The 57,671-nt window shown below is 67.9% G+C and carries 44 protein-coding genes, 1 tRNA gene and 2 pseudogenes (1 of these 47 running past the window's edge); 30 read left to right on the top strand and 17 right to left on the bottom strand.

Annotation, left to right across the window (positions count from 1 at the left end; genetic code table 11):
• A protein-coding gene (locus tag AWC17_RS23455) for a DUF4334 domain-containing protein (protein ID WP_046182744.1) crosses the window boundary here: on the top strand, positions 1-420 show its 3' portion. Its footprint begins 42 nt before the window's first position; 420 of the gene's 462 nt are visible here — the last part of the coding sequence; the start codon falls outside the window, past its left edge; the stop codon is at positions 418-420.
• A gap of 16 nt (positions 421-436) precedes the next feature.
• On the opposite strand, the gene AWC17_RS23450 is transcribed toward AWC17_RS23455, so the two are convergent.
• Positions 437-1,021, bottom strand: a complete 585-nt coding sequence (locus tag AWC17_RS23450) for a TIGR03086 family metal-binding protein (protein WP_197083367.1) — start codon at positions 1,019-1,021, stop codon at positions 437-439.
• Positions 1,022-1,044: 23 nt separating this feature from the next.
• On the opposite strand from AWC17_RS23450, the gene AWC17_RS23445 reads away from it, so the two are divergent.
• The 3 genes and pseudogenes from AWC17_RS23445 to AWC17_RS23435 all read left to right on the top strand — a co-directional run.
• Positions 1,045-1,869, top strand: a complete 825-nt coding sequence (locus tag AWC17_RS23445) for a crotonase/enoyl-CoA hydratase family protein (RefSeq protein WP_046182746.1) — start codon at positions 1,045-1,047, stop codon at positions 1,867-1,869.
• A 25-nt stretch (positions 1,870-1,894) separates the two neighbouring features.
• Positions 1,895-3,130, top strand: a complete 1,236-nt coding sequence (lipE, locus tag AWC17_RS23440; RefSeq protein ID WP_046182747.1) for a lipase LipE — start codon at positions 1,895-1,897, stop codon at positions 3,128-3,130.
• A 31-nt stretch (positions 3,131-3,161) separates the two neighbouring features.
• Positions 3,162-3,332 (top strand): annotated as a pseudogene (locus AWC17_RS23435) (Rv2629 family ribosome hibernation factor); the annotation flags it as partial.
• 24 nt (positions 3,333-3,356) lie between these two features.
• Here the strand turns inward: AWC17_RS23435 and AWC17_RS23430 are convergent.
• Positions 3,357-3,443, bottom strand: a tRNA-Ser gene (locus AWC17_RS23430).
• A 37-nt stretch (positions 3,444-3,480) separates the two neighbouring features.
• Here AWC17_RS23430 and AWC17_RS23425 point away from each other — a divergent pair.
• Positions 3,481-4,461 (top strand): NAD(P)H-quinone oxidoreductase, encoded by a 981-nt coding sequence (locus AWC17_RS23425; protein ID WP_046182749.1) that lies wholly within the window; start codon positions 3,481-3,483, stop codon positions 4,459-4,461.
• Positions 4,462-4,536: 75 nt separating this feature from the next.
• On the opposite strand, the gene AWC17_RS23420 is transcribed toward AWC17_RS23425, so the two are convergent.
• Positions 4,537-5,733: a cysteine desulfurase-like protein gene (locus AWC17_RS23420; RefSeq protein ID WP_046182750.1), complete on the bottom strand. Its 1,197-nt coding sequence runs from the start codon at positions 5,731-5,733 to the stop codon at positions 4,537-4,539.
• A gap of 128 nt (positions 5,734-5,861) precedes the next feature.
• Here AWC17_RS23420 and AWC17_RS23415 point away from each other — a divergent pair, with 128 nt between their 5' ends.
• Genes AWC17_RS23415 through wzm form a run of 5 tightly spaced genes read left to right on the top strand, consistent with a single transcriptional unit; the run spans position 5,862 to position 10,960 of the window.
• A complete protein-coding gene (locus AWC17_RS23415) occupies positions 5,862-7,838 on the top strand; it encodes a DUF6541 family protein (protein ID WP_085165157.1) in 1,977 nt (658 codons plus the stop codon).
• 21 nt (positions 7,839-7,859) lie between these two features.
• Positions 7,860-8,375, top strand: a complete 516-nt coding sequence (locus AWC17_RS23410; RefSeq protein ID WP_046182752.1) for a bacterial proteasome activator family protein — start codon at positions 7,860-7,862, stop codon at positions 8,373-8,375.
• Positions 8,376-8,386: 11 nt separating this feature from the next.
• On the top strand, positions 8,387-9,214 hold the full coding sequence (gene wzt, locus AWC17_RS23405) for a galactan export ABC transporter ATP-binding subunit Wzt/RfbE (protein WP_085165156.1): 828 nt from the start codon (positions 8,387-8,389) through the stop codon (positions 9,212-9,214).
• Positions 9,207-10,133, top strand: a complete 927-nt coding sequence (gene glfT1 / locus AWC17_RS23400) for a galactofuranosyltransferase GlfT1 (protein ID WP_046182754.1) — start codon at positions 9,207-9,209, stop codon at positions 10,131-10,133. Before wzt ends, glfT1 begins: the two co-directional genes overlap by 8 nt.
• Positions 10,130-10,960 carry a galactan export ABC transporter permease subunit Wzm/RfbD gene (gene wzm / locus AWC17_RS23395; RefSeq protein ID WP_046182755.1) on the top strand — a complete coding sequence of 277 codons (831 nt, stop codon included), beginning with the start codon at positions 10,130-10,132 and terminating at the stop codon, positions 10,958-10,960. Before glfT1 ends, wzm begins: the two co-directional genes overlap by 4 nt.
• A gap of 9 nt (positions 10,961-10,969) precedes the next feature.
• On the opposite strand, the gene AWC17_RS23390 is transcribed toward wzm, so the two are convergent.
• Positions 10,970-11,335, bottom strand: a complete 366-nt coding sequence (locus AWC17_RS23390) for a DUF732 domain-containing protein (RefSeq protein WP_046182756.1) — start codon at positions 11,333-11,335, stop codon at positions 10,970-10,972.
• An 88-nt stretch (positions 11,336-11,423) separates the two neighbouring features.
• Between AWC17_RS23390 and AWC17_RS23385 the strand changes: the two genes are divergently transcribed.
• The 18 genes from AWC17_RS23385 (at position 11,424) to AWC17_RS23300 (ending at position 33,448) form a co-directional block, all read left to right on the top strand.
• Complete coding sequence (locus AWC17_RS23385) at positions 11,424-11,945, top strand: 6-carboxytetrahydropterin synthase (protein ID WP_085165155.1); 522 nt, start codon at positions 11,424-11,426, stop codon at positions 11,943-11,945.
• Positions 11,946-11,988: 43 nt separating this feature from the next.
• Positions 11,989-12,204, top strand: coding sequence for a hypothetical protein (locus AWC17_RS23380; protein ID WP_082122909.1), 216 nt, complete (start codon positions 11,989-11,991; stop codon positions 12,202-12,204).
• Between the two features lie 62 nt (positions 12,205-12,266).
• Positions 12,267-13,406 (top strand): SPFH domain-containing protein, encoded by a 1,140-nt coding sequence (locus tag AWC17_RS23375; protein ID WP_046182758.1) that lies wholly within the window; start codon positions 12,267-12,269, stop codon positions 13,404-13,406.
• A 98-nt stretch (positions 13,407-13,504) separates the two neighbouring features.
• Positions 13,505-13,984, top strand: a complete 480-nt coding sequence (locus tag AWC17_RS23370; protein ID WP_046182759.1) for a GreA/GreB family elongation factor — start codon at positions 13,505-13,507, stop codon at positions 13,982-13,984.
• A 52-nt stretch (positions 13,985-14,036) separates the two neighbouring features.
• Entirely contained in the window at positions 14,037-14,465 is a 429-nt protein-coding gene (locus tag AWC17_RS23365) for a GtrA family protein (protein ID WP_046182760.1), read from the top strand.
• Between the two features lie 32 nt (positions 14,466-14,497).
• Entirely contained in the window at positions 14,498-15,898 is a 1,401-nt protein-coding gene (gene dprE1 / locus AWC17_RS23360; protein ID WP_046182761.1) for a decaprenylphosphoryl-beta-D-ribose oxidase, read from the top strand.
• 11 nt (positions 15,899-15,909) lie between these two features.
• Positions 15,910-16,674 (top strand): decaprenylphospho-beta-D-erythro-pentofuranosid-2-ulose 2-reductase, encoded by a 765-nt coding sequence (dprE2, locus tag AWC17_RS23355; protein WP_046182762.1) that lies wholly within the window; start codon positions 15,910-15,912, stop codon positions 16,672-16,674.
• 2 nt (positions 16,675-16,676) lie between these two features.
• Complete coding sequence (locus tag AWC17_RS23350) at positions 16,677-18,554, top strand: galactan 5-O-arabinofuranosyltransferase (protein ID WP_046182763.1); 1,878 nt, start codon at positions 16,677-16,679, stop codon at positions 18,552-18,554.
• Positions 18,554-21,844 (top strand): arabinosyltransferase domain-containing protein, encoded by a 3,291-nt coding sequence (locus AWC17_RS23345; protein ID WP_046182764.1) that lies wholly within the window; start codon positions 18,554-18,556, stop codon positions 21,842-21,844. The genes AWC17_RS23350 and AWC17_RS23345 overlap by 1 nt, the downstream gene beginning before the upstream one ends.
• Before the next feature lie 63 nt (positions 21,845-21,907).
• Positions 21,908-22,231 carry an ArsR/SmtB family transcription factor gene (locus tag AWC17_RS23340; RefSeq protein ID WP_046182765.1) on the top strand — a complete coding sequence of 108 codons (324 nt, stop codon included), beginning with the start codon at positions 21,908-21,910 and terminating at the stop codon, positions 22,229-22,231.
• Positions 22,231-22,713 (top strand): SRPBCC family protein, encoded by a 483-nt coding sequence (locus AWC17_RS23335; RefSeq protein WP_046182766.1) that lies wholly within the window; start codon positions 22,231-22,233, stop codon positions 22,711-22,713. The genes AWC17_RS23340 and AWC17_RS23335 overlap by 1 nt, the downstream gene beginning before the upstream one ends.
• Positions 22,710-23,333 (top strand): maleylpyruvate isomerase family mycothiol-dependent enzyme, encoded by a 624-nt coding sequence (locus AWC17_RS23330; RefSeq protein WP_046182767.1) that lies wholly within the window; start codon positions 22,710-22,712, stop codon positions 23,331-23,333. The genes AWC17_RS23335 and AWC17_RS23330 overlap by 4 nt, the downstream gene beginning before the upstream one ends.
• A 126-nt stretch (positions 23,334-23,459) precedes the next feature.
• On the top strand, positions 23,460-26,795 hold the full coding sequence (locus tag AWC17_RS23325) for an arabinosyltransferase domain-containing protein (protein ID WP_085165154.1): 3,336 nt from the start codon (positions 23,460-23,462) through the stop codon (positions 26,793-26,795).
• Positions 26,792-29,992, top strand: coding sequence for an arabinosyltransferase domain-containing protein (locus AWC17_RS23320; protein WP_085165153.1), 3,201 nt, complete (start codon positions 26,792-26,794; stop codon positions 29,990-29,992). Before AWC17_RS23325 ends, AWC17_RS23320 begins: the two co-directional genes overlap by 4 nt.
• A 155-nt stretch (positions 29,993-30,147) precedes the next feature.
• On the top strand, positions 30,148-30,654 hold the full coding sequence (locus tag AWC17_RS23315; RefSeq protein WP_046183182.1) for a hypothetical protein: 507 nt from the start codon (positions 30,148-30,150) through the stop codon (positions 30,652-30,654).
• Positions 30,655-30,760: 106 nt separating this feature from the next.
• Positions 30,761-31,228, top strand: coding sequence for a hypothetical protein (locus AWC17_RS23310; protein ID WP_046183183.1), 468 nt, complete (start codon positions 30,761-30,763; stop codon positions 31,226-31,228).
• Positions 31,225-31,665, top strand: coding sequence for an oxoglutarate dehydrogenase inhibitor Odhl (gene odhI / locus AWC17_RS23305; RefSeq protein ID WP_046183184.1), 441 nt, complete (start codon positions 31,225-31,227; stop codon positions 31,663-31,665). The genes AWC17_RS23310 and odhI overlap by 4 nt, the downstream gene beginning before the upstream one ends.
• Positions 31,666-31,675: 10 nt before the next feature.
• Positions 31,676-33,448: an acyl-CoA dehydrogenase family protein gene (locus AWC17_RS23300; protein WP_046183185.1), complete on the top strand. Its 1,773-nt coding sequence runs from the start codon at positions 31,676-31,678 to the stop codon at positions 33,446-33,448.
• A gap of 136 nt (positions 33,449-33,584) precedes the next feature.
• On the opposite strand, the gene AWC17_RS23295 is transcribed toward AWC17_RS23300, so the two are convergent.
• The 11 genes and pseudogenes from AWC17_RS23295 to glf all read right to left on the bottom strand — a co-directional run.
• Positions 33,585-35,156 carry an acyl-CoA carboxylase subunit beta gene (locus AWC17_RS23295; RefSeq protein ID WP_046183186.1) on the bottom strand — a complete coding sequence of 524 codons (1,572 nt, stop codon included), beginning with the start codon at positions 35,154-35,156 and terminating at the stop codon, positions 33,585-33,587.
• Complete coding sequence (gene pks13, locus AWC17_RS23290; RefSeq protein WP_085165152.1) at positions 35,156-40,528, bottom strand: polyketide synthase Pks13; 5,373 nt, start codon at positions 40,526-40,528, stop codon at positions 35,156-35,158. The genes AWC17_RS23295 and pks13 overlap by 1 nt, the downstream gene beginning before the upstream one ends.
• A gap of 13 nt (positions 40,529-40,541) precedes the next feature.
• Positions 40,542-42,440 (bottom strand): long-chain-fatty-acid--AMP ligase FadD32, encoded by a 1,899-nt coding sequence (gene fadD32, locus AWC17_RS23285; protein WP_046183187.1) that lies wholly within the window; start codon positions 42,438-42,440, stop codon positions 40,542-40,544.
• Positions 42,441-42,728: 288 nt separating this feature from the next.
• Complete coding sequence (culp6, locus tag AWC17_RS23280) at positions 42,729-43,739, bottom strand: carboxylesterase Culp6 (protein ID WP_046183188.1); 1,011 nt, start codon at positions 43,737-43,739, stop codon at positions 42,729-42,731.
• Between the two features lie 120 nt (positions 43,740-43,859).
• Entirely contained in the window at positions 43,860-44,762 is a 903-nt protein-coding gene (locus tag AWC17_RS23275; protein WP_046183195.1) for an esterase family protein, read from the bottom strand.
• A gap of 156 nt (positions 44,763-44,918) precedes the next feature.
• Positions 44,919-45,959 carry a diacylglycerol acyltransferase/mycolyltransferase Ag85A gene (gene ag85A, locus AWC17_RS23270; RefSeq protein ID WP_046183189.1) on the bottom strand — a complete coding sequence of 347 codons (1,041 nt, stop codon included), beginning with the start codon at positions 45,957-45,959 and terminating at the stop codon, positions 44,919-44,921.
• Between the two features lie 330 nt (positions 45,960-46,289).
• Positions 46,290-48,269, bottom strand: a complete 1,980-nt coding sequence (aftB, locus tag AWC17_RS23265; RefSeq protein WP_269432117.1) for a terminal beta-(1->2)-arabinofuranosyltransferase — start codon at positions 48,267-48,269, stop codon at positions 46,290-46,292.
• Complete coding sequence (locus AWC17_RS23260) at positions 48,256-49,164, bottom strand: decaprenyl-phosphate phosphoribosyltransferase (RefSeq protein ID WP_046183191.1); 909 nt, start codon at positions 49,162-49,164, stop codon at positions 48,256-48,258. Before AWC17_RS23260 ends, aftB begins: the two co-directional genes overlap by 14 nt.
• Positions 49,157-49,705, bottom strand: a complete 549-nt coding sequence (locus AWC17_RS23255) for a phosphatase PAP2 family protein (RefSeq protein WP_167385627.1) — start codon at positions 49,703-49,705, stop codon at positions 49,157-49,159. Before AWC17_RS23255 ends, AWC17_RS23260 begins: the two co-directional genes overlap by 8 nt.
• The gene (locus tag AWC17_RS23250; protein ID WP_085165150.1) at positions 49,698-51,593 is read right to left on the bottom strand and encodes a glycosyltransferase; all 1,896 of its coding nucleotides are present in this window, start codon (positions 51,591-51,593) and stop codon (positions 49,698-49,700) included. The genes AWC17_RS23255 and AWC17_RS23250 overlap by 8 nt, the downstream gene beginning before the upstream one ends.
• Positions 51,594-51,673: 80 nt before the next feature.
• Positions 51,674-52,861, bottom strand: a pseudogene (glf, locus tag AWC17_RS23245) (UDP-galactopyranose mutase); the annotation flags it as partial.
• Positions 52,862-53,128: 267 nt separating this feature from the next.
• On the opposite strand from glf, the gene AWC17_RS23240 reads away from it, so the two are divergent.
• On the top strand, positions 53,129-54,163 hold the full coding sequence (locus AWC17_RS23240) for a PirG (protein WP_197089773.1): 1,035 nt from the start codon (positions 53,129-53,131) through the stop codon (positions 54,161-54,163).
• A gap of 133 nt (positions 54,164-54,296) precedes the next feature.
• Entirely contained in the window at positions 54,297-55,946 is a 1,650-nt protein-coding gene (locus tag AWC17_RS23235; RefSeq protein ID WP_197083527.1) for an LGFP repeat-containing protein, read from the top strand.
• On the opposite strand, the gene AWC17_RS23230 is transcribed toward AWC17_RS23235, so the two are convergent.
• The gene (locus AWC17_RS23230) at positions 55,943-56,758 is read right to left on the bottom strand and encodes a Cof-type HAD-IIB family hydrolase (RefSeq protein ID WP_047322852.1); all 816 of its coding nucleotides are present in this window, start codon (positions 56,756-56,758) and stop codon (positions 55,943-55,945) included. The two genes, AWC17_RS23235 and AWC17_RS23230, sit on opposite strands and share 4 nt — an antisense overlap.
• 46 nt (positions 56,759-56,804) lie before the next feature.
• A complete protein-coding gene (locus AWC17_RS23225) occupies positions 56,805-57,590 on the bottom strand; it encodes a lysophospholipid acyltransferase family protein (protein WP_046183333.1) in 786 nt (261 codons plus the stop codon).
• Positions 57,591-57,671 lie beyond the last annotated feature (81 nt).

The raw sequence follows: 57,671 nt of genomic DNA, 5'->3' as shown, positions 1-57,671 counted from the left end.
GGCGGCGACATCCCCGACACCGAGCTCGACGACTTCTGGGCCAGTCTTGAGCCCGCGACAATCGAGGAGATGCTGGGCGAGTGGAAGGGCGGCGAGTTCCGCACCGGCCACCGGATGAACGGCCAGCTGGAAAAGGCCGGCTGGTTCGGCAAGACCTTCAATTCGGCCCGCGACGTGCAGCCGCTGGTCTGCCTCGACGCCGACGGCAACAAGTTCTCGAACAAGGAAATGGGCAAGGGCGAGGCCAGCCTGTGGCTCGAAGAGTTCCGCGGGGAGGTCATCGCGACGATGGTCTACGACGGCCAGCCCGTGCACGACCACTTCAAGAAGATCGACGACGACGCCGTGATGGGCATCATGAACGGCAAGGGCGTTCGGGATAACGGCCGGTACTACTACTTCTACCTCGAGCGGGTGTAGCGGCTCAGGGTTCGAGCTACCGGGCCGGGTTGCGGCCGGTAAACGCGACCAATTGGTCGAGCGCGCCGGCATCTTCGGGCAGGTCCACCGGGTCGTCGAACCCGGCGCCGCCGCGCAGTTCCGGCCTGATGATGTGGCGGGCCAGCCCCAGCACGTATTCGGACAGCGGTTCGGGCGCGTTTATCTCATGTCCCACCGCGGCGGCGTAATCCCAAGCGTGGACCAGGAATTCGATCGACAGGACGGCGCACGCGCTCTTGGCGGGCATCTCGCCCTTGCCGAACGGCACGGACCCGTCCAGGCCGTGGCGATGCCAGGCATCCAGCGCGGGCCTGGCCGCGGCGACCACCTGCCGTTCCACCGAATCACCTTGGTCGGGCTCCGGAATCTCCGCGCCCACCATGCCGCCCAGCGCCGTGATCGAGCCGAGCAGATGATCGGTCAGTTGCGCCACGTCGAACTCCGCGCACGGCGTTTGCCGGGACAGGTCGTCGGCCGCGATCGTGTGCAGCACCCGCTGCAACACCCCGAGCGTGTCTTCGGCGCTGTGCAGTTCATCGGTGGGCGGGGAGTGTGGGCCGGGCCGCAAATCAGGAGCCATATTTGCCACGCTACGGTCTCGATATGGCGCAAGCATACGAATCCGTCACGGTCGAAACGAAAGATCACGTCGCACAGGTGACGCTGATCGGGCCGGGCAAGGGCAACGCGATGGGCCCGGCGTTCTGGTCGGAGATGCCGGAGGTGTTCGCGGCGCTGGACGCCGACCCCGAGGTCCGGGCCATCGTGATCACCGGTTCGGGCAAGAACTTCAGCTACGGCCTGGACGTGCCCGCGATGGGCGGCTCCTTCACCCCACTGCTGTCCGGTGACGCGCTGGCCGGCCCGCGCGCCGTGTTCCACCGCGAGGTCAAACGCATGCAGGGCGCCATCACCGCGGTCGCCGACTGCCGCACCCCGACCATCGCGTCGGTGCACGGCTGGTGCATCGGCGGCGGCGTCGACCTGATCTCCGCGGTCGACATCCGTTACGCCAGCGCCGACGCCAAATTCTCGGTGCGCGAGGTCAAACTGGCCATCGTCGCCGACGTCGGCAGCCTGGCCCGCCTGCCGATGATCCTCAACGACGGACACCTGCGGGAACTGGCGCTGACCGGGAAGGACATCGACGCCGCCCGGGCCGAGAAGATCGGTCTGGTCAACGACGTGTACGGCGACGCCGAGGCCGCGCTTGCCGCGGCGCACGCCACCGCGGCCGAGATCGCCGCCAACCCGCCGCTGACCGTCCACGGCGTCAAGGACGTTCTCGACCAGCAGCGCATCGCCGCCGTATCGGAGAGCCTGCGCTACGTCGCCGCCTGGAACGCCGCCTTCCTGCCCTCGAAGGACCTGACCGAGGGCATCGCGGCGACATTCGAGAAGCGCCCGCCGCAGTTCACCGGGGAGTGATCCGGCGCCACGTACCCTCGCTGAGGTGACACCAGACGGCAAGATCCGCCTCCCGGCCGACCTGGACGCCGTGACGGCGATCGGCGACGAAGACCATTCCGAGATCGACAGCGCCGCCGTCGACCGGATCTGGGCGGCCGCGCGGCACTGGTACCGGGCGGGCTTCCACCCCGCCATCCAGCTGTGCATCCGTCAGCACGGGCGCGTGGTGCTCAACCGCGCGATCGGCCACGGCTGGGGCAACGCCCCCAGTGACCCGCCCGACGCCGAGAAGATCCCCGTCACACCCGACACGCCGTTCTGCGTGTATTCGGCGGCCAAGGGGATGGCGGCGACCGTGATGCACATGCTCGTCGAGCGCGGCGTCTTCGCACTCGACGACCGCGTCTGCGACTACATCCCCACCTTCACCAGTCACGGCAAGCATCGGATCACCATCCGGCACGTGATGACCCACAGCGCCGGGCTGCCCTTCCCGACCGGGGCCAAGCCGGACATCAAACGCGCGGACGACCACGAATACGCGCAGCAGAAGCTCGGCGAATTGCGCCCGCTCTACCGCCCTGGGCTGTTCCACATGTACCACGCGCTGACCTGGGGTCCGCTGGTACGCGAGATCGTTTACGCGGCCACGGGCAAGGAGATTCGGGAGATACTGGCCGCCGAGATCCTCGACCCGCTCGGCTTCCGGTGGACCAACTTCGGTGTCGCCAAAGAGGACCTGCACTTGGTCGCGCCCAGCCACGCGACTGGGCGCCCACTGCCGCCGGTGGTCGCGCAGATCTTCCGCAAGGCGATCGGTGGAACCGTGCACGAGATGATCCCGATCACCAACACCCCGTTGTTTCTCACCACCATCATCCCGTCGTCCAACACGATTTCGACCGCACAGGAGATGTCACGGTTCGCCGAAATCTGGCGTCGCGGTGGCAATCTCGACGGCGTGCGGGTGATAAGCCCGGAGACGATGTACGGCGCGATCAAGGAATGCCGGCGATTGAGACCGGATTTCGCGGTCGGGCTGCAACCGGCCCGGTGGGGCACCGGCTTCATCCTCGGAACGGATCGGTGGGGGCCGTTCGGACGTAACGCGCCCAACGCTTTCGGCAATCTCGGCCTGGTCAACATCGCGATCTGGGCCGACCCGGCGCGGGGTCTGGCGGCCGGCGTGGTCAGCAGCGGCAAACCCGGGCGGGATCCGGAGGCCAAGCGCTACACCGCCCTGATGGACACGATCGCCGCCGAGATCCCCACCGATTGATACCGGCCTCGGGCGGGAAACATGCGGCTCCAAGCGACGGTTGAAGGTCATCGACCATGCTCGGTTCACCGCCGAGGTGGGCCTGCAATCCGGGCGGGCCGTCGAGGGACTCGACGCGGTCTGCTCGGCGCTGCGCCAAGGCGCGGTCGCCCCCAACGAGAACGTGCTGTCGGAGCAGGGCGCGGCTGCCGCCAAGACGCTGCACCAGCCCGTCGGCTGACACTTGCGGTGGCGGAGGGATTTGAACCCCCGGACGGTGTTAGCCGTCTCTCGCTTTCAAGGCGAGTGCATTAGGCCGCTCTGCCACGCCACCGCTGATAAGGGTAACGGGGGCTAGTAACGTCGCCGTCATGCGCGCGATTGTCGCCGAATCCTCCGATCAACTGTCCTGGCAAGAGGTGCCCGACGTCGGCGCCGGAGCCGGCGAGGTACTCATCAAGGTCGCCGCGGCAGGCGTGAACCGTGCCGATGTGCTGCAGGCCGCCGGTAAATATCCGCCGCCGCCGGGCGCCAGCGAAATCATCGGCATGGAGGTGTCCGGTGTCGTCGCCGAGGTCGGCTCCGGCGTAACGGATTGGTCAGTGGGACAAGAGGTTTGCGCGCTGCTGGCCGGTGGCGGTTACGCCGAGTACGTCGCCGTTCCCGCCGGCCAGGTGATGCCGATTCCCGACGGTGCCGACCTCGTCGACGCTGCCGGGTTGCCGGAAGTGGCCTGCACGGTGTGGTCCAACCTGGTGCTGACCGCCCACCTGGGCAAGGGCCAGCTGCTGCTGGTGCACGGCGGCGGCAGCGGCATCGGAACCCACGCGATCCAGGTCGCCCGGGCGCTGGGCGCTCGGGTGGCCGTCACGGCCGGGTCGGCGGAGAAGCTGACCTTCTGCCGCGAGCTGGGCGCCGAGATCACCATCAATTACCGCGACGAGGACTTCGTCGCGCGGCTGCGCGACGAAACGGGCGGCGCCATGGGCGCCAATGTGATCCTCGACATCATGGGCGCGGCCTACCTGGACCGCAATATCGACGCCCTGGCGACCGACGGGCAGCTCGTGATCATCGGCATGCAAGGCGGCATCACGGGCGAGCTCAATATCGGCAAGCTACTCATGAAGCGCGCTCGGGTCATCGGCACCACGCTGCGTGCCCGCCCGGTCACCGGGCCGAACAGCAAGACGGAGATCGTGCAGGCGGTGATCGGGTCGGTGTGGCCGATGATCGCCGAGGGCCGCGTCCGCCCGATTATCGGCGCCCGCATGCCCATCCAGCAGGCCGGTGAGGCCCATCAGCAGCTGACGTCGGGCAAGGTGACCGGAAAAATCGTGCTGACGGTCTGACGGAATTCGCGAGCGTAGCGGGGCTGCGATTTCCGGGCTGGATTTTCGCCGTGAGGTTACGCTCGCGGACCCGGCTCAGCCGAGAGACGCCAGCGCGCGCACCAACTGGTCGACCTCGGCCGTCGTCGAGTAATGCGCCAGCCCGATGGTCACCGCGCCGCCGATGTCGTTGACGCCCAGGACGTCGAGCGCGCGGGAATTCTCGTTGGTGACGGCCAGGATCCCGTTGTCCGCCAGCCGCTGTACCACCCGCTCGGCGGGCACGCCGTTGAGGGCGAAGCTGACCACGGGTATCCGCACCTCCGGACGGCCGATCACCATGACCAACGGCAACGAACGCAACGACACCATCAGGTAGTCGAAGATCCGGTTCAGATACGAACTGGCCGATTGCATCGACACGGACAGGCGTTCGCGGCGGCCGCCGCGGGCGGACTCGTCGAGCGCCGCCAGATACTCGATGCTCGCGACCACCCCAGCCAGCAGACCGAACTGGTGCGCGCCGATCTCGAGACGCGCCGCGCCGGTCGCCTTGGGGTCCGTCGAGATGGAGCCGAAGGAATTGACCAGCGCCGGATCGCGGAACACCACCGCGCCGATCGGCGGGCCGCCCCACGCCAGAGCGTTCACCGCCACCACGTCGGCGTCGGTTTCCTTCACGTCGAGCAACCGATAGGGCGCCGCTGCAGAATGGTCGACCACCACCAGCCCGCCGACGTCGTGCACCAGCTTGGTCATCGCCCGCAGGTCGGTGACCGTGCCCAGCGCCGCGGACGCGGAGGCGACGGCCACCAGCCTGGTCGACTTTCCGATCAAGCCCTCCCACTGCCACGTCGGCAGCTCGCCGGTCTCGATGTCGATCTCGGCCCACTTCACCTTGGCGCCGTAGCGGTGCGCCGCCCGCAGCCACGGGGCGATGTTCGCTTCGTCATCCAGGCGGCTGACGATCACCTCGTAGCCCAGTCCGGCGCGTGAGGATGACGCCTCGGCCAGCGCCGACAACAGGATCGCGCGGTCGGCCCCGAGCACCACGCCCGCCGGGTCCACGTTGAAAAGGTCGGCCACCGCCGCTCGCGCCGCCTCCAAAACTGCGGCGCTGCGCTGCGCGGACGGGTGCGCACCCACCGTGGTGGCGCTGGATCGACGGAAGGCCGTCGAAACGGTGGTCGCGACGGAATCCGGGATCAGCATCCCCGCCGGCGCGTCGAAGTGCACCCACCCGTCACCCAGGGACGGATGCAGTCCGCGCACCCGGGCGACGTCGTAAGCCATGGCAGCCACCTTAGAGCTTGCGCATTTCCGCGAAACCGTGACGGTAGCGGGTGCCCGGAAACGCTCGAGCCGTTCCACCCAGCCGGTGGCTTCCCGAGGCAGGACACCCGGCCAGCCATACTAGTCGAGTGGGCCTCTGGTTCGGAACGCTGATCGCATTGTTTTTGCTGATAGCGCCCGGAGCGACCATTGCGCGGATCAGTCAGTTGAGTTGGCCCATCGCCGTCGCGGTCGGCCCGGCGCTGACCTACGGTGCGGTCGCGCTGGCGATCATCCCGTTCGGTGCGGTCGGAATCCCTTGGAACGGCTGGACCGCGCTGGCGACGCTGGTCGTGGTGTGCCTGGTGATGACGGTTCTGCAGCTGCTCGTCCGCCGGTACCGCGACGCCGAGGCCGAAGCCCGGGGGATCGGCCGCTGGCCGGCGGTCACGGTGGCCGCCGGGATCCTGCTCGGGTCGCTGCTGATCATGTGGGCGGCCCACCGCGGTCTGGCCGCCCATTGGCAGACCATCCCCAGCACCTGGGACGCCGTCTGGCACGCCAACGAAGTCCGGTTCATCCTCGACACCGGACAGGCGTCATCCACGCACATGGGCGAGCTGCGCAACGTCGAAACGCACCAGACCCTGTACTACCCGTCGGTGTTCCACGCGCTGACAGCGGTGTTCTGTCAGCTCACCGGGGCGGCGCCCACCACCGGCTACACCCTGAGCTCGGTGGCGGCCTCGGTCTGGCTGTTCCCCACCAGCGCGGCGATGCTGACCTGGCGGCTGCTGCGCCCCCACTGGTGCGAATGGCGCACCGCCGGCGCGGCCGCCACCGCCGCCGCACTGTCGGTGTCGTTCACCGCCCTGCCCTACGTCGAGTTCGGCGTCGCCGCGATGCCGAATCTGGCGGCCTACGGCGTCGCCGTCCCGACGTTCGTGTTGATCACCTCGACGCTGCGGCACCGCGACCGCATCCCGGTGGCGGTGCTGGCCTTCGTAGGGCTGATGTCGGTACACCTGACCGGCGGGTTCATCGTCGTCCTGTTCGTCGTGGCTTGGTGGCTGTTGGACGTGCTGTGGCATCCGGTGCGCGGCCGGCTCACCGACGCCGTGACGCTCGCCGGCGTGACGACGGCCACCGCGCTGATCCTGTTGCCACAGTTCATCAGCGTCCGGCAACAGGAAGACATCATCGCCGGACACTCTTTCCTGACCCGCCTGGGCAAGAAGCGGGGGCTGTTCGACGCCGTCTTTCAGCACTCGCGTCATCTCAACGACTTCCCCTACCAGTACGGGCTCATTGCGCTGGCGATCCTCGGCGGGATCATCTTCGCCTACAAGAGGATCTGGTGGCCGCTGGCGATCTGGCTGTTGCTCGTGCTGGTCGACGTCGACGCGGGAACGCCGCTCGGCGGCCCGATCGGGGCGATAGCCGGTGCGTTCGGAGAGTTCTTCTACAAGGACCCGCGAAGGATCTCGGCGGCCATCACGCTGCTGCTGATGCCGATGGCCGGCGTCGCATTGTTCCTGATCGTCACGGTGGTGGTGGCCGGCGCCAAGCGTGTCGCCGACCGCCGATTGAAACCCTCCCCCGCACCGGTCTGGACCGCGGCCACGGCGGTCCTGCTGGTGGCGACGACCGTATTCACCGCCCGCCACTACTTCTATCGACACCTGGTCTTGTTCGGCGACAAGTACGACTCGGTGATGATCGACCAACGCGACCTGATGGCCATGGCCTACCTGGCCACGCTGCCCGGCGCGCACGACACCGTGATAGGCAACGCCAACACCGACGGCACCGCGTGGATGTACGCCGTCGCCGACCTGCACCCGCTGTGGACCCACTACGACTACCCGCAGCAGATGGGCCCCGGCCCCAACCGGTACATCTTCTGGGCCGGCGCCCGCAAGGGCGACTCCGATCCACGGGTGGTCGAGGCGATCAAGGCGCTCAATATCCGGTACATCTACACCAGCTCGCCGACGGTCCGGGGATTCGCCGTACCCGACGGACTAGTGTCACTGGATAAATCGAAGTCGTGGGCGCTGATCTACGACAATGGTGGAGCCCGAATCTACGAATGGCGCGGAAACGGCGCGGCGCCGCACTCTTAGTCCGCAAAGGATGGTGATGGATTGAGTACCCGCAACGACGACGATGGCATCGAGATCATCGGCGACGGCGACGGCGACCCGCGGATCACGGCGGTGACGGAGGACGACTCCGACGAGCGCTCCCTGACCGATTTGGTTGAGCAGCCCGCCAAGGTGATGCGCATCGGGACGATGATCAAGCAGCTCCTCGAGGAGGTGCGCGCCGCACCGCTCGACGAGGCCAGCCGCAACCGCCTGCGCGAGATCCACGCGACCAGCATCCGCGAACTGGAGGAGGGCCTGGCGCCGGAACTACGCGAAGAGCTCGACCGCCTCACCCTGCCGTTCGACGAGGACGCGGCGCCGTCCGACGCCGAATTGCGCATCGCCCAGGCCCAGCTGGTCGGCTGGCTGGAAGGGTTGTTCCACGGCATCCAGACGGCGCTGTTCGCCCAACAGATGGCCGCCCGCGCACAGCTGGAGAACATGCGCCAGGGCGCGCTGCCACCGGGCATCGGCAAGCCGGGCACCGGATCCGGGCACGGCCAGTACCTGTAAAGCGAAACAAGGTGGCGGGTCCTCACATCGAGACGCACAACGCGTGGGTGGAATTCCCCATTTTCGACGCGAAGTCGCGCTCCCTGAAGAAAGCCTTCCTGGGCAAGGCGGGCGGCACGATCGGCCGCAACAGCTCCAACGTGGTTGTCGTCGAGGCGCTACGGGATATCACCATGTCACTCGAGCTGGGCGACCGGGTCGGCCTGGTGGGACACAACGGCGCCGGGAAATCGACTCTGCTGCGGCTGCTTTCGGGCATCTACGAACCCACCCGCGGCTGGGCGAAGGTAACCGGCCGGGTCGCGCCCATTTTCGATCTGGGAGTCGGGATGGACCCCGAGATCTCGGGCTACGAGAACATCATCATCCGCGGGCTGTTCCTGGGGCAGACCCGAAAGCAGATGATGACCAAGGTGGACGAGATCGCCGAGTTCACCGAGTTGGGTGACTACCTTTCGATGCCGCTGCGCACGTACTCCACCGGGATGCGGGTACGGCTGGCCATGGGGGTGGTCACCAGCATCGACCCCGAGATCCTGCTGCTCGACGAAGGTCTTGGCGCGGTCGACGCCGACTTCATGAAGAAGGCCCAGTCCCGGCTGCAGGGCCTGGTGGAGCGGTCCGGAATCCTGGTGTTCGCCAGCCATTCCAACGAGTTCCTCGCCCGGCTTTGCAAGACCGCGATGTGGATCGACCACGGCGTGATCCGCATGTCCGGCGGCATCGAAGACGTGGTGCGCGCCTACGAGGGCGAGGACGCGGGCCGGCACGTGCGCGAGGTGCTGGCCGAGACCGCGGCCGAGAACCCTTTGGCGCAAAGAGCATCCGGGGATGAGTGAATCCGTCTTCGCCGTCGTCGTCACCCACCGGCGCCCCGACGAGCTGGCCAAGTCGCTGAGCACCCTGAGCAGCCAGACCCGGGTACCCGACCATCTGATCGTGGTCGACAATGATTTTTCTGGCGAAGGGCCGCCCTCCGGCCGGGTCCGCGATCTGGTAGCCGGCCAGCCGATTCCGACCACCTACCTAGCCTCTCGCCGAAACCTCGGCGGCGCAGGCGGTTTCGCGCTGGGCATGCTGCACGCGTTGGCGCAGGGAGCCGACTGGGTGTGGCTGGCCGACGACGACGGGCGACCGCAGGACTCGCACGTGCTGGCCACCCTGCTGGCGTGCGCCGAGAAGCACGCCCTGGCCGAAGTGTCGCCGATGGTGTGCAACTCCGACGATCCGGCGCGGCTGGCGTTTCCGTTGCGCCGCGGCCTGGTATGGCGCAGGCGCACAAGCGAATTGCGCACCGAAGCGGGGCAGGACCTATTGCCCGGGATCGCGTCGCTGTTCAACGGCGCGCTGTTCCGCGCGGCCACCCTCGAAGCGATCGGTGTCCCCGACTTGAGGCTGTTCATCCGCGGCGACGAAGTGGAGATGCACCGGCGGTTGGTGCGATCGGGCTTGCCCTTCGGCACCTGCCTGGACGCGATTTACTTGCACCCCTGCGGGTCGGAAGAATTCCGGCCGATCCTGGGCGGCCGCATGCACACCCAATACCCCGACGACCCCGCCAAGCGGTTCTACACCTATCGCAACCGCGGCTACCTGCTGTCACAACCGGGCCTGCGCAAGCTGCTGGTCCAGGAGTGGGTTCGGTTCGGCTGGTACTTCCTGATCACCCGCCGCGACCCCAAGGGCCTGGCGGAATGGATTCGGTTGCGCCGCTTGGGACGCCGCGAGCAATTCGGCAAGCCTGGAGGACCCACGTGACGTTCATCGACGCCGCCGCCCAGTCGCGGACCTTCACTCGCGCCCGAGGCGACCTGGTCGCCGGCTTCCGTCGGCACGAGCTGTGGCTACACCTGGGCTGGCAGGACATCAAGCAGCGCTACCGTCGCTCGGTGCTGGGGCCGTTCTGGATCACCATCGCGACCGGCACCACCGCCGTCGCCATGGGCGGCCTGTACTCCAAGCTGTTTCACCTCGAGCTCTCCGTGCACCTGCCGTATGTCACGCTCGGCCTGATCATCTGGAACCTGATCAACGCGGCCATTTTGGAGGGGGCCGACGTCTTCGTCGCCAACGAGGGACTGATCAAGCAATTGCCGACGCCGCTGTCCGTGCACGTCTACCGGCTGGTGTGGCGGCAGATGATCTTGTTCGCACACAACATCGTCATCTACGTCGTCATCGCGATGATCTATCCGAAGCCATGGTCGTGGGCGGATCTGTCGGTCATCCCGGCGCTGGCGCTGATCGTGCTGAATTGCATTTGGGTGTCACTGTGTTTCGGCATCCTGGCGACCCGCTACCGCGACATCGGGCCGCTGTTGTTCTCGGTCGTGCAGTTGCTGTTCTTCATGACGCCGATCATCTGGAACGACGACACGTTGCGGCAGCAGGGGGCGGGGCGCTGGTCGAGCATCGTCGAACTCAACCCGCTGCTGCACTATCTCGACATCGTTCGCGCCCCGTTGCTGGGCGCACACCAAGAGCTGCGGCACTGGGCCGTGGTGGGGGTGTTGACGGCCGTCGGCTGGGTGCTGGCGGCGTTCGCGATGCGGCAGTACCGCGCCCGGGTGCCGTACTGGGTTTAGCGGTTCAGCTCACATCAACGGGGGCAGCGGATTCAGCCAGTCCAACGAACCGTCGACCTGGCCCTTGTATTGCGGGCAGTAGGCGGACACGGAAAGGCCGACGAAGAACCCGGCTTGTCGCGCCGAGAGACTGGTGTCCTTCATCACCTTCATCGCCAGGACGCTCGATCTCTCGTTTCTGTCGAGCCCGGCGCAGACGGAATGGGCCATCCCAATCGCGGCGCCGGGGCCATTCATGGCGATCCCGTTCGCCGACAGCGCCCCCAAGAAGGCGTCGTCGGATGGGTCCGCCGACGCCGGGGCCGCGGAGAACAGTGCGGCCAAGCACAGCAATGCCGCGCCGACTGCCGACCACATCCGCAGACCGACGTTCATATCTACAACGATAGGCACCCACGACCGAGGGAGACGGCTCCAAGAATTCGTTGAGGATCCCGTAAGGCGGGGGCCGGACGCTGAGCCCATGCACAACACCATCTCCGTCGACGGCGCCCGGGTGGCCACCATGCACCGCGCCGACGCGCCGCTGGGCCGCACGGCCAGGTTCCACCTGCGCCGGCTGTTCGACAACTTGCCCTGCTGCCATCGCTCGTGGGCCAATCAAGGCAAACGCTTCTTCCTGCACGGCTACGAGCGGGCCTTCGACATCGAGTTCGCCTGCGCAGAAACCGAACCCGGCACCGACACGGTGGTGGACGAGGGCACCCTCGACGAGGTCAGGACGACCCTTCGCGACCAGTTCGACCACACCACGCTGATCGCCGTCGATGACCCACAGCGCGATCTGTTTGAGTTGCTAGCTGACCGGGGCGTCATCGATCTACGGATCATGGACGACACCGGGATGGCGGGCACGGCCGCGTGGACGTTCGAGACGGTCGAAAGCATCGTCGGGCTGGCCACCGGCGGCCGGGTCTGGGTGTCGCGGATAAAGGCGCGGGAAAGCCGCAACAACGTCGTCACCCTCACGGCGGGACCCGTTTAGACGAAACACGACGCTCGGATTGCCGATGCGGGAGTATGCGTTCGTGAGCGACGCCTCGGCCATCGGCTGCGTTGGGACGTTGACCGTGGCAACCCGCGGCACCAGCGGCGCCGGCGAGGTGCTGGTCACCGTGGGGGGCGCCAAGGAGGCCTTCCTGGCGTGGTCCGACCAACCGCTGCCGAAGGGCGCGGAGGTGCTGGTGGTCGACGTCAGGGGCGCCCGGACGGTGGTCGTCGAGCCCTGGCAGGGCCTTGCCTGATCTGAATTGACGGCCCGGATCGCCCGATATACAACAGCGAAACCCGAAAAGGAGTCCCCCCAATGCTCGGTTACAAGGTGCCCGCCCCCGACGAGGCGATGCTCATCTCCGGTGCCCGTACCAAAAGCAACGCACCATTCCGCGTCGTGACCGGTCATGGCGCCTTCATCCTGCCGGTGTTCCGCAAGGCTCGATTCCTCACGCTGGCGATGTGTGAGGCGGAGGTGGCCGAGAAGTGCGTGACCCAGCAGGGCATCACCCTCAACGTCCGGGCTGTGATTGCGTTCAAGGTCGGCAACGACACGGAGAGCATCATCAGCGCCGCGCAACGATTCCTGTCCGAGCAAGACCAGATGTCCGTGCTGACCGGGCGCATCTTCGCCGGGCACCTGCGCTCGATCATCGGCTCGATGACCGTCGAGCAGATCATCCGGGAGCGCCAAAAACTGGCGACCGAGGTCCTCGACGGTTCCAAGGAGGAGATGGCCCGGATCGGCCTCACCGTCGACGCCCTGCAAATCCAGTCCATCGACGACGACGGGCTCGGCTACATCGAGGCGATGTCGGCCCCGCACAACGCCGCGATCCAGCAGCAGGCGCAGATCGCCCAGGCGCAGGCCAACCAGGCGGCCGCCGAAGCCGAGCAGGAGTCGCAGCGCAAGCAGGCCGAGTTCGCCCGTCAAACCGCCATCGTCAAGGCGCAGTACAAGGCCGAGGTCGACACGGCGCAGGCGCAGGCCGCGCAGGCCGGGCCGTTGGCCGAGGCGCAGGCCCAGCGCGAGGTGTTGCAGATGCGGACCGAGCTGGCCGAGCGCGCGGCCGAACTGCGCCAGCAGGAACTGGTAGCCGAGGTGGTCAAGCCGGCCGAGGCCGACGCCGAGCGCGTCCGCATCTTGGCGATCGCCGACGCGGAGAAGATGAAGATCCTGGCCGAGGCGGCGGCGTCGCACGACCGGGTGGCGCTGGACAAGGCGCTCATCGACCAGCTGCCCGAGATCGTGGAGAAGGCCGCCCGCGGGCTCGCCAACGCGAACGTGACCGTGCTCAACGGCGCCGAAGGGCTCACCGAGGTGGCCAGCGGCCTGGTCGCACAGGGCAGGGCCATCTTCGACGCCCTGCGGGGCACCGTCGACTACTACGACGACGAGGACGGCGCACCGCCGATCACCACCAACTCCGAATCCGGCTCGACCACCCGCTGAAGGAGGACTCGCCTCTTGTCCAATAACGGTGGCGGCCGCCTCCCCGTGGTGCAACACTGGAACGCCACTTGAGCAAACTGGGCGAAAGGTCCACCGACGTGAGCAAGAAGGTCCAATCAGCGGCGGATGCGGCGCGGGAGAACCTGGCCGCTGAGCTGGAGCGGCTGCGGCAGCGGCGGGACCGCCTCGAGGGCGAAGTCAGGAACGACCGCGGCATGGTGGGCGATCACGGCGACGCGGCCGAGGCGATCCAGCGCGCCGAGGAGCTGGTCGGACTCAGCGACCGGATCAACGAGCTCGACCGGCGGATGCGGACCGGGCCGTCGCAGCCCGACGCGTCGGAAACGCTGCCCGGTGGCACCGAGGTGACCCTGCGGTTCTCCGACGGCGAAGTGGTGACGATGCACGTGATCTCGATCGTGGAAGAGACGCCGGTCGGCCGGGAAGGTGAGACGCTGACCGCGCGCAGCCCCTTGGCCCAGGCCCTGGCCGGACACAAGGCGGGCGACACGGTGACCTACTCGACGCCGCAGGGCGAGGATCAGGTCGAGTTGATAGCGGTCAAGCTGCCCCGCTGAAGCGTCCCGACGCTTCCCGGGGAGGCCCGTCGGCCCGGTTAGACTCCCCCCAATGGTTGCCCCGCTGCCCGATGCCGCGCCACCGAGCCCGCAGTTGAGTCTGAAGGCACAGGTCACGCGATTCGTCGTCACCGGCGGTCTGGCGGGGATCGTGGACTTCGGCCTGTACCTGGTGCTGTACAAAGCGGTGGGCGTCCAGGTGGACCTGGCCAAGGCCATCAGCTTCGTCGTCGGCACCATCACCGCCTATCTGATCAACCGCCGGTGGACGTTCCAGGCGGCCCCGAGCACCGCGCGCTTCGTTGCCGTCATGGTTCTGTACGGCATCACCTTCGCCGTGCAGGTCGGACTCAACCACCTGTGCCTTGCGCTTTTGCACTATCGCGGGTGGGCGATACCCGTCGCGTTCGTGATCGCGCAGGGCACCGCGACCGTCATCAACTTCATCGTGCAGCGGGCGGTAATCTTCCGCATCCGCTGAGCCGACCTTGGCAAGCGGTACCCTCTTTGACGATGTTGAGCACCGACGTTTCGACCACCACCACCCGGCTGACGGGCTTTGGCCGCACCGCGCCGTCGGTGGCCGAGGTGCTCTCGACCCGCGATCCCGAGGTGATCACCAAGGCCGTCGCCCGGGTCGCCGAATCCGGCGGCCCGAACGGACGGGGGGTCATCGCGCGCGGGCTGGGCCGGTCCTACGGCGACAACGCCCAAAACGGCGGCGGCCTGGTCATCGACATGACGGGGCTCAATCGCATCCACTCGATCAGCGCCGACACCCGGCTGGTCGACGTCGACGCCGGCGTCAGCCTGGACCAGCTAATGAAGGCGGCACTTCCGTTCGGGCTGTGGGTTCCCGTGTTGCCGGGCACGCGCCAGGTCACCGTCGGCGGCGCGATCGCCTGCGACATCCACGGCAAGAACCATCACAGCGCGGGCAGCTTCGGCAACCACGTGCGCTCGATGGACCTGCTCATGGCCGACGGCACCATCCGCACCATCACCCCCGACGGCCCGGATAGCTCGGACGCCGAACTCTTCTGGGTCACCGTCGGCGGCAACGGCCTGACCGGGATCGTCCTGCGCGCCACCATCGAGATGACGCCGACGGAGACGGCGTACTTCATCGCCGACGGGGTGGCCACCAAGGACCTCGACGAGACGGTCGCCGTTCACCTCGACGGCAGCGAGGCCAACTACACCTACTCCAGCGCCTGGTTCGACCTGATCAGTCCGCCACCGAAGCTCGGCCGGGCCGCGGTCAGCCGCGGCAGCCTGGCGAAGCTGGACCAGCTGCCCAAGAAGCTGGCCAAGAATCCGCTGAAATTCGATGCGCCGCAGCTGTTGACGGTGCCGAACATATTTCCGGTCAGCGCGATGAACAAGCTGTCATTCATGGCCATCGGCGAGGTGTACTACCGGCTGGGTGGAACCTACACCGGCAAGATCATGAATCTGTCGCAGTTCTACCACATGCTCGACCTGGTCAGTGGCTGGAACAATGCTTACGGCCCAATGGGTTTCGCACAACACCAGTTCCTGGTTCCGCCGGACGCGATGGACGAGTTCAAGGCCATCATCCGCTGGATCCAGACCCGCGGCCACTACTCTGCATTGAACGTGTTCAAACTGTTCGGCCCGGGCAACCGCGCGCCGCTGAGTTTTCCGATGGCCGGGTGGAACGTCGCGATGGACTTCCCCAACAAGCCGGGGATCAACGAGTTCCTCAACGAACTCGACCGGCGCGTACTGGAATTCGGCGGCCGCGTCTACACCGCCAAGGATTCCCGCGTCAGCGCCGAGACCTTCCACGCCATGTACCCGCGCATCGACGAGTGGATCGCGGTGCGCCGCAAAGTGGATCCCTCGGGGGTGTTCGCCTCCGACATGGCCCGACGTTTGGAGCTGTTATAAATGGTGCGCCAATGGTTTTAGATGCCGTGGGGAATCCGCAGACCATCCTGCTGCTTGGGGGCACCTCCGAGATCGGGCTGGCCATCTGTGAGCGCTACCTGCAGAACGCGCACGCCCGTATCGTGCTGGCCGCCATGCCCGATGACCCGGGCCGCGACACCGCTGTTGCCCAGATGAAGGCGGCGGGCGCGCGGTCGGTGGAGCTGATCGACTTCGAAGCCACCGACCCAGACAGTCATCCGAAGATGATCGACCAGGCGTTCGCCCACGGTGACGTCGACGTGGCCATTGTGGCGTTCGGGTTGCTCGGCGACGCCGAGGAGCTGTGGCAGAACCAGCGCAAAGCCGTGCAGATCGCCGAAATCAACTACACCGCAGCGGTTTCGGTGGGAGTGCTGCTGGCCGAGAAGATGCGCGCCCAGGGCTTCGGCCAGATCATCGCGATGAGCACGGTCGCCGGGGAGCGGGTGCGGCGGTCCAACTTCGTCTACGGGTCCACCAAGGCGGGGCTGGACGGCTTCTATCTGGGCCTGGCCGAGGCGTTGCGCGAGTACGGTGTTCGCGTTCTGGTGATCCGTCCCGGCCAGGTGCGTACCCGGATGAGCGCACACATCAAGGAGGCCCCGCTCACCGTGGACAAGGAGTATGTCGCCAACCTCGCGGTGACCGCGGCCGCAAAGGGTAAGGAATTGGTTTGGGCGCCAGCAGCATTCCGTTACGTGATGATGGTGTTGCGACACATCCCGCGGAGCGTCTTCCGCAAGCTGCCAATCTGATCATGCGTAACGCGCTGGCCGCTCTGGGCCAGATGGCTTTGGCGGTGGCGGTGGCCGTCGTCGTCGCGGTGGTCTCGCTGGTCGCCATCTCTCGCGTGCAGTGGCCGGCCTTTCCGTCGTCCAACCAGTTGCACGCGCTGACCACCGTGGGGCAGGTCGGCTGCCTGGCCGGCCTGGTCGCCGCGGGTTGGGCGTGGGGACGATCCGGCCGACATCGGTGGCCGGCCCAGTTGGGTGGGCTGGTGTTCGTGTCCGCGTTCACCGTTGTGACGCTGGGCATGCCGCTGGGCGCGACCAAGCTGTACCTGTTCGGCATCTCCGTCGACCAGCAGTTTCGCACCGAGTACCTGACCCGGCTTGCCGACAGCCCGGCCCTGCGCGACATGACCTACATCGGGCTGCCGCCCTTCTACCCGCCGGGCTGGTTCTGGATCGGCGGGCGGGCCGCGGCGCTGAGCGGAACACCGGCCTGGGAGATCTACAAGCCGTGGGCAGTCACCTCGATCACCGTCGCGGTCGCCGTCGCCCTGGTGCTGTGGTGGCGGATGGTCCGTTTCGAGTACGCGCTGATCGTCACCACCGCCACGGCGGCGGCAACGCTCGCCTACGGCTCACCCGAACCCTACGCGGCGATGATCACCGTGCTGCTGCCGCCGGTGTTGGTGCTGACCTGGTCGGGCCTGCGCGGCGGCGAACGCGGGGGCGGTTGGGCCGCGGTCGTTGGCGCCGGGATATTCGTCGGCTGGACGGCCACCTGGTATCTGCTGCTGTTCGCCTTCGGCGCGTTCACCGTCCTGCTGATGGCCCTGTGGCTGGCCGGCCTGCGCTGGCGGCAGGGCGGCGTCAAGAATGCGCTCGACCCGCTGCGCCGGCTGGCCGTCATCGCCGTCATCGCCGCGGCCATCGCGAGCACCACCTGGCTGCCGTTCCTGTTGCGGGCGGCCGGAAGCCCGGTCAGCAACTCCGGCAGCGCCCAGCACTACCTGCCGGCCGACGGTGCCGTCCTGACCTTCCCGATGCTGCAGTTCTCCCTGCTGGGCGCGGTCTGCCTGCTGGGTGCGCTATGGCTGGTGGTGCGCGCCCGGACGTCGGTGCGGGCCGGCGCCCTGGCCGTCGGCGTGCTGGCCGTCTACCTTTGGTCGCTGCTGTCGATGCTGACCACGCTGGCGCGCACCACGCTGCTGTCGTTCCGGCTGCAGCCCACCCTGACCGTGCTGCTGGTTGCCGCCGGGGCGTTCGGCTTCGTCGAGGCGGTGCGGGCGCTGTCCGAGCGGGGCCGGGCCGTCCTCCCCGTCGCCGGGGCCGTCGGCCTGGCCGCCGCGATCGCGTTCAGTCAGGACATTCCCGACGTGCTGCGCCCGGATCTCACCATCGCCTACACCGACACCGACGGCAACGGCCAGCGCGGCGACCGGCGACCGCCCAGCTCGGAGAAGTTCTACCCCGACATCGACCACGCCATCACGACCGTGACCGGCAGGCCTCGTGATGAGACCGTCGTGATGACCGCCGACTACAGCTTCCTGTCCTTCTATCCCTATTGGGGATTTCAGGGACTGACGTCGCACTACGCCAACCCGCTGGCGCAGTTCGACCTGCGCGCAATCCAGATCAACAAGTGGTCCAAACTCAAGTCCGCCGACGAGCTCACCCACGCGCTCGACACCTGTCCCTGGCCGCCGCCCACGGTGTTCCTCATGCGCCGCGGCGCGAACGGCAACTACACGCTGCGGCTGGCCGAGGACGTGTATCCCAACCAGCCCAACGTCCGCCGCTACACCGTCGACTTGCGGGCCGCCCTCTTCGACAGCCCGCAGTTCGTCGTCCACAGCGCCGGCCCGTTCGTGGTGGCCATCCGCAAGCCCGTGACAACCCGCTGATGAGCACCGACACCTCGCCGCCAAGCGTCGAAGAACTAGCATCTACCACCGTGACCGACACGGGAGCGAACCACCGGATCACTCGGTTGGTTGCTACCGTCGCCGGGCTCCTCGGGGCTTTGCTGGCCATCGCCACCCCGCTGCTGCCGGTCAACCAGACCACCGCGCAGCTCAACTGGCCACAGAACGGCACGTTCGAGAGCGTTGACGCGCCGCTGATCGGGTATGTGGCCACCGACCTCAACGTCACCGTGCCCTGTCAGGCCGCCGCCGGGCTGGCCGGTCCGCAGAACGCTGCGAAGACGGTGCTGTTGTCGACCGTGCCCAAGCAGGCCCCCAAGGCCGTCGACCGCGGCCTGCTCATCCAGCGCGCCAACGACTACCTCGTCGTGGTGGTCCGCAACGTCGCGGTGGTGACCGCCCCGCTGAGCCAGGTGCTCAGCCCGGCCTGTCAGCGGTTGACGTTCACCGCGCATGCCGACCGGGTCACCGCCGAGTTCGTCGGGCTGACCCAGGGACCCAACGCCGAACACCCCGGCTCGCCGCTGCGTGGGGAGAAGAGCGGTTACGACTTCCGGCCTCAGATCGTCGGCGTGTTTACCGATCTCGCTGGGCCGGCGCCGCCGGGTCTGAGCTTTTCGGCGACCATCGACACCCGCTACAGCAGCAGCCCTACCCAGCTGAAGATGGCGGCGATGATCCTCGGGGTCGTGCTGACGGCCGCCGCCCTGGTCGCGCTGCACCTGCTCGACACCGCCGACGGCACCCGGCACCGCCGCTTCCTGCCGTCGCGCTGGTGGTCTGTCACCGGTCTGGATGGGCTGGTCATCGCAGTGCTGGTGTGGTGGCAGTTCGTCGGCGCCAACACTTCCGACGACGGCTACATCCTGACCATGGCCCGGGTATCCGAGCACGCCGGCTACATGGCGAACTACTACCGCTGGTTCGGTACGCCGGAGGCCCCCTTCGGCTGGTACTACGACCTGCTGGCGTTGTGGGCCCACGTCAGCACGGCCAGCATTTGGATGCGGTTGCCCACCCTGGTCATGGCGCTGACGTGCTGGTGGGTGATCAGCCGTGAAGTCATGCCGCGCCTGGGTCACGCCGTCAAGCTGAACCGCGGTGCGGCGTGGACGGCGGCCGGCATGTTCCTGGCCGTGTGGCTGCCGCTCAACAACGGGCTGCGGCCCGAGCCGATCATCGCGCTGGGCATCCTGCTGACCTGGTGCTCGGTGGAGCGCGCGGTGGCCACCAGCCGGCTGCTGCCGGTGGCGGCCGCCTGCATCATCGGTGCGCTGACGCTGTTTTCGGGGCCGACGGGCATCGCCTCGATCGGTGCCCTGCTGGTCGCCGTCGGGCCGCTGCGGACCATCCTGCACCGCCGGTCCAAACGGTTCGGCGCGCTGCCACTGGTGGCTCCCCTGTTCGCCGCGGTCACCGTCACCGCCATCCTCATCTTCCGCGACCAGACTCTGGCCGGCGAGGTCCAGGCCAGCATGCTCAAGCGTGCCGTCGGGCCCAGCTTGAGTTGGTTCGACGAACACATCCGCTACGAGCGCCTGTTCATGGCCAGCCCCGACGGGTCGGTCGCCCGGCGCTTCGCCGTGCTGGCGTTGGTCCTGGCGCTCGGGATCACGGTCGCAATGTCGTTGCGCAAGGGCCGGATTCCGGGCACAGCCGCCGGTCCGAGCCGCCGCATCGTCGGGATCACGATCATCTCGTTCGTCGCGATGATGTTCACCCCCACCAAGTGGACCCACCATTTCGGGGTGTTCGCCGGGCTGGCCGGACCACTGGGCGCGCTGGCCGCCGTTGCGGTGACTTCCGTGGCGATGCGATCCCGGCGCAACCGCACCATGTTCGCCGCCGTCGTGCTGTTCCTGGTAGCCCTGTCGTTCGCCAGCGTCAACGGCTGGTGGTATGTGTCCAATTTCGGTGTGCCATGGTCGAATTCGTTTCCGGCGTGGCACTACGCCTTCGCCACCGCGCTGCTCGGGCTGACCGTAGTGGTGCTGCTGCTGGCGGCGTGGTTCCATTTCGTTTCGCCTGATAACGGGCCGCCCAAGACCCGGTACGGGGCGCGTGTGGCCGGAATCGTCCAGTCCCCGTTGGCAATTGCGACGTGGCTGCTGGTGGTGTTCGAGGTGGCGTCGCTGACCCTGGCGATGACCGCGCAGTACCCCGCGTGGTCGGTGGGCCGGTCCAACCTGCAGGCCCTGATGGGCAAGTCCTGCGGCCTGGCCGAGGACGTGCTGGTGGAACAGGATCCCAACGCCGGTGCGCTGTCGCCGGTGAGCGCTCCCCCGCGAGCGGGAGGTGCCCCCACGGTGGGTGACGCCCTGGGAGCGGGCTTGTCGGAAGCCTTCACGCCCAACGGCATTCCCGCCGACGTCCGCGCCGACCCGGTGATGGAACGTCCCGGTGACCGCAGCTTCATCAACGACGACAAGCTGGTCACCGGCGCCGAGGCGGGCACCGAGGGCGGCACCAATCCGGCACCGGGAATCAACGGTTCGGTCGCCCAGCTGCCCTACAACCTGGATCCGTCGCGCACGCCCGTCCTGGGCAGCTGGCGCCCGGGCATCCAGGTGCCCGCCCACCTGCGATCGGGCTGGTACCGACTGCCCGCCCGCGACAAGGCGCGGCCGCTGCTGGTGGTGAGCGCGGCCGGTCGCTTCGACCCCCGCGAGGTCCAGGTCCAGTGGGCCACCGATGACGAGGCGGCGAGCGGACACCCCGGCGGGTCGTTCCAGTTCGCCGACGTGGGGGCCTCCCCGGCGTGGCGCAACTTGCGGCTGCCGCTGTCGGCCATCCCCACCAGTGCCACCCAGGTCCGGTTGGTCGCCGACGACGAAGACCTGGCCCCGCAGCACTGGATCGCGCTCACGCCGCCGCGGATTCCGCAGCTGCGCACGCTGCAGGACGTGGTCGGCTCGAAAGACCCGGTGTTCCTCGACTGGCTGGTCGGCCTGGCGTTCCCCTGCCAGCGGCCGTTCAGCCATCAGAACGGCCTCGACGAGACACCGAAATGGCGCATCCTGCCGGACCGATTCGGCGCCGAAGCCAACTCGCCCGTCATGGACAACAACGGCGGCGGCCCGCTCGGGGTCACCGAACTGCTGGTGAAGCCGACGACGGTGGCCACTTATCTGAAGGACGACTGGTCTCGGGACTGGGGCTCGCTGCAACGGTTGACGCCCTACTACCCCAACGCTCAGCCCGCCGAACTCCAGCTGGGGCGGGCGACGCGCAGCGGGCTGTGGAACCCGGCACCGCTGCGCAAGACCTAGGCATCGCCTCGGCCGTCGGCCGGGTCTTGCCGACCCTTATCCGTAACCCTATGCTTACCGTTCGTGGTCACTTACCAAAGCGGTGACGTGTGGCTGGCCCTGGCCGACGGGACGCGGCGGGCCATCGTCGAACGTCTCGCGCACGGCCCGTCGGCGGTCGGCGAATTGGCTCGCGACCTGCCCGTCAGCAGGCCGGCGGTGTCACAACACCTCAAAGTGCTCAAGTCCGCCGGGCTGGTGCGTGACCGCGCCGCGGGGACCCGCCGGGTCTACCAACTCGACCCGACTGGCCTGGAGGCATTGCGTGCCGATCTCGACCGGTTCTGGACGCAGGCGCTGGCCGGCTACGCCCAGAGGATCGACGAGAGTGAAGGAGAAGCCCTGTGATGCAACGGATTCCCAACGTCACCCACCACGTCGTCGTCAACGCGCCAATCGAGCGGGCGTTCGCCGTCTTCACCGAGCAGTTCGGCGCCTTCAAGCCCCGGGAGCATAACCTGCTGGCGGTCCCGATCGCCGAGACGGTGTTCGAGCCCCGGGCGGGCGGCCACATCTACGACCGCGGCGTCGACGGCAGCGTGTGCCGCTGGGCGCGGGTCTTGGCCTACGAGCCGCCGCACCGGCTCCTGTTCAGCTGGGATATCGGCCCTACCTGGCAGCTGGAGTCCGACCAGGCTAAAACCAGCGAAGTCGAGGTGCGCTTCACCGCGGAGTCCGACGCCCGCACCCGGGTCGACCTCGAACACCGCCACCTGGACCGCCACGGTCCCGGATGGCAATCCGTCGCCGAGGGTGTCGACGGCGAGGCGGGCTGGCCGCTGTACCTGGATCGCTACGCCCGCCTGCTGCCCGCCGGGGCCCGGAAATGACGGCCACCCTGATGGACATGGCCGGCGCCGAGCGGGCCGATTTGGCGGAATTCCTGGCCACCCTGACGCCGCAGCAGTGGGACGCGCCCAGCCTGTGTTCCGGTTGGACGGTCAAAGACGTTGTGGCGCATGTGATCAGCTACGAAGAGCTCGGCGCCCTCGGGCTGCTGAAGCGCTTCGCGAAGGGCTGGCTGGTCCGGGCCAACCAGGTCGGCGTCGACGAGTTCGCGGACCTGAGTCCCGAACAGTTGCTGTATTTTCTGCGTACCCATCTCCAACCACGCGGCCTGACAGCGGGTTTCGGCGGGATGATCGCACTCGTCGACGGCACCATCCACCACCAGGACATCCGCCGCGCGCTGGGGCGACCGCGCAGCGTGCCGGTCGATCGGCTCGAGCGGGTCCTCGGCTTGGTGCCCGGCAATCCCAGGCTCGGCGCCGGACGCCGGATCAGAGGGCTGCGGCTGCGCGCCACCGACCTCGATTGGGAACACGGCCACGGCCCGGAAGTCACCGGGCCCGGGGAGGCGCTTCTGATGGCGATGTCCGGGCGGCCCGCTGCGCTCGCCGACCTCGACGGCCCCGGCCTGGACACCCTGGCCGCCCGGCTCACCCGCTGACGCTGCACGGCCCCGCGCGGCCCCGCGTCCTCGGCGGACAAAATCTTCAATGTCCGACCGTCCGCGGGCCCGCGCGCGGCCCCGCGTCCTCGGCGGACAAAGCGGCTTCGCTTACGATCGAGCCTCGTGCCCCCCGACGGTAATCAGCGATCGCAGCGGATCCCCCGGTTGGTGGCCGCCGTCGCGGGGATCGTGGGACTGCTGTTGTGCGCGCTCGTCCCGTTGCTCCCCGTTCGACAGACCACCGCGACCGTGCTGTGGCCCCAGGGCACCACCGACGGGCACGTCACCCAGATCACCGCGCCCCTGGTGTCCGGGGCGCCGCGGGCACTGGACATCTCCATTCCATGCGCGGCGATCGCCACCCTGCCCCCCAGCGGCGGCTTGGTGGTCTCCACCCTGCCCGCCGGCGGGATAGACGCCGGCAAGGACGGTCTGTTCGTGCGCGCCGACAAGGACCTGGTGGTCGTCGCGTTCCGCGACACCGTGGCCGCGGCAGCGCCGCGGCAGGCGGTCGCCGGCGGGGCCTGCAGCGTGCTGCACGCCTGGGCCGACGCGGGCTCGGCGGGCGCGGAGTTCGTCGGCATGCCGGGCGCCGCCGGGATGCTGTCCTCGGAAAAGAAGCCCCAAGTCGGCGGGATCTTCACGGACCTGAAGGTGCCCGCCCAACCCGGACTGTCCGCCCGCGTCGACATCGACACCCGGTTCATCACCGCCCCCACCGCCCTCAAACAGCTCGCCATGGTCGTGGGCGCCCTGGCCGTCCTGACGGCCGTGATCGCGCTGGCCGCGCTGGACCGTCGCAGTCGCGGCGGCGGCACGCTGGTCAATTGGCGGTCGCCGATCGCCTGGCTCTCCCGGTACCGCCCCCGGGCGCGGTGGAGTTCGTGGCGCCGGGTAGGGGTGGCGACCTGGATCGCCGACGCCGGAGTGATCGCGACGCTGCTGCTCTGGCACGTCATCGGCGCCACCTCATCCGACGACGGCTACAACCTGACCATCGCCCGTGTCGCCCCCAAGGCCGGCTATATCGCCAACTACTACCGCTACTTCGGCGCGACGGACGCGCCGTTCGACTGGTACCTCGGGGTGTTGTCCAGGCTGGCGTCGGTCAGCACCGCCGGCGTGTGGATGCGGTTACCGGCCACGCTGGCCGGGATCGCCTGCTGGCTGGTGATCAGCCACTGGATCCTGCGCAGGCTGGGGCCGGGCAGGGGCGGCCTGGCGGCGAACCGGGTGGCGGTGTTCACCGCGGGTGCGGTGTTCCTGGCCGCCTGGTTGCCGTTCAACAACGGCTTGCGGCCCGAGCCACTGATCGCGCTCGGCGTGCTGATCACCTGGATCCTGGTCGAACGCGCGATCGCGCTGCAACGGCTGGCCCCGGCCGCGGTCGCCATCTTCGTCGCCATGCTCACCGCGACGCTGGCGCCACAGGGCTTGATCGCCGTCGCCGCGCTGCTGACCGGATCGCGGGCCGTCGCCCAGACGATCCGGCGGCGCCGGGCGACCGACGGGCTGCTCGCGCCGCTGGCGGTGCTGGCGGCGTCGCTGTCCCTGATCACCGTCGTTGTGTTCCGCAGCCAGACGCTGGCCACCATCGCCGAGTCTGCGCGCATCAAATACAAAGTCGGGCCGACGATCGCGTGGTACCAGGAGGGGCTTCGCTACTACTTCCTCACGGTGGAGTCCAACCCCGACGGGTCCATGGCTAGGCGATTCGCGGTCCTGGTGCTGTTGCTGTGCCTGTTCGGGATGCTGGTCATCCTGCTGCGCCGGGGTGGAGTGCCGGGAGTCGCCAGCGGCCCGGCCTGGCGGTTGATCGGCACCACCGCCCTTGGCCTCTTGCTCTTGACGTTCACCCCGACGAAGTGGGCGATCCAGTTCGGCGCCTTCGCCGGACTGGCCGGGGCGCTGGGTGCGGTCACCGCGTTCGCCCTTGCGCGGATCGGCCTGCACAACCGCCGCAACCTCACGCTGTACGTGACGGCACTGCTGTTCGTGTTGGCGGTGGCGACCTCCGGCATCAACGGCTGGTTCTACGTCGGCAACTACGGGGTGCCCTGGTACGACATCCAGCCGGTCATCGCGAGCCATCCGGTGACGTCGATGTTCTTGACGTTGTCGATCCTCACCGGCCTGCTGGCCGCGTGGCAGCACTTCCGGATGGACTACGCCGGCCACACCGAAGTCAAGGACAACCGGCGCAACCGGGTGCTGGCGTCGACGCCCCTGCTCGTGGTCGCGACCATCATGGTCGTCGGCGAAGTCGCCTCACTGACCAAAGGCGCGGTGTTCCGCTACCCGCTCTACACCACCGGCAAGGCCAATCTCGCCGCCATCACCTCGGGTCTTGCGGGGACTTCCCCGCAAAGCTGCGCGATGGCCGACGACGTGCTGACCGAGCCCGACCCCAATGCCGGCATGCTGCAGCCGGCGCCCGGGCAGACCTTCGGCCCCGGCGGCCCGCTCGGCGGTAGCAACCCGGTCGGCTTCAAACCCGACGGCGTGGGCGATGACCTGAGGTCGTACCCCGTGGTGACCAAACCGGGGGTGGTGAATTCCGACGCGTCACCCAACAAGCCAAACGCCGCGATGAGCGACTCGGCGGGCACGGCCGGCGGGAAAGGCCCCGTCGGGGTCAACGGCTCGCACGCGGCGCTGCCGTTCGGTCTCGACCCGGCCCGCACCCCGGTGATGGGCAGCTACGGCGAGAACTCGTTGGCCGCCACCGCCACCTCGGCGTGGTATCAGCTGCCGCAGCGCACCCCGGACCGCCCGATCGTCGTGGTGTCGGCGTCCGGTGCGATCTGGTCGTACAAAGAGGACGGCACCTTCACCTACGGGCAGTCGCTGAAGTTGCAATGGGGAGTCGCTCGCCCCGACGGCACCACCCAGCCGCTGGCGGAGGTGCAGCCGATCGATATCGGACCGGAGCCGGCATGGCGCAATCTGCGGTTCCCACTGACCTGGGCGCCGCCCGAGGCCAACGTGGCGCGCATCGTCGCCTACGACCCGAACCTGAGTTCGGATCAGTGGTTCGCGTTCACGCCGCCGCGGGTTCCGGTGCTGGAACCCTTGCAGCAGCTGATCGGTTCGCACACACCCGTGCTGATGGACATCGCGACCGCCGCCAACTTTCCGTGCCAACGGCCGTTCTCCGAACACCTTGGCGTGGCCGAACTTCCGCAATACCGGATCCTGCCCGACCACAAGCAGACGGCGTCGTCGTCGAACGGGTGGCAGGCCAGCGAGGCCGGCGGTCCGTTCCTGTTCACTCAGGCGATGCTTCGTACCTCGACGATCTCGACGTATCTGCGTGGCGACTGGTATCGCGACTGGGGATCCGTGGAGCAGTACTTCCGGTTGGTGCCGGCTGATCAGGCGCCGGACGCCGTTGTCGAACAGGGTGTGATGACAGTGCACGGCTGGAGCCGGCAGGGACCGATTCGGGCACTGCCATGAGCGTGACGACGGCTGGCAAGGACGTGCGGATGACGCGCTGGGTGGCGACCATCGCCGGCCTGGTCGGGTTCGTGTTGTCGGTGGCCACTCCCCTGTTGCCCGTCGTGCAGACCACCGCGACCCTGAATTGGCCACAGAACGGTCAGCTGAATAGCGTTACCGCACCGCTGATTTCGCTGACCCCGGTCGACGTGACGGCAACCGTGCCCTGCTCTGCGGTGCGCGCCCTGCCACCAGACGGCGGGGTCGTGTTGAGTACGGCGCCCAAGAAGGGCAAGGATGCCGCGCTGAATGCGTTGTTCGTGGTCGTCAACGGCAAGCGCGTCGACGTCACCGACCGCAATGTGGTGATCGCCAGCGCGCCTCGTGACCAGGTGGCGTCCCCGCAATGTCAGCACATCGAGATCACCTCGACAAAAGCGGGCGCCTTCGCCACCTTTGTCGGACTGAATGATCCAGCGGGCAAACCGATCAGCGGCGGTTTCCCCGATCCGAACCTGCGGCCACAGATCGTGGGGGTGTTCACCGACCTCACCGGGCCCGCCCCGCCGGATTTGAAGTTGTCGGCGACCATCGACACCCGGTTCTCCACCACCCCAACGACTTTGAAGCTCACCGCGATGGTGCTGGCCATCGTGTCCACCATCGTCGCGCTGGTCGCGCTGTGGCGCCTCGACCAGCTGGACGGTCACCGGATGCGCCGGCTCATCCCCGCGAACTGGCGCACGTTCACCCTGGCCGACATCACAGTGATCTTCGGCTTCGTGCTCTGGCACGTGATCGGGGCGAACTCGTCGGACGATGGCTACATCCTGGGCATGGCCCGGGTCGCCGACCACGCCGGCTACATGTCGAACTACTTCCGCTGGTTCGGCAGCCCCGAGGACCCCTTCGGCTGGTACTACAACCTGCTGGCACTGATGACCCATGTCAGCGATGCCAGCCTGTGGATGCGGTTGCCGGACTTGATCGCCGGGGTGGTGTGCTGGCTGCTGCTCTCCCGTGAGGTACTGCCCCGGCTGGGGCCCGCGGTAGCCGCCAGCAAGCCGGCGAATTGGGCGGCGGGCATGGTCCTGCTGACCGCCTGGATGCCATTCGACAACGGCCTGCGCCCCGAGCCGATCATCGCCGTCGGTTCGCTGATCACCTATGTGCTGATCGAGCGCTCAATGCGCTACAGCCGACTGACACCCGCCGCGCTGGCGGTCATCGCCGCGGCATTCACCCTCGGCGTCCAGCCCACCGGATTGATCGCGGTGGCCGCGCTGGTCGCCGGTGGGCGTCCGATCCTGCGCATTCTGGTCCGCCGGCATCGGCTGGTCGGCACCTTGCCGCTGGTGGCACCCATGCTGGCCGCGGGCACGGTCATCCTGACCGTGGTATTCGCCGATCAGACGCTGTCAACGGTGTTGGAAGCCACCAGGATTCGGACCGCGATTGGGCCCAGCCAGGCCTGGTACACCGAGAACCTGCGCTACTACTATCTGATTCTGCCCACCGTCGACGGCTCGCTCTCGCGCCGCTTCGGCTTCCTGATCACCGCGCTGTGCCTCTTCACGGCCGTGTTCATCATGTTGCGGCGCAAGCGAGTTCCGGGAGTTGCTCGCGGGCCGGCCTGGCGTTTGATGGGCGTCATCTTCGGCACCATGTTCTTCCTGATGTTCACCCCGACCAAGTGGGTGCACCACTTCGGGCTGTTCGCGGCGGTGGGCGCCGCGATGGCCGCGCTGACGACGGTGCTGGTGTCGCCGAAGGTGCTGCGCTGGTCGCGCAACCGGATGGCGTTCCTGGCGGCGGTGATGTTCGTGTTGGCGCTGTGCTTCGCCACCACCAACGGCTGGTGGTATGTCTCCAGCTACGGCGTGCCGTTCAACAGCAGCATGCCGAAAATCGGCGGAATCACTATCAGCGCAATCTTTTTCGCACTATTCGCCATCGCGGCGGTGTATGCGGCGTGGTTGCACTTCGTGGACCCCAGCCATGGCGAGGGCCGGCTGGCGCGGACGGTGACGGCCGCGCCGGTGCCGGTCGCGGCCGGCTTCATGGCGCTGGTGTTCATCGCGTCGATGGTGGCGGGCATCGTGCGTCAGTACCCGACCTATTCCAACGCCTGGGACAACCTGCGGGAATTCAGCGGAGGTTGCGGGCTGGCCGACGACGTGCTCGTCGAGCCGGACAGCAACGCCGGCTTCATGGCGCCGCTGCCCGGCAATTATGGCTCGCTGGGCCCGCTGGGTGGCGTGAACCCAACAGGGTTCACCCCCAACGGCGTACCGGACCGCACGCTGGCCGAGTCGGTCAAGGAGACGTCGGTCCCACAGCCCGGAACCGACTACGACTGGGACGCTCCGACCAAGCTGAAGGCGCCGGGCATCAACGGATCGACGGTGCCGCTGCCGTACGGCCTCAACCCCGACCAGGTTCCGCTGGCCGGCAGCTACGCAACCGGGGCGCAACAGCAGAGCAAGCTCACCTCGGCGTGGTACCAGCTGCCGAAACCCGACCCCGGACACCCGCTTGTCGTGGTGACCGCCGCCGGCACGATCGCCGGCAACAGCATCCTGCACCACCACACCAGCGGGCAGACCGTGGTCCTGGAATTCGGCAAGCCCGGGCCGGCCGGCGACGTGCTGCCGGCCGGGCGCCTGGTGCCCTACGACCTGTACGGGGAGCAGCCGAAGGTGTGGCGCAACCTGCGCTTCGCGCGCTCCCAGATGCCCGCCGACGCGGTCGCGGTGCGGGTGGTCGCCGAGGACCTGTCCCTGACGCCGGACGACTGGATCGCGCTCACCCCGCCGCGCGTGCCGGAACTGCGCTCGTTGCAGGAGTACGTCGGTTCGACACAGCCGGTGCTGATGGACTGGGCGGTCGGGCTGGCCTTCCCGTGCCAGCAGCCGATGCTGCACGTCAACGGCGTCACCGAGATCCCCAAGTTCCGCATAACTCCGGACTACAACGCCAAGAAGCAGGACACCGACACCTGGCAGGACGGCGTCAACGGCGGCCTGCTGGGCATCACTGATCTGCTGCTACGGGCTCATGTGATGTCGACCTACCTGTCCCACGACTGGGGCCGGGACTGGGGATCGCTGCGCAAGTTCGACAACATCGCCGACGCGCAGCCCGCGCAGCTCGACCTCGGCACCGCGACCCGCAGCGGTTGGTGGTCGCCCGGCCAGATCCGCATTAAGCCCTAGCGGCTTTATAAAGGGTTTCGCCGCAATTGGTCAACTGCCAAATAGCCGCTCAAATTAACGATTGAGTAATTGTCGGCAATAGGTTTAATTCCACCGAACTCGGGCTAATACCTAATCCGCTGTAATCCAGTTCACACGGAGAAACGGGTGGGCCCATGTGCACGCTGACACGCTTACGAACATGTGCGACCGTGATCAGTGTCCTGATCACCTGGGCGGTGACATTCGGGGCGACCAAGGCCGGCGCCGAAGGCGGCACCACGGTCGCCCTGGACAACTATTTGCGGCGCTGCGATTTCAGCCGCGTCGGCGTCGCCCCCAAGGTACCGAGCCCGATGCTGGGCACCGGTTCGGCCCTGATCCGTACCTCCGGGTCAAAAGCGATCGCGGAGGTCCATCTGTACGACGAGCCCGAGCCGGGCACCCACTTCGATGTGGGGCTCATCGAGATGCCCCGGCCGGCGTCGAGCACTTGCGGGCCGGGTGATCCCGGCACCGCTTTCTCTGGCATGGACATCGACGCGGCGGGCAACGGAACGGCAACCGTGCAAGACACCATCCGGCCCGGCACCACGGGCGTGTGGGTGATTATCGAGCGGGCCAACGGAAACTCGCAGAATCCAGCGGAGTTTTACACCTCCGAGTTCGTGGCGCCGGTATAACCCCGGTCCGCCGAAGCAGTGCCATAAGTCCCTATCTCGACGCCGCGGTCAAGTGCTCCGATAAAGGGGATCGCCGAATGACCGGCGTCAGATGAGAGGCACGACAATGGACGCTTCACAACAGTCGCAGGCCGCGACACGCTTTTTCTCCCGCGTGCTCGGTCCATTCCTCGTCGTCGTCGATGTGACGGCGGTGGCGCGTGTCTCCGACATGCAGTCGTTGCTGTCGCAGTTCGAGGCGAATTCCATGTGGACCTTCGTCACCGGCGCCTTCGTCTTGCTGCTCGGACTGACCATCGTTGCGGCTCACCAGAGTTGGCACGGTGCGGCGGCAATCATCGTTTCCCTGATCGGCTGGGTGATCGTGCTGCGCGGGCTGCTGCTGGTGGCTTTCCCCAAGTTCTTCGCCTCGCTGGCTAAAGACATGATCGGCGCGCAAGCCTGGTGGATCACGGCGTGCGTCGTCTTCGCTCTGGTCGGCCTCTACCTGAGCTACGTCGGCTGGGCACCGGCGCCGACGCGGCCGACATCGCAAGCGGCGGCGGCCAACCCGGATGTCCCGCGAGCCGCGTGAGCAGCACGGGTTCGACGCCGCACCAGCCCACTGGGTGCGAAGGCTCGGAAGAACTCACCGGTGACATCGGCAGCGCTGTGCCCGCCGAGTTCGACGCACCGGCAACCAACGCGGCGGTCGAGGACACGCCGACGCTAAGCCCGGGCTCGGCGTTGCTCATCGTCCAGCGCGGGCCTAACGCCGGCTCACGGTTTGCCTTAACCCAACCCGTCATGTCCGCGGGCCGGCATCCGGAAAGCGACATCTACCTCGACGACATCACCGTCAGCCGCCGGCACGCCGAATTGCGCAGCGAGGGTGGCCAATTCCGCATCGTCGACGTGGGCAGCATGAACCACACCTATCTCAACCGGGAGCCCGTCGACTCGGCGGTGCTGGCCAACGGCGACGAAATCCAGATCGGCCGGGTCCGTCTGGTTTTCCTCACGGGCGCGTAGCGTCTCTCCGATGAGCGACTACGCCGTAGAGGCGGTGGACAGGCTGCCCTTCTCCAACGAGGAGAAGTCGCAGCGCTACCAAACCGAGAACTACCGCGGGGCCGTGGGTCTCAACTGGTACCTGACCGATCCCACCCTGCAGTTCACCATGGCGTACTACCTGCAGCCCGACGAACTGGCCGTCGTAGAGCCGCATCTGGCGCGCATGGGCGAGCTGATGGGCGGTCCCGTCGCGCGATGGGCGGAGGAGACCGACCGCAACCCACCCCGGCTGGAGCGCTACGACCGCTGGGGACACGACATCAGCCAGGTCGTCATGCCGGCGTCGTTCACCCAGTCCAAGCGCGCGGTCCTGGATGCGCAGCAGGCCCTGCGCAACGACACGCGCGCCGCCAAGGTGAGCTCGGGCCTGAGCCTGTTCGCGTCCAACTATCTGCTCAACCAGGCCGACATCGGGATGGGCTGCGCGCTGGGCACCGGTGGCGGCATGGTCCAGTCGCTGGTCGCCTCCTTCGCGCCGGCGGACGTGCGAGAGCACGTGCTGGCCAAGTTCGCCTCCGGCGAGTGGGAGGGTGAGACAGCACAATTGCTGACCGAACGCACCGGCGGCTCGGACCTGGGAGCGCTCGAGACGACGGCCACGCGCGCCGGTGATTCCTGGATTCTCAACGGTTTCAAGTGGTTTGCTTCCAATTGCGCCGGCGAGGCGTTCGTCGTACTGGCCAAGCCGGAGGGCGCGCCCGACTCGACGCGGGGCGTCGCCAACTTCCTGGTGCTGCGCACCCGCCGCGACGGGTCGCGCAACGGGGTACGGGTGCGCCGCCTGAAGGACAAGCTCGGCACCCGCTCGGTGGCCTCCGGTGAGGTGGAATTCGTTGATGCAGAAGCGTTTCTGCTGTCCGGCGACCCCACGGACGAGGCCGGCCCATCCGACGGCAAAGGGCTGGGCCGCATGATGGAGCTGACCAACGCCGCGCGCCTCGGCATCGCCCTGTTCGGGCTCGGCAACGCGCGCCGTGCCCTGGTCGAGTCGCTGTGTTACGCCCGGCGGCGGCACGCGTTCGGCGGCGCGCTCATCGACAAACCGCTGATGCGGCGCAAGCTCGCGGAGATGATCGTCGACGTCGAAGCCGCGCAGGCAATGGTTTTCGACGGCACCGGCGCCACCAACCATCGCCAGCCCCGCAACATGCGGCAGCGCATCGCCGTGCCGGTCACCAAGCTCAAAGCCTGCCGGCTCGGAATCACCGCGGCATCCGACGCGATCGAAATCCACGGCGGTAACGGCTATATCGAGACCTGGCCGGTGGCCCGGCTGCTGCGCGACGCGCAGGTCAACACCATCTGGGAGGGGCCCGACAACATCCTCTGTTTGGATGTGCGGCGCGGCATCGAGCAAACCCGCGCGCATGAGGCCTTGTTGGCGCGGCTGCACGACGCGGTGTCCGTTTCCGACGACGACGACACCACCCGGCTGGTCGCCGGGCGCATCGAGGATCTGGACGCGGCGATCACGGCGTGGTCGAAACTGGACCACGACGTGGCCGAGGCGCGGCTGTTCCCGCTGGCCCAATTCATGGGCGACGTGTACGCCGGGGCGCTGCTCACCGAGCAGGCTGCCTGGGAACGCGCCACCCGCAGCGGGGAACGCAAGGCGCTGGTCGCCCGGCTCTACGCGCGCCGGTATCTCGGCGAACGCGGGGCGCTGCGCGGCATCGACGCCGACTCCGACGAGGCGCTGGAGCGCTTCGACGAACTCGTCGACGGCGCGCTGACGGGCTAGAAGTCACTCGCGTCACGGCGAGGAAACCACCACCCGATCCGCAGATCCGATATCGGATGCGCTATCGCTTTTCAGCGTCACCACATGGTCGGCCCGGCGGGGCCGGAGTGACGAATGTGACTGCGCCGCAGCCGATCTAGACCGGGATGAGCCCGTGCTTACGGGCCGTGCGGAACCACAACTGCTTGTCCCGCAACAACTTCATGGACTTGCGCAGCAGCAGCCGGGTCTCGTGCGGGTCGATGACCGCGTCGATGAAGCCCCGTTCGGCGGCGGTCCACGGGATCGCCATGTTGAGGTTGTAGCCCTCGATGAAGTCCTTCTTGATCTGCTGCGCCTCGGGCGTGGTCGGGTCGGGGAACCGCTTCATCAGCAGCTGCGCGGCCCCCTCGGCGCCGATCACCGCGATGCGCGCCGTGGGCCAGGCGAAGTTGAAGTCGGCGGTCAGTTGCCGGGAGCCCATCACGGCGTAGGCGCCGCCGTAGGACTTGCGCACGGTGATGGTCACCTTCGGCACGTCGGCCTCGACCACCGAGTAGAGGAACCGCCCGCCGCGCTTGATGATGCCCCTCTTCTCCTCCTCGGCACCCGGCAGGAACCCGGGCGTGTCCACCACGAAGACCAGCGGGATGTTGAACGAGTCGCAGAACCGGATGAATCGCGCGGCCTTGTCGGACGCCTCATTGTCGATCGCCCCCGACATGTGCATGGGCTGGTTGGCGATCACCCCAACGGGGTGGCCGTCGACCCGGGCGTATCCGGTGATGATGGCCGGGCCGTGCTGCGCGGCGACGTCGAGGAAGTCGCCGTCGTCGAAGATCCGCAGCAGGATCTCGTGCATGTCGTAGGCCGCGTTGTCGGAGTCCGGCACGATCGCGTCGAGCTCCAGGTCGCTCGGGGTGATCTCCGGTTCCAGCCCGGGGTTGACGATCGGCGGCGTGCCGAAGGTGCTCGACGGCAGAAACGACAGGAAGTCGCGCACGTACTGAAACGCCTCGGCCTCGGAGTCGACCACCTGGTGGATGTTGCCGTAGCGGGCCTGCGCGTCAGACCCGCCCAGCTCGTCGAGGGTGACCTCCTCGCCGGTGACCTCGCGGATCACGTCCGGGCCGGTGACGAAGAAGTAGCCCTGGTCGCGCACCGAGACGAGCAGGTCGTCCTGGATCGGCGAATATACCGCTCCCCCAGCGCATTTACCGAAGATGAGGGAGATCTGCGGCACCAGGCCGGACAGCGCTTCGTGACGACGGCCCAGCTCGGCGTACCACGCCAGCGAGGTGACCGCGTCCTGGATGCGCGCGCCACCCGAGTCCTGGATGCCGATGATCGGGCAAGCGACCATCGCGCACCATTCCATCAGCCGGGCCACCTTGCGGCCGAACATCTCGCCGACGGTGCCCTGGAACACCGTCTGGTCGTGGGAGAACACCCCGACCGGCCGGCCGTCGATCATGGCGTGTCCGGTGACGCACCCGTCGCCGTACAGCGCGTTCGGGTCGTTCGGCGTCTTGGCCAGCGCCCCGACTTCCATGAAGGTGCCCGGGTCGACCAGTGCGTGGATGCGGGCGCGGGCACTGGGGATGCCCTTCTTGTCGCGCTTGGCGACAGCCTTCTCGCCGCCGGGCTCCTTGGCCAGCTCCAGGCGAGTGTGCAGCTCGGCCAGCTTTTCGGCGGTCGTGTGAGCGCGAGAAGGCTCCGCACCGGTCACTACTTGCCCACCTCACTCGTCCGGCGGCGCCCCGCCTCGATGTCTTTCAAAGCCTCGGTCATGTGTGCGCCCACCTTGGCGATGATCGGCTCGTCGATGGCCTGGATGTGCTCCCCACCGATCGGCACGACCTCGAGGTCGGCCACGTACTCGCCCCACCCGCCGTCCGGCTGACGCACGGCATACCGCGGCTCGAACATGATCGCGTCGTCATGGTAGCGATCGGCCATATAGAGGGTGACATGCCCGTCGTATGGCTGGATCTGGGCGGTGTCGATGGCCCGGTTGTCCAGGTACGACGTGCGCTGGTGCTCGATGATCCCGGCCGGGATCTGCACGCCACTCTGGCTGACCGCCTCGAGCACGAACCGGATCTGGCCCTCGTCGTCGAGCTCCTCGAGCTGCTCGTAGGGGATCTCCGGGATGGTGACGCTGAACGTCTTCTCGGCGAACCGCGCGTAACGGTCCCAGCGCTTGCGGATCTCCTCCTTGGTCTGCGGGACTTCCTCGCCCGCGCGGACCGCGTCGATCAACCCGACCCACCGGACGTCCTTGCCCAGCCGCTTGAGTCCGATCGCGCACGCGTAGGCGAGCACGCCGCCCAGCGACCAGCCCGCCAGGATGTAGGGCCCGTCGCCCTGCATCTCGATCAGCTTCGGAATGTACTGCGCCGCACGCTCTTCGATCGAGCCTTCGACGCGCTCGAAGCCGTACATCGGGACGTCGGCCGGCAGCCGGTTGAGCAGCGGCTCGTACACGACGGTCGAGCCGCCCGCCGGGTGGAACACGAACACCGGCACCCGCGACGCCTCCGCGGGTCCCTCGGGCCGCGGCCGCAGGGTACGGACGAATCCGTCGATCACGCCGGCCTCCAGGTACTCCCGTAGCTTCTCGGCCAGCGCCTCGATGTTCTCCGACGTCAGCACGTCCTCGACGGTGATCGGGCCCTCGGCGCGCTCCGAGAGGCGCTTCGCCATCTTGGCAGCCTGCTCGTCGTCCAGCTTGGGCAGCGGATTGAAGATCCCGCCCGGGGACTTGCCGGTGACGATCGCCCACGTCGCGAACGTGACCCGCTCGGCGGCGTCGCGCGGTGGCACGTCGGAGTTGAGCGCCGCGGCGACCGCCTGCTGGTTGAGCGCTTCGGCGGCTCCGGCCAGGTTGGGTTTCGGCTGCGCGGCCCCATTGGCCTCGGCGCCCTTCGGTCCCGATGGGTCCGTGGGTGGCGGCGGGATGGGAACGTCCGAGGCCGGCGGCGCCTTCTGGGAATCCGGCTCCGCTTGGGGGTCGGGCGCCGGCGCCGTCACCGTGCCGGGCGTCGCGCCGCTGATCATCTCCGCCTGCATCCGAGCGATCTCCTCGGCTGTCTGCGCCTTCTGGAAGTCGTGCAGCTGCTCGACCTCGTCACGGTGCTCGACCGCGTACTCGATCAGCTTCTCCACGTTGTAGAGGTTGGCGTCACGCACCGCCGCCAACTGGATCGGCGGCAGGTCGAAGTCGTATTCGACGCGGTTCTTGATGCGCACCGCCATCAGCGAGTCCAGGCCCAGCTCGATCAGCGGCACCTCCCACGGGAGGTCCTCGGGTTCGTAGCCCATGGCCGCGCCGACGATCATGCCCAAGCGCTCCGCGATGGTTTCGCCCGAGTCGGGCGACCACTTGCCCATGCTGGCCGAGAAATACCGGTTGGTCAGGCTGTCCGTCAGGGTTTCGGCTTCGGCCTCATCGGCGGGCGCCTCCGGCACGGCTGTCGCCCCGTTGGACGGAGCCGCGATCGCCGCGCCCGCGCCGACCGCGGCCGGCAAGGCAATGCCCGCTTCCCCGGCCCGGGTCACCAACGCGTCATACACCAGCGTGAAGGACTCGTCGATGCGGGCGTGCACCTGCACCGAGGCGCCGCCGGGGTGGCGGGTCAGCGTCGTGACCAGTCGGGCGCCATCGCCCGGCACCGCACGCTGCTCGGCGGCCGCGAGTTGGGCGTCCGGAAGCACCTCGGCCGCAGCGGCTTTCACCAACGCGGGCAGGTCGGTCAGGCCGCGGGGGTTGTACTCCCAGACGTGCCGGCCGTCGGGCAGCGCGACATGGCTACCCGGCACGAGCACCGAGCTGCTGCCGTGCCCGAAGTGCACGTCCAGCCAGTGCTCCTTGCGCTTGAACCGGGTCGGCGGGATGTTCGCAAAATCTTCTGGGCCTGCCGGCCCAGATGCGCGGGTGAACAACGTCCAGATGTTCAGGTCGTGGCCGTAGACATAGAGCTGCGCCATGGTCGAGATCATCGACTCGACCTCGTCCTGCTTGCGGGCCAGCGTCGGGATCAGCTGCGCGTCGTGCAGCCCGGCCGAGGCCGTCGTCAGACCAACCTGCATGAGCGCCACCGGGTTGGGCGCCAGCTCGAGGAACGTGGTGTGACCGCTGTCGACGGCGTTGCGGACGCCGTGGGTGAAGTAGACGCTGTGCCGCAGGCCCTTCTTCCAGTAGTCGACGTCGTGGATCGGCTCGGCGCCGGGCTTGATGTAGGTGCCCTCATGCACCGTCGAGTAGATCCCGACCGTCGGGCTCATCGGCTTGATGCCCTGCAGTTCCGCGGCGAGCTCGCCGAGCAGCGGGTCCATCTGCTGGGTGTGGCTGGCGCCCTTGGTCTGGAACTTGCGGGCGAACTTGCCCTCGGACTCCGCGCGGGCGATGATCGCGTCCACCTGCTCGGGCGGCCCGCCGATGACGGTCTGGGTAGGAGCGGCGTAGACGCACACCTCCAGGTCCGGGAAGTCGGAGAACACCGTCTTGATCTCGTCGGCGGAGTACTCCACCAACGCCATCAGCCGGATGTATTCGCCGAACAGCATCGCCTCGCCCTCACCCATCAGGTGCGAGCGCGAGCAGATGGTTCGGGTGGCGTCGCGCAGCGACAACCCGCCGGCGAAGTACGCCGAGGCGGCCTCGCCCAGCGACTGCCCGACCACCGCGGCGGGCTTGGCGCCGTGATGCTTGAGCAGCTCACCCAGCGCGATCTGGATCGCGAAGATGGTGACCTGGGTGGTCTCGATGCCGTAGTCCTGCGAGTCGTCGAGGATCAGCTCGAGCACCGAGTAGCCCAGCTCGTCCTGGATCAGCGCGTCGACCTTCTCGATCCACTCGGCGAAGACCGCGTTGCGCAGGTACAGGCTCTTGCCCATCTTGCGGTGCTGCGCGCCGAACCCGGCCAGCACCCACACCGGGCCGCTTGTCACCGGCCCGTCGACGCTGAACACGCCCGGGCGCTGCTTGCCCTCCGCTACCGCGCGCAGGCCCTTGACGGCCTCCTCGTGGTCGTGGGCCAGCACCACCGCGCGGGAGCGGCCGTGGTTGCGCCGCGACAGCGCCCGTCCGATCGATTCCAGCGACGACGCCTGACCTTCCGGGCTTTCCATCCAGTCCGCCAGCTCGGCGGCCGCGGCCTTCTTGCGCGAGGTCAAGAATGCGGACACGGCGAGCGGGATCAGGGGCTTGGTCGGCTCCGCGGCCTCCTGCGCGGCCAGCTCTTCCAGCGCGATCTCTTTGAGCCGCAGCGCCTCGTCGGTGACGCCCGGCAGTTCGTACTCTTCCTCCTCGGGCGCGTCGGCGTCCGGGATGATGTTGCCGAAGTCGTCGAACCTCAGCGCGTGGCCTTCCATGGTGGGGGCCTCGGCGGCTTCGGCGGCGGCCTGCGGTTCGGGCGCCGGCTCGGGCTCGCGCTCGATGACGTCACGCGGCAACACCTCGCGCACCACCAGGTGCGCGTTGGCCCCTCCGAAGCCGAAGCTGGACACCCCCGCCAGCGCGTAGCCGCCGTAGCGTGGCCAGTCGGTCGCGGTGTCGATGACTTTCAGGCGCATCGCGTCGAAGTCGATGTAGGGGCTGGGCCCGGCGAAGTTGATCGACGGCGGCAGCTTGTCGTGCTGCAGCGCCAGCACCACCTTGGCCATGCTGGCCGCGCCGGCGGCCGACTCCAGGTGGCCCACATTGGTTTTCACCGCGCCCAGCAGCGCCGGGCGGTCGGCGGGGCGGCCCCGGCCGACGACGCGACCCAGGGCCTCGGCCTCGATCGGGTCACCGAGGACCGTCCCGGTGCCGTGCGCCTCGATGTAGTCGACGGTGCGCGGGTCGATGCCGGCGTCCTTGTAGGCCCGGCGCAGCACGTCGGCCTGCGCGTCCTGGTTCGGCGCGATCAGGCCGTTGGACCGGCCGTCGTGGTTGACTGCGCTGCCCGCGATCACGGCGAGGATCTGGTCGCCGTCGCGGCGCGCGTCGTCGACGCGCTTGAGCACCAGCATGCCGCCGCCCTCGGAGCGGGTGTAGCCGTCGGCATCCGAGGAGAACGACTTGATCCGGCCATCGGGCGACAACACCTGGCCGATCTCGTCGAAACCGAGCGTCACCACGGGCGTGATCAGCGCGTTGACGCCGCCGGCGACGGCCACATCGCACTCGCGGTTGCGCAGCGCCTGGACCGCCTGGTGGGCGGCCACCAGCGAGCTCGAGCAGGCGGTGTCGACGGCGACCGACGGACCGCGGAAGTCGTAGAAGTAGGACACCCGGTTGGCGATGATCGACGTCGCGGTGCCGGTGATCGCGTATGGGTGCGCGACGGTCGGGTCGGACACCGCAAGGAAGCTGTAGTCGTTGTTGGAGACGCCTACGTACACGCCGACGGACCCGCCACGCAGGCTCGACGCCGGGATGCGAGCGTGCTCGAGAGCCTCCCAAGTCAGCTCCAGCGCCATCCGCTGCTGCGGGTCGATGTTGTCGGCTTCGGTCTTGGCCACCGCGAAGAACTCGGAGTCGAAACCCTTGATGTCTTTCAAGTAGCCGCCGCGGGTGCGGGCCTTCGCGATCCGCTCGGCCAGCCGCGGCTCCTCCAGGAACTCCTCCCAGCGGCCCTCCGGCAGGTCGGTGATGGCGTCGCGGCCCTCCATCAGCGCTTGCCACGTCTCCTCGGGGCTGTTCATGTCGCCGGGCAACCGGGTCGACAGGCCCACGATCGCGATGTCGACACGCTCGGCCGGGCCGTTGCGCGTCCAGTCCGAAACGTCGTCCCCACTCGTGTCTATCTCGGGCTCGCCCTCGATGATCCGCGTGGCCAGCGACTCGATGGTCGGGTGCTGGAAGGCCACCGCGACCGACAGGGTCACACCGGTCATGTCTTCGATGTCGGCGGCCATCGCCACGGCGTCGCGCGACGACAAGCCCAGCTCCACCATCGGCACCGATTCGTCGACGTCATCCGGTGACTTCCCGACGGCCCGGCCCACCCAGTTGCGCAGCCACTCGCGCATCTCGGGGACCGTCAGGTCGGGCTTCTTGGCAGGGACGTCCCCAGCGGTGTTCTCGTCGTTCTCGGAATGATCAGTCTCAGCCATGGTTTTCGTGAATTCAGTCTGTTGAGTTGGCGAAGGTGGTCGGCGAACCGACACCACTGCGCAGGCTGCCGTCGAGGTAGGCGGTGCGGCACGCGCGGCGCCCGATCTTGCCGCTGGAGGTCCGCGGGATCGTCCCGGCCTGCACCAGCAGCAGGTCGCGAATGGTCACCCCGTGGCGCACGGCGATCGCCGCCCGGATGTCGTCGGCGATGGGCTGGTAGTCCAGCTTGTGGCTACCGGCGGCACGCTCGGCGACGATCACCAGCTGTTCGGAGGAGTCCTCGGCGTCGTACTTGAGGCCGGTGTGCGGGTTGTCGAACACCACCTGCGGCAGCTCGTTCGCCGGGACCGAGAACGCGGCCACGTAACCGGTGCGCAGGGCCCGGCTGGCTTCCTGCGCCGAGTACTCCAGGTCCTGCGGGTAGTGGTTGCGGCCGTCGATGATGACCAGGTCCTTGATCCGGCCCGCTATATAGAGGTGCCCCTTGTGGTAGGTGCCGTAGTCGCCGGTGCGTACCCACAGCCCGTCGTCCTCGGCCCCCTCGGCGTGCGACTGGCTGATGCGCGACTTGAGGATGTTGCGGAAGGTCTCCTGGGTTTCCGCCTCCTTGCCCCAGTAGCCGAGGCCCAGGTTCTTGCCGTGCAGCCAGATCTCGCCGATCTGCCCGTCCGGCAGCTCGGTGGCCGTGTCGGGATCGACGATGACCGCCCACTCGTCGACGCCGATGACGCCCGCGGACACCTGCGCGACGGCGTTAGGTGCGTCCGCGGCCACCTCGACGAACCGTTGGTTGTTGAGCTCCTCGCGGTCGACGTAAATGACCGTCGGCACCTCATCCATCGGGGTGGTGGACACGAACAGCGTCGCCTCGGCCAGGCCGTAGGACGGCTTGATCGCGGTCTCCCGCAGGCCATACGGTGCGAACGCCTCGTAGAACTTGCGCATCGACGCCGGGGACACCGGCTCGCTGCCGTTGAGGATCCCCTTCACGTTGCTCAGGTCGAGCGGCGGCTCGCCCTCCTTGGGGACGCCGCGCACCGCGGCGTGCTCGAACGCGAAGTTGGGCGCGACGGTGAAGAGTTCGGAGCCCGGTTCGTCGTCGGGCTTACGCGCCATCTCGCGGATCCACCGGCCGGGGCGGCGTACGAACGCGGCCGGCGTCATGAAGGTGAAGTTGTGGCCCAGCACGGGTGACAGCAGCGCCGTGATCAGGCCCATGTCGTGGAAGAACGGCAGCCAGGACAGGCCACGGTCACCTTCCTTGCCTTCCAGCCCATTGAGCACCTGCAACACGTTGGTGGGCAGGTTCAGATGGCTGATCATCACGCCGGTCGGGGTGCGCGTGGAACCGGACGTGTACTGCAGGTAGGCGATGGTGTTCTCGTCGGCGACCGGCTCCTCCCAGGTGGAGGCGACCTCGGTCGGTACCGCGTCGACCGCGATCACCCGGGGCCGCTCCTTGGCCGAACGGGAGCGGATGAATTTGCGGACACCTTCGGCGGCCTCGGTGGTGGTCAGGATCGTAGAGGGGCTGCAGTCGTCCAGCACCGCGTGCAGGCGGCCGACGTGGCCCGGCTCGCTCGGGTCGAACAACGGCACCGCGATCCGGCCCGCGTACAGCGCGCCGAAGAAGGCGACGAGGTAGTCCAGGTTCTGCGGGCACAGGATGGCGATGCGGTCGCCGGGCTGGGTGACCTGCTGCAGCCGGGCTCCGACGGCGCGGTTACGGGCGCTGAAATCGCGCCAGATGATGTCGCGGTATACACCGTCCCGTTCGGTGGAGTAGTCGATGAATCGATAGGCCAGCTTGTCGCCGCGAACCCTCGCCCACTTCTCAACGTGCTTGACCAGGTTGGTGTTGTCCGGGAACCTGATCTTTCCATTCACGATGAACGGGTTGTGGTACGGCATTCCGCTCTCCTGTCACACCTGTTTTAGGTCGGCGTGCGCCGACGTTTTGTTCTCTGGTCGGCCAGGCCGACGGTTTCCATTTCTACGCGGGCCAGTCCTCGCGCGGCGCCACGGGCGCCAGCCTCCTGCTCATCCCAGGCCGGCTTCTACCAGGATCGGGTCCGCAACAAAGTCTTATAGCTCTTAAATTCCTCTTAATGTTAAGGGGCGGCCCGCGGCACACCAAATCACAAGGTACCGCTGATCTGCACCGGCAACGGGCTACTGACGGCTGTGTCCCGCGGCCGGTCATCCATGTTTCGGGTGCGGCGCATTGCTGATCAGTCCTTGAACCCAGTTCAACGTCCAATCGGTCGCCGCCTGCCCGTCCAGGTTCCAGAACTGTGTCGTCGCGTACAACGCGTGGATGGGCTGGCCGGCACCCCCGGCCAGGGTGTTGAGCGTGTTGGGCAGGTTGGCCACGCTGAACGCCTCGTCCGGCGCGGCGCAGATAAGGTCGCCCGGTGCGCAGATCTCATTGGTCTTGTCGTTGAGCGCGCCGAATCCACCGGGCCGCGCACCGGTCATGGTCAAACCCAGACCGGACAGCACGGGGACTTCGTGCAAGGTGACCTCGGCGCCCTGCCCGGGCGGGTTGGGCCCGATGTCGTTGCCCACCCCGGGCTGGCGGCGACCGTCGGCGATCAACGTCACACCGAGCACCAGGTCGTCGTCGACGGGTCCGCGGCCGTTGCCGATATCGCTGGCGATGTCACCGGCGATCACCGCGCCCTGGGAGAAACCCGTCAGCACGTAACCGGTCAGCGGGCACTTGGCGTTCATGTCCGTCATCGCCTGGACTGTCGCGCGGGTGCCCTCGGCGCGGCTTTCGTTGTACGACATCTGCGTGTCACCGCCCAGCGGGTTGTGGAACTGCGCGGTGTAGGGCGTAGTGTACTCCTGCACCCGGGACGCGGGGAACTGCTGGGTCATCGCCGTGGTCACCTTGTGCAGCAATGCGTTTGGGAATTGCATCGGGTTGACCGGATCGTCCTGCGGGGCGGACTCCCAGGTGCCGGGGATGTTGACCAACTGGACGTCGGGACATGACGCGTCTTGGGAAGCGGGCCGCGGCTTGTGCGGGTGGGTGGTCGTGGAGGGTGGCGGCAGGACACCGGGCGGCACCGCGCTGGGCGGCGCCTCACGGCCGCGCAACATGACCACCACGGCGACGATGACCAACAACACCACGCCCGCCATTGCCAGGGCGGCGGTCCAGGCGAGGACTCGGTGACGCTTGCGCTGGGCGTTGGAAGCCATCTTCTCCTGCTAGCAGAGTCGGTAGATCGCAGCGAGGCGGTCCTCCCGACCCCTGCCGCACCCCTTACACGGTACCGGCTCGCTTGACTGGGTCAGCCGGGCAACAATCCCGGCGCCCGGCTAGCGAATCGCGCCGACGATGTCGCCCGACATGGCTCCCAGTTGCCCCGACCACGATCCCCAGCCGTTGTCGCCGCCACCCGGGAAGTCGAAGTGACCGTTGTGCCCGCCGTTGCTGCGGTACTGCTGATAGAACTCGCGGGAACTGCCCATCGCCGCGCCCGCCTGGCCGATCATCGCGGCGTCGTCGCCACCCATATTCGTCGGGCTGTACACCCAGATGCGGGTGTTGTTCTGCGCCAGCAACGAGGCGTGCACGTAGGGGTCGTGCCACTTCCACCGGCCCAGCTGCGGCGCGCCCCACATGCCGTTGCCGTCCACGCCGCCGAACTGCTGCAGGCCGGCCAGGATCGCCCCGTTGTAGTTGGTGCTAGATGGATACAGGAAGCCCGACAGCGAGCCGGCGAAGCCGAAGCGGTCGGGGTGGAACGCGGCCAGCGCCATCGCGCCATAGCCACCCTGCGAGGCGCCGACGGCGGCGTGGCCACCGGGCGCCAGGCCCTTGTTGGCGGCCAGCCAGTTGGGCAGCTCGCTGGACAGGAAGGTGTCCCACTGCTTGCTGCCGTCCTGCTCCCAGTTGGTGTACATGCTCCAAGCCCCGCCCGCGGGCGCCACCACGGAGATCCCCTTGCCGCCCAGCGTGTTCATCGCGTTGCCCGCGGTGACCCAGTTGCTGACGTCCGGGGCCGCATTGAAGGCGTCCAGCAGATAGACCGCGTGCGGGCCGCCTGCCAGGAAGGCCACCGGGATGTCGCGGCCCATCGCCGCCGACGGCACCATCAGGCTCTCGTAACCGGCCGCCCTCGCCCTACCGGCTGGTCCGCCCGTCACCGTCACACCGATCAAGCCGACCGCCAGCGCGGCTACGGAGAACACCCGAAGAAGCGCTGACATACCCCGCACGACCCTCATGTCCACCCTCCATCTCTAGTCGCTGTCTGCACACTAGCCAGCGCCGTAGTTGCCCCGCCCGCGGGGTAGTGAAACAAATCACACACCAAAACAACCAGCGGCGGAAACCCCGAAGGGTTTCCGCCGCCAGTCGCGTGGTTCTAGGGCTTAGGTGCCCTGGCCGTTCCCGGCCGCCGCAGCGGCGGTGGCCGGACCGGCGCCCGGGGTGGCACCCAGCGCCGACTGCAGGTCAGGCTTCATCGCCTGGAGCTGCGCGCCCCAGTAGGGCCAGTCGTGAGTGCCGTTGGCGTCGAAGTTCCACACCGCGTTGTGGCCGCCGGCGCCGTTGTACGCGTCCTGGAACTTCAGGTTGCTGGTCCGCACGAAGCCCTCGAGGAACTTCGCGGGCAGGTTGTCGCCACCGAGGTCGGACGGCTTGCCGTTACCGCAGTACACCCAGATGCGGGTGTTGTTGGCGACGAGCTTGGCGACCTGAAGCGACGGGTCGTTGCGGGCCCACGCCGGGTCCTCCTTGGGACCCCACATGTCCTTGGTCTTGTAGCCACCGGCGTCGCCCATCGCCAGGCCGATCAGCGACGGGCCCATCCCCTGCGACGGGTCCAGCAGCGCCGACAGCGAGCCGGCGTAGACGAACTGGTTCGGGTGGTAGGCGGCCAGGATCAGCGCCGACGACCCGGCCATCGACAGCCCGACCGCGGCGTTGTTGGTGGACTTGACCTGCTTCTGCGCCGACAGGTACGCCGGCAGCTCGCTGGTCAGGAAGGTCTCCCACTTGTAGGTGGTGCAGCCAGCCTTACCGCAGGCGGGCGCGTACCAGTCTGAGTAGAAGCTGGACTGGCCACCGACCGGCATGACGACCGAAATGCCGGACTGGTTGTACCACTCGAAGGCCGGGGTGTTGATGTCCCAGCCGTTGAAGTCGTCCTGCGCGCGCATACCGTCGAGCAGGTACAGCGCGGGCGAGTTGGCGCCACCGCTTTGGAACTGAACCTTGATATCGCGGCCCATCCCCGCGGAAGGAACCTGCAGGTATTCCACCGGCAGACCGGGGCGCGAAAAAGCACCAGCGGTCGCCGAGCCCCCCACGGCGCCAATCAGGCCCGAGAGCAGGGCCGCGCCAGCGGCCGCCACCACGAGCCGCCGCGGCGTACCCGCCACGGCGCCGCGAAACCTGTCGACAAGCGTCATCCTTGCTTCCTCATCCTTTCGGCGCGCCCATCATCCGGACGCGTCCATGACTTGGGTCGTACTGCATGCGATCTCCGCGCAGCAGTGCCCGTGTAGTCAACCACACCTTCAGCCGCCGGGTCGCATCGAGGAGGCCCCGCAAAGCGTCAATCGGCCCTCACTACCCAATGTTTTCCAAGCGAAACATCAACGCCGTTGGCGGCGTTTTCGCATGTGCCTGAGCGATATTGCCAGCAGGTAAAGGCCCAAATGTGAAGTTGCTGGCAATCTTTCAAGGGGGCGCGGGTCGTGGCTATTTTGAGATTGGTCGAAAATTCCACTGCGCGGGGCTTACTCGCGGGGCGGCGGCGGGGCCTCTGCGGGCACCGGCAGCCCGCACCTGGCTAGCTCGTAGCGCGGAACCCGGTCGATCCGGTACTCGGTGAATTCATAGGAATGCAACAGGTTGGAGAGGAATCGGTGCGGGGTCATCGGTGCGCGCACCGAGCTCAGCACCGCCTGCGTCTCGGGACATTTCAGGGCCGTTACCGCCTCCGCGACCCACTGCATGTCCAAATAACCTGGAATACCGGGGTACACCTTCACCCACGGGCCGTCGGCGATCACCCAATCCGGGAAGAGGTTCTTGTCGTGCCCGATGCGACCGTGCTGCAAGCGTTCCGTGTGTTGCGCAAGCGGATTCGCCAATCCGATCTGGTCGATCACCCTGACATCGAGCCCGACATTCATGCCTACCATGCCGAGGTTGGTGAAAAACACTGTGTGCTGCGGTTTTTGGGGTGACTTGTCGGTGCTTCCCGGCTGCGGCTGGGCCATCGGCACCAGGTCCCACTGGATGTAATTGCCCGACGGCAGCAGTAACGCGCCGTCCGGGGTGTTGTCGAGCGCTGTCAGGATGGCCGCCATCCGCGGATACCCCAGGTAGTCGGCGGCGGTCAGCGGATGTGCGTGCCCGGTCGCCTGGGCGTAGAAGCGCCGCTCGTCGACGATTCCGGAGTAGGTGACGTGGGTGGCATCGTCGCCCATACCCGGTGAATTCGCCGCCCACAGCGACCAACCGGCCACACCCAGCCAGAGCGCGCCGGCTGCGCCGGCCACCCAATAGCCCGTCTCCCGTGAATAGTCCTGGCCGTCCGGTATGGCCACCGGGATGACGGCCACCGGGGCCAGCAAGCAAAACAGCGGCGCCAGCAGGACCCGCCCGTGCATGAAGTCGCCCCCCTGCCGGATCCAGTAGAGCGCCTGCAGCAGACCGCTCACCAGAACGAAGGCCACGACGGCCGGCGGGCTTTGGACCGCCCGGGCCACCCGCCCGTAGTTGGGCGCCAGCGCGGGGCGCAGGAACGACGGCCGGCGGCGTGCCGCCAACAGCAGCACCCCCAGCGGCACGAGGAGCACCACCGGCACCCACACCGCATAGGGCGCGTCGAAGTTCGAGAGGTAGATCATGCCCTGGGACCACTTGTCGCCGGCCGCATCCTTGGCCAGGGCGGTTCCGGGCACCAGCAGGCCGTAGTAGCCCATCCGGAAGATCTCGTAGCCAACAGGCAGCAATCCACCGGCCACCACGACCAACACCCGACGGCGCCACGTCCGCGCCGCGACCAGCATCATGATCAGCGCCAGCCCGCCCATCAGCGCCAGCTCGGGCCGGACCAAGACGCTGAAGCCGGCCACGAACGCCAGCGCGCCGATGAAGAGCCTGCGATCCGGGCGGTTGCGCACCGGCTGGGCCCAGCAGACCATCATCCACCACAGCAACCCGAGGTAGGCCAGCGTGAGCCCGCTCTCCAGACCCGAGGTGGCGAAGTCACGCGAGGGCGGCAGCGCGATGTAGACCAACGCGCCGGCGGGCAGCATGACGGCCCTGCGGCCGCGCAGGCTGGGTGCATACAACCGGGCGGCCCCGAGCATGAGCAGCGCCACGCCCACCACCGAAAGTGTCAGGGCCAGCGCCAGCGCCACATATTCCATGCGCATCGGCCCGCCCACCCAACTGCCGACGTACATCAGGTAGGTCCAGGCCGTGGACGTGTTGGCCTCCACCCGCTCGCCCTGGTTGAAGACCGGGCCGTTGCCCGCGAGCAGGTTGCGCACCGTGCGCAACACGATCAGGCCGTCGTCGGCGATCCAGCGCCGCTGCCAAGCGCCCCAGCCGAACAGGAAGGAGACCACCGCCACGCTGATCCACAGGCTGACCCGCACCATGGAGGTGTACGGGAATACCGGCCAGCCCAACCTCCTGATGACCGGCCGGCCGCGCATCATGCGCGCTTTGAGGGCCTGCAGTTCGGGGCTAGCCGAAGGCAACGGCGGCTCCAAGCGTCGCTATCCACGCCAGAAAAAGCAGTTGCAGCACCCGGTCGCGCAGCGCGATGTCCTCAGGCTCGCCGGCCAACCCGCCGTCGACGTCGACGGCGTAGCGCAGGATCGCGATGGTGAACGGGACCATCGACACCGCGAACCAGGACCCCGAGTGGCGGTCACGCTCGAACGCCCACAGCCCGTAGCAGAGCACCACCGCGGTGGCCGACATGGTCCAGACGAACCGCAGATAGGTGCTGGTGTAGCTCTCCAGGGACTTGCGGATCGCGGCGCCGGTGCGCTCCGCGACCTGCAGCTCGGCGTAGCGCTTGCCGGCCACCATGAACAGCGACGCGAACGCCGCCGACAGCAAAAACCATTGCGATAACGGGATGCCGGTGGCCGCGCCGCCGGCGATGGCCCGGAGCAGATAGGCCGACGACACGATGCAGATGTCCATCACCGCTTGGTGTTTCAGGCCGAAGCAGTATGCCAGCTGCATGCCGAGGTAGACGGCCATCACCACCGACAGGTCGGGCGTCAGCCAATAGGAGAGCGCCAGCGAGGCCGCCCCCAGAACCACCGCGAGGGTGTACGCCAGCCATTCGGGCACCACGCCGGCCGCGATCGGCCGGAATCTCTTGGTGGGGTGCTCGCGGTCGGCGTCAACGTCGCGCGCGTCGTTGACCAGGTAGATCGACGAGGCCGCCAGGCAGAACACCACGAACGCCACGGACACCTTGGTCAGCACGTCCACGTAGTCGTAGCGGACCGGGCCGCCCAACGCGGCCAGCGGCGCGGCCAGCACCAGGACGTTCTTCACCCATTGCCGCGGGCGCATCGCCTTGACCACACCGACCACCACGTTGCCCGAGGGCCCGGTCACCACGTCTTCACTCATTCGCCCAGACCTTCCGCGCCGGGCCTTCAAGCCGAACGGCGATTCGCGCGACGGTGGCACCGAGGGCGATGCCGCAGGCCACGTCGCTGGGATAGTGCACCCCCAGCAGCATGCGCGACAACGCCATCGGGGGAACCAACAGGGCGGGCAGCGGTAAACCGGTGATCCGGCCCATCAGGATGGCCGCGGCCGTCGTCGAGGTGGCATGCGCGGACGGGAAACTCAGCTGGCTGGGCGTGCCGACGTTCACCACGACGGCCGGATCGTGCGGCCGCTTGCGCCGCACCACCCGCTTGACCAGCACGGCGGCGGCGTGCGCGGCGAACGCGCCGGCCCCGGCCACCAGCCAATCCCAGCTCCGTTTCGGCATCAACAGCGCGCCCACCGCCGCCACGACCAGCCAGCCGATGCTGTGTTCGCCGAAATGGGACAGCCCGCGCGCCGCCGTCAGCACACCGGGGCGATCGGCCAAGGCCGATTGCACGGCCACGAGCGCGGCCACCTCCCCAGTAGGGGGCCTGGAAGGAGGGGCTTCAGGCATGCTCTCGCTCGGCGTGCGCGGGTAGCAGCGCCGTCTCCCACTTCTGCTTGCTCGACAGCACCGGCAACGCGCCCCGGTACGTCTTGCGCATCTCGTCGAACCGGCCCACCAGCCGGCGCTGCCGGCGCAGCGAGGCGAACAGCAGCTGGAACATCTTGCGCCGATCGCGTTGCCGGTAGACCACGCCGCACCCATCGGCCGTCGTCACGGTGACGCCGTCGACCGTGCACAGCCGGAACCAGCGGGCGTCCTGGGTCGGCACGTTGAACTCCGGGCGCTGGTGGGCTTCGGGGTCGGCCTTGGTCGCGTTGTGCGCGATGCCGCGGGCCAGCCGGTAACCGATCGACAGCGGGTTCACCGGCGGCTTCATCGCCTTGGTCTTGTTCGCCGGCGGCGGCAGTTCGCTCGCCGCCGGCAGCACCACCGCGTCCGGGTATGCCTTGCGCAGACGATGCACCTCGGGCAGCGCGGATTCCAGGATCGAGAAGATGTGCTCCGGGCCGGCCAAGAAGTCGTCGATGGCCTTGTTCTGGATCGCCACGGTCGAATACTCAAGGCAAGCAAGGTGTTTCAGCGTAGCCTTCAGGTGACTGCGAACCAGTCCGGTGACATCACCGTCCCAGTGCATCGCGGCGACCACCAGCCTGTTGCGCAGATGGAAGTACGCCTGCCAGTCGATGGCGTCGTCCTTGTCGCTCCAGGCCATGTGCCAGATCGCCGCGCCGGGCAGCGTGACGGTCGGATATCCGTGCTCGCCGGCGCGCAGACCGTATTCGGCGTCGTCCCATTTGATGAACAGCGGCAGCGGCTGTCCCAGCTCCTCGGCGACTTGCCGCGGGATCATGCACGTCCACCACCCGTTGAAATCGACGTCGATGCGCCGGTGCAGCAGCGCGCTCCGAGCGTTGTTGTCGTTCAACGGGAATTCGGCGAAGTCGTGGTCGTATTCGGCGTGCGGCGCGGCGGTCCACATAAAGTTCGACTGGTTGACGACCTCGCCCATGATGTGCAGGTGCGACGGCTCCTGCAGGTTGAGCATCTGACCGCCGATGAGCATGGGCGTCTTGGCGAAGCGGTGCAACGCCAGCACCCGCAGGATCGTGTCCGGCTCGATGCGGATGTCGTCGTCCATGAACAAAATCTGTTGACAGTCCGTGTTTTTCAGCGCCTCGTACATCACTCGGCTATAACCGCCGGAACCGCCGAGGTTGGGCTGGTCGTGGATGGACAGCCGGTTGCCCAGGCCGGCGGCCGCTGCCGCGAAGTCCGGATGATCGCGCACCTTGCGCACGCCCTGGTCCGGGACGATCACGGCCCCAATCACCGCGTCCACCAACGGATCCGCGGTGAGGTCGGCCAGGGCGTTGACGCAATCGGCGGGCCGATTGAACGTGGGGATGCCGACGGCGATGTTGGCCGTACCCGGGGCGGCCTCGGTGGCATACCAGCCACCGCTCACCAAGCTGACCGCGGTGTCGGTGGTGATGTCGAACCAGATCCAGCCGCCGTCCTCGAACGGCTTGAGCGGCACCTCGATCTCGACGATGGCCGGCTGATCGTCGGTGCCGACGAATTGGCGGCCCTCGACGGAGATCCGCACCCCGGTGGCCTTGGTCCGGTACACGTCGACGCGGCCGGTGCCGGTCAGCTCGACCCGCAGCGCCACCGACGTGCAGATCGACCAGCGGCGCCAGTAGCTGGCCGGGAAGGCGTTGAAGTACGTGGCGAACGACACCTCGGACTCTTTGCCGATCTCGAGCGAGGTGCGGCTGGTGGCGTGCGCGCGCCGCGCATTGGTGGTCGATTCCTCCAGGTACAGCTTGCGCACGTCGAGGGGCTCGCCCGGACGCGGCAGGATGATTCTGGAAAGCAGGCTTACAGCAGTCATTAGGCGCCGCTCCTCCCCCTCGCTTCGTCCCCCGCAAGCGGGAGGTGCCCCCACTGCATCGTCGCCGGCGCGCATCCCCCCGCGCCTTCCTCCACTAGAGCTTTCCCGTCGCGCAAGTGCGGCGCGAGGGTGTTGTCGTACATGTTCAGTGCGCTGGCAATCGCCATGTGCATATCCAGATATTGGTAGGTGCCCAACCGGCCACCGAAAAGCACTTTCGACGACGCGGTTTCGGCCTTCGCCCGCCCTCGGTACGCGGCCAGCAGGGCGCGGTCGGCCTCGGTGTTGATCGGATAGTAGGGCTCGTCCTCGTCTTCGGCGAACCGCGAGAACTCCCGCATGATCACGGTCTTGTCGGTCGGGTAGTCGCGCTCGGTGTGGAAGTGCCGGAATTCGTGGATGCGGGTGAAGGGCACTTCGGGATCGTTGTAGTTCATCACCGGCGTGCCCTGGAAGTCCCCGATCGGCAGCACCTCTACTTCGAAATCCAGTGTGCGCCAGCCGAGCCGGCCTTCGGTGTAGTCGAAGTAGCGGTCCAGTGGGCCGGTGTAGACGACCGGCGCCTCGGGACTGTCGGCGCGCAGCCGGTCGCGGACGTCGAACCAGTCGGTGTCCAGCCTGACCTCGATGCGGTCGTCGGCGGCCATGTTCTGCAGCCACGCCGTGTACCCGTCGACCGGCAGCCCCTCGTAGGTGTCGCTGAAGTATCGGTTGTCGAAGGTGTAGCGCACCGGCAGCCGGGTGATGTTGGCGGCGGGAAGTTCCTTGGGATCGGTCTGCCACTGCTTGGCGGTGTATCCCTTGACGAACGCCTCGTACAACGGTCGGCCGATCAGCGAGATCGCCTTCTCCTCGAGGTTTTGCGCGTCCTCGGTCTTGATCTCGGCGGCCTGCTCGGCGATCAGCCGGCGCGCTTCGTCCGGGGTGAAGTATCTGCCGAAGAACTGCGACACCAGGCCCAGGCCCATCGGGAACTGGTAGGCCTGCCCGTTGTGCATCGCGAACACACGGTGCCGGTAGTCGGTGAAGTCGGTGAACTGCCGCACGTAATCCCAGACTCTCTTATTAGAGGTGTGGAACAGGTGGGCGCCGTATTTGTGGACCTCGATGCCGGTCTGCGGCTCTGCCTCGGAATAGGCGTTGCCGCCGATATGCGGGCGGCGTTCCACCACGAGCACGCGCTTCCCGAGTTGGGTAGCCACGCGCTCGGCAATGGTCAGGCCGAAGAATCCAGAGCCGACGACGAGGAGATCGAAACGAGCGGTCATCGGTTGCTTAGGGTATCCGACCGCGTGGGCCTAACCCATTTGGCGAGGCCAGGAAGTCCGGCTTCGGCCAAATGACGGCGGACTCAGGACGCGTCAGCTCGGCGATCACAGTCGGAGTCGCAATTACCTCACGATTCAATATCACCACTCTAGTCACAGCAATCTCACTCGTACCATCGACTCTGTGTGGTTCTCGCCAGCTAGAACGGCGGGCCGCACCGACACAACACAGTTGAAGATTGAGTTGTCCAGATTGAGGAGACTTCCGTGCCGAACCGACGCCGACGCAAGCTTTCGACAGCCATGAGCGCGGTCGCCGCTGTGGCAGTGGCGAGTCCTTGCGCATACTTCCTTGTCTACGAATCGACGGCCGGCAGCAAGCCGCCCGAGCACCACGATTTCAAGCAGGCGGCCGTGATGAGCGACCTGCCCGGTGAGCTGATGGGCGCGCTGTCGCAGGGGCTGTCGCAATTCGGGATCAATCTGCCCCCCGTGCCCGCGCTGAGCGGGGGTGCGACCAGCACTCCGGGGCTGACCAGCCCCGGCCTGGGCACTCCAGGCCTCGGGACACCGGGACTCACGAGTCCGGGCTTGACGAGCCCGGGGTTGACGAGCCCCGGCCTGACCAGTCCCGGCTTGACGAGCCCCGGCCTGACCAGCCCAAGTCTGGCGAGCCCGGGCCTGGCGCCCACGACGCCAGGGCTCACCGCGCCCGGCGCGCTGCCGACCACGCCGGGCGCGGGAGTGGCGACCCCGGGTGCGGGGCTCAACCCCGCGCTTTCCAACCCCGGGCTGACCAGCCCGGCCGGCATCGCGCCCGGACTGGGCACTCCGACGGCCGCTCAGGGTGAGGTGCCGATCACGGCTCCGGCCAGTTTGGACCCGGGCGCCGACGGCACCTACCCGATCCTCGGTGACCCGTCGTCCTTCGGCAACGGTTCACCGATCGGTGGCGGCACCGGCCTCGGCGGCGGGAGCGGGAGCTCCAGCGGCGGCGGCGGTGGTCTGGTCAACGACGTGATGCAGGCCGCCAACCAGCTCGGCGCCGGTCAGGCCATCGATCTGCTCAAGGGCTTGGTGATGCCGGCGATCACGCAGGGTATGCGTGGCGGCGCGGGCGCGCTCCCGGGTGCCGCCGGTGCCCTGCCGGGTGCCGCCGGTGCCCTGCCGGGTGCCGCTGGTGCTCTGCCGGGCGCCGCGGGTGCTCTGCCGGGCGCCGCGGGTGCCCTGCCGGCCGCCGCGGGTGCTGCCGGCGCGTTACCGGCTGCCGCCGGTGCGGCACCGGTCCTGCCTCCCGTCTAGACCTTCGGGGGAACCCTCCAACCAGACGGCACCGCAGATTCTTTCTGCGGTGCCGTCGATTTTCGCTCAGATTCCCCCTGGCCAGTTCGTGTCGTCTCATCATTAACATTAGAAACACAAGTAACATCGCCTGGTGTCTCCTAGTCGTGGGCCGACGACGTTGCTCACCGCCATCGCGGCGACCGTCGTCATCGTGTCCTGGGTGGCGGACACGACGCGCGACCGCGGGACGGCCGGCCCGCCGCCCGCCCACGACACCCAACTGGCCGAACAGCCGCTGATCGGGCTGGGCGGCGGCGTCACGGTTCGCGAGATCAGCCAGGACACCCCGTTCTCGCTCGTCGCCCTCACCGGCGACCTGGCCGGCACGTCGACCCGGGTGCGGGCGAAGCGCCCCGACGGTTCGTGGGGGCCCTGGTACCAGACCGAGTACGAAACCGCGGCGCCCGACGGGGCGACGGCGGCCGGGTCACTCGAGGGGCCGCGCGGCACCGACCCGGTGTTCGTCGGCACCACCACGACCGTCCAGATCGCCGTCACCCGACCGATCGACGCGCCGGTGACCCTGGGGACACTCCCCGCACCCCCCAAGGACCCGGCCGACGAGGCCGGGCTCGGCTACAAGCCGGCGTCCAGGGAACAACCCTTCGGGCAGAACATCTCCGCCATCCTCATCTCGCCACCGCAAGCGCCGGCGAAAGCGCAGTGGACGCCGCCATCCGGGGTCTTGATGCCCGGCCAGGCCCCCGCCATCATCAGCCGGGCGGAATGGGGCGCCGACGAATCGCTGCGATGCGGTAGTCCGCAGTACGACAACGGGATTCGTGCCGCGGTCGTGCACCACACCGCCGGCAGCAACGACTACTCGCCGCTGGAATCGGCCGGGATCGTCAAGGCCATCTACACCTACCACAGCAAGACTCTGGGGTGGTGCGACATCGCCTACAACGCCCTTGTCGACAAGTACGGCCAGGTGTTCGAGGGCAGCGCCGGGGGGCTGACCAAAGCGGTCGAGGCCTTCCACACCGGTGGGTTCAACCGCAACACCTGGGGCGTGGCGATGATCGGCAATTTCGACGACGTACCGCCCACGCCGATCCAGCTGCGCACCCTGGGCAGGCTGCTCGGCTGGCGGCTGGGCCTGGACGGCGTCGACCCCAAGGGCACGGTGGCCCTGGAGTCGGCGGGTAGCCACTACACCACCTTCGCGGCCGGTTCCATCGCGACGCTGCCGACGATCTTCACCCACCGCGACGTCGGCAACACCGATTGCCCCGGCAACGCCGCCTACGCCCTGATGGACGAAGTACGCGATATCGCTTCGCATTTCAACGACCCGCCGGAGGAATTGATCAAGGCCTTGCAGGGTGGCGCGATCTACGACCATTGGCAGGCGATCGGCGGCATGAACAGCGCGCTGGGCGCGCCGACCTCTCCGGAGGACAGCGCCGAGGGTGACGCGCGGTACGTCACGTTCGCCAGGGGTGCGATGTACTGGTCGCCGGAAACCGGCGCCCAACCCGTGACCGGCGCGATCTACGACGCCTGGGCGTCGCTGAGTTACGAACGCGGTCCGCTCGGCTTGCCAACGAGCGCGGAACTTCAAGAGCCGCTACAGATTACGCAGAACTTCCAGCACGGAACCCTGAACTACGAACGGCTCACCGGAAACGTCACCGAGGTCGCCGAAGGCATCACGACGCCGCTGTCGACGGAATCGCCGAGCGGCCCGACCGTTCCCCCCGAACACTTCTCGCTACCGGCGCACCCGTCCGCCACCTAGAGCCACCAGCGCTCCAGCACCCGCCCCACTCCGTCGTCATTGTTGGCGGCGGTGACCTCGTCGGCCGCGGCCTGCACGTCGGGATGGGCGTTGCCCATCGCCACGCCATGACCGGCCCAGCGCAGCAGCGGTAGGTCGTTGGGCATGTCGCCGAACGCCACCACCTCCCCGCTGGTGATCTGCAGAGGCCTGGCGATCTCGTCCACACCGGTGGCCTTGCTGACGCCCAGCGGCACGATTTCCACGAGCCCGTTGTTGGTGGAGTAGGTGATATCGCCCTCGATGCCGACATGCTTGGCGAGTTCGGCGGCCATGTCGGCGCTGCGGGCCCCGCTTCGGCGGATGAGCAGCTTGATCGCCGGCGCGCTCAGCAGGTCCTCGATCGACACCTCGGTGTTGTCCGGATTCAGCCAGGCATGTTCGTAGCCGGGCGAGCTGATGAACTGGGGGGTCGCCGTGTCGTGGGCACTCTCGCCGATTCGCTCGACGGCCAGGCCCGCGCCCGGGATGACGCGCGTCGCGAGCTCCGCCAACTCGGCCAGGGTGTCGACGGGCAGCGTGCGCGTCGACACCACCCGGTCGGTCGCCGGGTCGTAGACGACGGCACCGTTGGCGCACACCGCGATCGGCGCGAAGCCGAGCGCGTCGACGACCGGGCGTATCCACCGCGGCGGGCGGCCGGTCGCCACGACGAATGTCGCGCCGGCGGCGACGGCGGTCCGCACGGCATCGCGGGTGCGCGGGGTGATGGTTTCGTTTTCGTCGAACAAGGTGCCGTCGACGTCGCAGGCTATGAGCGCCGGCTGAGTCACGTTGAAGTCATTCGGGCGCTTCGGCCTTCGCAGCTGGCCGGTGTGATCAATGCACTCCGCTCTGGTTCTGTCCCGGTCGGGTCACGCCGTCGGTGCCGTATTTCTGCATCCGCGCCTGCAGCTCCGACAGGCGGATCGCCCGCGAATCTTCCTGGGTGGGCGCGGCGCCGCCGAGCCGACGCGGCACCCAGAATTCGCCCTCCGGATGCGGGTATTCCTCCTGCACCCGGTACAGCAACGCCGTCATCGCCTCGCGCAGCGCCGCGTTGAGCTGCTCGGGCGTGCCGTGCGGCGGCAGCGGCCGCCCGGCGGCGACGGTGATCGGAACCTTGTTGCGCCACACCTTCTTTGGATGATCCTTTGGCCAAATCCGGTGCGCACCCCAGACGATCACCGGAACGATCGGCACCTGCGCGTCCAGCGCCATCCGGGCCGCACCGGTCTTGAACTCCCGAAGCTCGAAGCTTCGGCTGATCGTGGCTTCGGGGTGCATCCCGATGAGCTCGCCCTGCCGCAGCCGCTGCACGGCCACATCGAGCGCGTCGTGCCCGGTCCTGCGGTCCACCGGGATCAGCCTGGCGTGCTCGATGACGTAGTTGACCGCTTTGACGTCGGCCATTTCCGCCTTGATCATGAAGTACGCGCGCCGACGCCGCTCACGCACGGCGAGGAGCGTCGGCAGCCAGTCCAGGTAGCTGGTGTGGTTCTGGGCCAGCAGGGCGCCGCCGCGCTCGGGAATGTTCTCCAGGCCGCGATACGTGAATTTGGTCCCCTGCATCGCGACCAGGGGCGGGACGATCCACTCGCACAGCCGGTAAAACCCCTCAGGCATGTCTTCCTTACCTTTCTTGCAGGGTGGTTGTTGCCCTCGGCCGTAGGCTTCGAACTGCCCAGGGACGTCGGGTATGGCTTT

This window comes from Mycobacterium nebraskense (assembly GCF_002102255.1).
GTDB lineage: Bacteria > Actinomycetota > Actinomycetes > Mycobacteriales > Mycobacteriaceae > Mycobacterium > Mycobacterium nebraskense.
The sequence above is the reverse complement of the archived record's forward strand: the minus strand, read 5'-3'. Positions and strand labels throughout refer to the sequence as shown.

Bases quoted from the DNA above. Each gene is read 5' to 3' on its own strand.
- glfT1 (WP_046182754.1), top strand. From the start codon at position 9,207: ATGAGTGAATCCGTCTTCGCCGTCGTCGTCACCCACCGGCGCCCCGAC.
- dprE1 (WP_046182761.1), top strand. From the start codon at position 14,498: ATGTTGAGCACCGACGTTTCGACCACCACCACCCGGCTGACGGGCTTT.
- AWC17_RS23260 (WP_046183191.1), bottom strand. From the start codon at position 49,164: ATGAGTGAAGACGTGGTGACCGGGCCCTCGGGCAACGTGGTGGTCGGT.
- AWC17_RS23390 (WP_046182756.1), bottom strand. From the start codon at position 11,335: ATGAACGTCGGTCTGCGGATGTGGTCGGCAGTCGGCGCGGCATTGCTG.
- AWC17_RS23310 (WP_046183183.1), top strand. From the start codon at position 30,761: ATGGACGCTTCACAACAGTCGCAGGCCGCGACACGCTTTTTCTCCCGC.
- AWC17_RS23425 (WP_046182749.1), top strand. From the start codon at position 3,481: ATGCGCGCGATTGTCGCCGAATCCTCCGATCAACTGTCCTGGCAAGAG.
- AWC17_RS23375 (WP_046182758.1), top strand. From the start codon at position 12,267: ATGCTCGGTTACAAGGTGCCCGCCCCCGACGAGGCGATGCTCATCTCC.
- AWC17_RS23350 (WP_046182763.1), top strand. From the start codon at position 16,677: ATGCGTAACGCGCTGGCCGCTCTGGGCCAGATGGCTTTGGCGGTGGCG.
- AWC17_RS23315 (WP_046183182.1), top strand. From the start codon at position 30,148: ATGTGCACGCTGACACGCTTACGAACATGTGCGACCGTGATCAGTGTC.
- AWC17_RS23445 (WP_046182746.1), top strand. From the start codon at position 1,045: ATGGCGCAAGCATACGAATCCGTCACGGTCGAAACGAAAGATCACGTC.
- AWC17_RS23250 (WP_085165150.1), bottom strand. From the start codon at position 51,593: ATGACTGCTGTAAGCCTGCTTTCCAGAATCATCCTGCCGCGTCCGGGC.
- culp6 (WP_046183188.1), bottom strand. From the start codon at position 43,739: ATGGCTTCCAACGCCCAGCGCAAGCGTCACCGAGTCCTCGCCTGGACC.
- AWC17_RS23255 (WP_167385627.1), bottom strand. From the start codon at position 49,705: ATGCCTGAAGCCCCTCCTTCCAGGCCCCCTACTGGGGAGGTGGCCGCG.
- AWC17_RS23225 (WP_046183333.1), bottom strand. From the start codon at position 57,590: ATGCCTGAGGGGTTTTACCGGCTGTGCGAGTGGATCGTCCCGCCCCTG.
- AWC17_RS23345 (WP_046182764.1), top strand. From the start codon at position 18,554: ATGAGCACCGACACCTCGCCGCCAAGCGTCGAAGAACTAGCATCTACC.
- AWC17_RS23420 (WP_046182750.1), bottom strand. From the start codon at position 5,733: ATGGCTTACGACGTCGCCCGGGTGCGCGGACTGCATCCGTCCCTGGGT.
- dprE2 (WP_046182762.1), top strand. From the start codon at position 15,910: ATGGTTTTAGATGCCGTGGGGAATCCGCAGACCATCCTGCTGCTTGGG.
- AWC17_RS23450 (WP_197083367.1), bottom strand. From the start codon at position 1,021: ATGGCTCCTGATTTGCGGCCCGGCCCACACTCCCCGCCCACCGATGAA.
- ag85A (WP_046183189.1), bottom strand. From the start codon at position 45,959: ATGACGCTTGTCGACAGGTTTCGCGGCGCCGTGGCGGGTACGCCGCGG.
- AWC17_RS23330 (WP_046182767.1), top strand. From the start codon at position 22,710: ATGACGGCCACCCTGATGGACATGGCCGGCGCCGAGCGGGCCGATTTG.
- AWC17_RS23300 (WP_046183185.1), top strand. From the start codon at position 31,676: ATGAGCGACTACGCCGTAGAGGCGGTGGACAGGCTGCCCTTCTCCAAC.
- AWC17_RS23320 (WP_085165153.1), top strand. From the start codon at position 26,792: ATGAGCGTGACGACGGCTGGCAAGGACGTGCGGATGACGCGCTGGGTG.
- pks13 (WP_085165152.1), bottom strand. From the start codon at position 40,528: ATGGCTGAGACTGATCATTCCGAGAACGACGAGAACACCGCTGGGGAC.
- AWC17_RS23385 (WP_085165155.1), top strand. From the start codon at position 11,424: ATGCACAACACCATCTCCGTCGACGGCGCCCGGGTGGCCACCATGCAC.
- AWC17_RS23365 (WP_046182760.1), top strand. From the start codon at position 14,037: ATGGTTGCCCCGCTGCCCGATGCCGCGCCACCGAGCCCGCAGTTGAGT.
- fadD32 (WP_046183187.1), bottom strand. From the start codon at position 42,440: ATGCCGTACCACAACCCGTTCATCGTGAATGGAAAGATCAGGTTCCCG.
- AWC17_RS23335 (WP_046182766.1), top strand. From the start codon at position 22,231: ATGCAACGGATTCCCAACGTCACCCACCACGTCGTCGTCAACGCGCCA.